The following is a 57,671-nucleotide window of genomic DNA, read 5'->3' on the forward strand; positions in this document are numbered from 1 at the left end:
TCCATCAAGGGAAATATAGCTTAGGTCATATTTTGATGCTTCGATTTCCTTCGCATCCTCTTCTTCAAGGTCACGTAGATCCATGATATCTTTTTGACGGTAAAGGGCATTCCCATCAAAGTTCAGCTTAGCATCCAGAGCCATAACCTTGCCGTCGCCAGTTACAACTAATGGATTGATTTCAGCAATAGAGCAATCCTTTTCAATATAAGCTCTGTATAAGCCCATCATGAATTTAACAGCTTGTCCGACAAGCTTTGATGGAATATTGATATTAAAAGCGATTCTGCGGGCCTGGAATGCTGTTAAACCAAGAACAGGATCGATTTCTTCCTTGAAGATTTTTTCTGGCGTTTTTTCAGCCACTTCTTCGATTTCTGTACCGCCCTCTTCTGAAGCCATTAATACTACGCGAGATGTAGCTCGGTCCAGTACAAGGCCCACATAATATTCCTTCTTAATGTCACAGCCCTCTTCAATAAGTAAACGCTTTACTTCCTTGCCTTCCGGGCCTGTTTGATGTGTAACAAGTGTTTTTCCTAAGATTTCACCTGCATATGTACGAACTTCGTCAAGATTTTTGGCAACTTTTACACCGCCAGCTTTACCGCGTCCTCCGGCATGGATTTGCGCTTTAACCACACACACCTCAGTGCCAAGTTCTTTCGCAGCTTCAACAGCTTCTTCAACTGTAAATGCAACTTTTCCGTTCGGAACGGCTACCCCGTATTGTCTGAGGACTTCTTTACCTTGATACTCATGTATATTCATTTCCCATCCTCCTATCTAACTCTTCAAAAAAATAGACTGCGCTTTCATTTTATTAAATGACACAACCCTTGTCTACCATTTACTCTAAAATATTATATTTCTTTAAAAATTATAAATATTGGGCAGTGCAAAAACCCTGTTATCATAGTGGATTTGAACCTAATCTCACAGGAAAATATTTTATTAAAATAAAGAAAAAACTGCCCTTCGACAGCTTTCGATTCTAGTTGATTTAAGTATTATCCCGTTTTTTTCTACTCGCAAAGATTACTTTAAGAGAAACATATTGGTTTACCAGAATAGATTATTTACTATTTTCCCTCTTTCCAGCCTCCTGATCAGCCCTGTAGATGAAAGCAAATACCTCAGCAACAGCCTGATAAAGCTCTTCCGGAATCCCTTCATTGATATTAAGCTTGCCAAGAAGCTCAACAAGGGCAGGGTCCTCCTGAACCGGAATACCATGTTCCTTAGCCTTTTCAAGGATATTTTCAGCTGTCAGGCCCTTCCCCTTTGCAGATACCCTGGGGGCCCCATGACTCTCAGAATCATATGTTAATGCTACCGCTTCTTTCCTTTGTGCAACACGCTCTTTTTTCATATTTTAATATCTACTCCGCTGAATTGATTCGCCTGTACAATTGATGTCATTGTTTCTCTTGCTAAAAGTGAATCACCTGCAGGCTCCGGCTCCCGGAAGGAAACCGAGGACAGCTTATAATTTATTTTTAATAAATTTGCTTTTAATACAGCTGCAAATGGAGCTGTTAAATCCTTTATTCCGCTATGCCCATTAATAACTGAAATATTGATGATTCTGTTTTGGACCTGAAGGTCGATAATCGTTTCATTCAGGTGCTCCAAATCTAAATAAAAGATAACACGGCAATGGTTTGGATCAATATTTCCGCCTTCTGTTCTCCTTCCGCTCCACTGCATAGTCATATCAGAAATCTTTCCCCATAGAGAAACCGGCAGCTGAAAGATAAAGTGCTGCAATGGCCCTGATTCCTGCGAGAGAGCCTGAAAGCCGGTTATTTTATGCAGCAGCCGTTCCGCTGCATCTTTAGCTGCATGTGCAGGTTCTTCGGTTAAGAAGCCCATCAGAAGCGGTTTGAGAGTATCCAGATTTTTGACGGCTCCATCATCATTCTGTTTTAATAACTTTAGGACGTCATGTTCATGAGAAAACCCTAATGCTGTGATTATTCTCTTTAACTCACTATGTATATTACGCTGATCATATGGGAAATGAGATTCGGGACGCAGGCTATTTCTCATCTCTTCCAGCATTGTGATTTCCTGAGGGCCGAGTGCAGCTGCAGCGAAGGGTTTTTCACCGCCCAATAATTTCCCCGCCTGAACAGCAGCCAGCCTGAACTTGTCTCCATCTACTAAATGTTCTATATCATCATTAATTGTAAGAGATAGGGCCGATTTAAAAACGGTGTGAAGTATATTTTTTTCTGCAGGAAAAGATGTACTTCCATTTCGAAAATCATTTAGTACGTTTTGTAGAGCTTGAGCTTGTCCTCTGTTTTTCGAACTTTCTGCGATAACTCCATTGAGTTTGGCCAAATTCAATATAAATTGCTGCCTGTTCCCTGATTCGCTTGTTTTCAGAAGTTCACTCAGCGTTTGAATAATCGGTTTATTTTGCACGCCGTCCTCAATAAGCTGTTTTATGACAGCACCCTCGTCAGCTTCACCCGGAAACATCCCCGCTGCTTTCAGGAGCTGGAAAGCTGAGAGGGACCCGGCCTGATCTTTTGCATTCAGCCACTCTGAAAACAGTCCGACTACTGCCTGCTGGCCAAGTTTGTCCCTAGAAGTCTTTGTCATAACCCCCAGCAGGGAGTATATTTGCTGCCCTTTGGATGATAAATCGGCTCTCTTTAACTCATCCTGTAATTCTCCCATAATCGAAGAAAGAGAGTCACCGTTTAAGACTGAGGATAGAGCTGAATAAACATCCTTCGAAAAGGGAAGCTGCCTTAATATCATCTCTTTTACCGTCCTCAGGCCTTCTGCTGCAGATTTGCTTTCATAGATGATCCATTCCGATGCCAGTCTTAAAGTTTCACCTGTAATCGGCAGCTGCTCCTTAAGAAAATATTGAATCAGCATTTGATTTTCCCGGGACAACTTCATTCCCAGCTGACTTAAAAGGCTTTCAGCAGGAGTTCCTTTACTTTGGATGTTTACAGATTCCATAACTCTTAAGCGCAGCAATCCATCACCAGGTTCTACTCTGAACCAATATCTATTGTCCGCTGACAAAGGGGTTTCAAGCTGCGCAATCACTTTATGTGTCCCGATCTGCACCTCTGCCGTCTGATTAGGAAATAGCTTTGCTACTTTTCCGCTGACAATTTGCCCTGGCCTGAGCGCAGCCGTCTTTCCTGCATTGCTCTGGTCATGCCTTATGATTTTTTGAATTACTTCAGACGGCTTCATATCTTCACCTTCTATTCTATTTCAATAAGAATCTTTTATTGGCGCAAAGCTTTTCCGGTGATAAGGCGTAATTCCATGAAGTGTTATTGCTTCAAGATGCTCCTTAGTCCCATACCCCATATTTTTCCCGAATCCATACTGTGGAAACTCTTTGCCTATTTCAGCCATCATTCTGTCTCTTGTAACCTTAGCTATGATCGAGGCTGCAGCAATCGTTACGCTTTTGCCATCTCCCTTAATGATTGCTTCCATTGGATAAGGTGTTAAAAGTTTTACGGCATCTACAAGCAGGAAGTCCGGTTTTGGATTCAGGCCTTCGATCGCTGACAGCATTGCCTTTTTTGTCGCTTCAAAAATATTGATGCGGTCGATTTCATCTGATTCGATGATCCCAACGCTGACCGCCTCGGCCTCAGCGTTAATGATTTCATAATATTCTGCTCTTTTTTGTTCAGGCACTTTTTTTGAATCATCTAATCCCGGCAGATAAAAGTTTTCAGGCAAAATAACTGCTGCAGCTACCACCGGCCCCGCAAGCGGCCCTCTGCCGACTTCATCTATTCCGGCAATTAATTGAAAACCCTGGCTTCTGTACTGACATTCATACCTGGTCATTTCTTTATGCTTCTCATATACTTTCTTTTGTATCAGCTGACGTGAATGCCATTTTGCCAAAAGCTGCTGCACGCCTTTTCTGTCATCCTGTTTGATTGATTGAAGGAACGGATCATCCTCTAACTCAATTGTTTTCATCTTTTCTTCTATTTGGCGAATGGTTAATTTTTCCATGTTTTTCACCTTCTCATTCTAATCTATGTATCGGCATTTCTGCCAAAAAATAAAGGCCTTCTGCGAACAGAAGGTCTTCATTAAAATTATTCAGCTTCATTCCGCACTGCCATTTCCTCCGGCAGCTCCAATGTAACTGGTCCCATTTTTTCAGAACGGAATTCCCTGATTACCAGCTCTGTTACTTTATCATAATCAATTTCGCCGCCGCCCATCAGGCAGCCGCGCAGCCTGCCGATTTTATCAAAGACTTCAACGATATCTTCCGGGATTTCTTCGATCTGGTAGCGGTCATTCAAACGATCCGGATATCTGTCGCCGAGAAAGCGCAGGGCATATATTGCAACATCCTGGAGATTTAAGATAGTATCCTTGATCGCTCCTGTCAGAGCAAGCTTAAGACCCACTTCCTGATCTTCGAATTTTGGCCATAAAATTCCCGGGGTATCGAGCAGCTCCAGCTCTTTCCCTACCTTTATCCACTGCTGGGCTTTTGTAACGCCGGGAGTATTTCCTGTCTTTGCAATATTCTTTTTGGCCAGGCGATTGATAAGTGTGGATTTTCCGGCGTTCGGAATACCAACAATCATTGCCCGAATTGCCCTTGGCTTGACCCCTTTCGCTCTCATTCGATCGAATTTCTCCTGAAGGATTTCCTGAGATGCGGAAACGATTTCTTTCATGCCTTGTCCGGCTTGTGAGTTTATCGCAAGCGCTCTTATGCCCTTATTTTCAAAATGTCTGATCCACTTCTTCGTCGCTTCTTTATCAGCCATGTCAGCTTTATTCAACAAAACAAGCCGGGGTTTGTGCTGAATGATTTCATCGATCATCGGATTTCGTGATGAATAAGGAATCCTTGCATCAACGAGCTCAAAGATGATATCAACCAGTTTTAATTTTTCTGTAACCTGCCTTCTGGCCTTCGCCATATGGCCGGGAAACCACTGGATTGTCACACCCGGCACCTCCATCCAATATGTATTTATATAACAAACAATCGTCAATCAACGATGCGAATATCCTCTATTGGCCAGTATATTACTCCGGCATCGCCGAGTACTTCTTCCATTGCAACAGGGCCAATATGTCGGCTGTCCTTGCTGAAGCGCCGGTTGTCGCCCATTACAAACAAGTGGCCTTCTGGCACTGTTTCCTGTCCTATCTTTTCTTTTAAAGTAAACGGCTCCGTCAGCGGACCGTCAATTACCTGCTTCTTATATTCATCCAGGTATGGCTCTTCATAAGCTTTTCCATTTACATAAAGAGTATCATCTTTATATTCAATCTTATCTCCTGGAAGACCTATTACTCTTTTGATGTAATCTTTGTTTTCCGGTGCATGGAATACAATGATGTCGAAGCGCTCCGGCTCTCCAATCTTATAGCTGAACTTATTAACAATCATTCGATCCTGATCATGCAATGTTGGCATCATGGATAAGCCGTCAACCACAATCGGCGCAAATAAAAAATATCTGATGACTGCCGCTAACAGAACTGCGATTACAAGAGCTTTTGTCCATTCCCACAATTCATTTTTCTTTTTTGCCATAGCCTTCCCCACCATTCTTCCGTCAAAATTATGCTTATATCCCTGCATGTATCGCAGTAAGTGATTTCTATTGTTTATTGTACAAAAATTCATCTTAATAAACACGATGGGAATCTCATTTATATATTATTTAACATTTATGTAATATTATTTGCATTCTGCTTCATGAAAGAAAAAGGAGCTTGAATATCAAGCTCCTTCTTTTCTTTATTATCGAATTTCTTTGATACGAGCTTTTTTACCGCGAAGGTTACGCAGGTAGTAAAGTTTCGCACGGCGGACTTTACCGCGGCGGATAACTTCAAGCTTCGCAATCTTAGGTGTGTGCACAGGGAATGTACGCTCAACGCCTACACCGTAAGAAATCTTACGAACTGTGAAAGTTTCGCTGATTCCACCACCACGACGCTTAATCACAACACCTTCGTATACCTGAACACGCTCACGAGTTCCCTCAACAATACTTACGTGTACACGTACAGTATCACCAGGACGGAAAGACGGAAGGTCAGTACGAAGCTGTTCTTTTGTGATTTCTTCAATTAACTTTTGCATCGTTTTCAACTCCTCTCAACAGACGCTCTTGCACAACCTATGTTTGCAGCGGAACATCTTTATCAGACGTAAACTGAACAAGTTCAGCCTAAGTCACAAAAAGTATCATATCATATTTGGACGGCAACTTCAATGTTATTTATCTTCTTTTTTTATTTCATTTAGCCATTTTTGCTGTTCACTTGTTAATTCTGCATCTTCAAGAAGATCAGGCCGTCTTAAATACGTTCTTCTCAAGGATTCTTTGGCTCTCCATTCTTCGACAAGGCGGTGATTGCCTGACATGAGAACATCAGGCACTTTTATGCCTCTGAAGTCGGCAGGACGCGTATAATGAGGATGTTCAAGAAACCCTGTGCTAAAAGAATCTTTCATATGAGATTCCTGATTGCCTAATACACCTGGCAGCAATCGGACGACACTGTCGATTACGACCATCGCTCCAAGCTCTCCGCCAGTCAGCACAAAATCACCAATTGAAATTTCATCTGTCACAACATGTTCACGTATTCTTTCATCATATCCCTCGTAATGCCCGCATACAAAAATCAGGTGATCTGCTTCTGCCAGTTCTTCGGCTTTTTTTTGCGTATAGCGTTCCCCTTGGGGGCACAGCAGGATAACCCTCGGAGACGCACCGCTTTTACTGCGAAGATCCTCAACCGCATCAAAAATCGGCTGCGGTTTTAAAACCATCCCCGCTCCTCCGCCATATGGGTAGTCATCAACGGTTTTGTGCTTATTGTCGGCATACTCCCTAAAGTTGACCACATTGTACGTTACTGCTTCATTTTCTGCGGCTTTTTTTAATATGGAATGCCCAAAGACCCCTTCAAACATTTCAGGAAACAGCGTGAGCACATCAATATTCATCATGAAAGCAATCCTTCAATCGCATTAATTTTCACAAGTTTATCTTCCACATTAACTTCTTTAACAACATCTTCAATATACGGGATTAGAATTTCCTTACCGCCTTTTGCTTTAATTACCCACACATCATTCGCTCCGGGAGAAAGAATTTCTTTGATTTTGCCTACTTCTTCTCCATCAAGTGTTTCAACCGTACAGCCTATGATTTCATGGTAGTAAAATTCATCCTCTTCGAGATCGCCAAGCTGATCTTCTGAAATTTTCAAAATGCCGCCCTTCATTTTTTCAATCTGATTGATGTTCTCATATCCTTCAAAGGTAAGAAGATCAAATGATTTATGGGTGCGGTGTGATTTCACTGTCAGCTCAATGGGATCACCTTTTGTGTCAGGCATGAACAAATAAAGTTTATTTCCCGGCTTATACCTGTCTTCAGCAAAGTCTGTTTTTGAAATGACTCTCGCTTCCCCTTTAATGCCATGGGTGTTCACAATTTTTCCAACGTTAAACCATTTCTGCATCCACTATCACCTCTAGCGTATTTCATCAACAATTCCATCTCTTATGATGATTGTTTTCCCTTTTTCTATGTCTTCCCACGGGGTACCCTTTTGAACCTCGATAATCGCCTGGACTTCTTTTTCTTTTAATTCACTTCCTAATGGTAGCATATGTAATTGTTCTATTTGAAAATCCAGCAGCTGGACTTTTTCCTGCCTCAGTTGAATTTCCTTTTCAAAGTGCTGTTTCAGACTGGCCGGATGCAGCTTTTTGGTTTTTTCCTGCTTTTTCAGTTCAAACCTCAGCTGATCACTTTCTTTCTGCAGCTGCTTTTTTTTGCCCGCATAGCCTTCCAGCAGTTCCTGCTTGCTGTTCTCTGTCAGCACCTGCTTAACTGTAACCGTTTGGATAATGTTCATGTACAGCGCCTCCCAAATCATAATCCGAATGAATAAACGGCGTTACTGACACTGCTGTCATGTTCTTAGTTGGCGATGTTAATATTTTTACTCTTTACCTGAAACACTTTGTTATTTCCGGTCACTTGCTTTCCGCGGGGAGAGATGAGAGCCTCCTCGGCTTCGCCTGCGGGGTCTCTCACTTCCCTCACTTCCCGCAGGACATTGAATAAGCTTCCTCGAACTTACACCGCACGATGGAAATGCGCCAGCATTTTCGAGGATCAAGTGCCCTCCGCTCCAATCAACTCAGCGGATGAATATAGTTTAAATCAGAGGAGAATAAAGCCAAACAACAGGCTTTTTTAGATTGTAAAAAAAGGAGGGGAAACCCCTCCTTTTTTGGCTGCATCCTGCTCATGGCAGGATAATTATTCGATGATCTCTAAAAAGATCTTCTTTTGTTCTGATGAACCTGCTGCATAAACAACGGTCCGTATTGCTTTCGCAACGCGCCCTTGCTTCCCAATTACTTTCCCCATGTCATTCTTGTTGACAGAAAGCTGATAGGTTACGCGCTGATCCTCTTCTTGGACATTCACTAGAACATCTTCCGGAAAATCAACAAGGGGCTTAACAATCGTTTCGATAAGCTCTTTCATCTTATAATGAATTACTTACCGTTTTTAGCGTTATGGAATTTTTCCATAATGCCTTGCTTAGAGAAAAGGTTACGTACTGTATCAGATGGCTTAGCACCTGTCTGAAGCCATTTAAGAGCCAACTCTTCATTGATTTCAACGATCGCTGGTTGAGCAACCGGATTGTAAGTTCCTACTGTTTCAATGAAACGTCCGTCACGAGGAGAACGAGAATCAGCTACAACGATACGATAGAAAGGGTTTTTATGAGCACCCATACGCTTTAAACGAATTTTTACTGCCATTTTAAATAAGCACCTCCGAATAGTTTCACACAAGATAGTATAATATCAGATAGTTAATTAGTTTGTAAAGGTTTTTTTCTTTACATGTTATGAAAAGCTTAAATGACTAGAAAAGTGGAAGCGCCTTGCCCACCCCCGACAAGCACAAGACGAGCCTTCCGGAAAGGCGTTCTTTGCCTTTTTGGAAGGATTGGCTTGTGACCTCGAGGGGGTAGGCGCTGGAGCTGGACATTACTAAAAAGGGTTAAAAGGAAGCTTGAATCCGCCTTTTTTCTTGCCTTTTTGCTGCATGCCTGCCATTTGCTTCATCATCTTTTTCATGTCTTCAAATTGCTTCAGCAGACGGTTAACTTCAGGGACGGTTCTTCCGCTTCCCTTGGCAATCCGTTTGCGGCGGCTTGAATTGATGATTTCCGGATGAGTTTTCTCTTCCTTAGTCATCGACTTAATAATGGCTTCCACGTGAGTGATTTGCTTCTCATCGATTTGCATATTATTCAAGCCTTTGATTTTGTTGGCGCCAGGCATCATTTTCAGAAGCTCATCAAGTGGTCCCATTTGGCGTACCTGACCAAGCTGATCCAAAAAGTCATCAAATGTGAAAGAAGCAGTGCGCATCTTCTGCTCAAGCTCTTTTGCCTTTTCTTCATCCACATTGGCCTGTGCTTTTTCAATTAGGGATAAGACATCCCCCATACCTAAAATACGGGATGCCATCCGTTCTGGATGGAACGCTTCAAGGGCATCCAGCTTTTCACCCAGACCGACGAATTTAATCGGCGTGTTTGTTACGGATCTAATGGATAGAGCCGCACCGCCTCGGGTATCGCCATCCAGCTTTGTCAGGACTACTCCAGTAAGACCCAGCAGATCATTGAAGCTTTGTGCTACATTAACCGCATCTTGACCAGTCATGGCATCTACAACAAGGAAAATTTCATCTGGATTGGAAAGCTCTTTGATTTGCTTCAGCTCATCCATTAAAGCTTCATCCACATGCAGTCTTCCTGCTGTATCGATTAGAACATAATCATTATGATCCTCTTTTGCCTTTGCGATCGCCTGTTTTGCAATTTCAACAGGACTGACCTGATCGCCAAGGGAGAAGACAGGCATATTCAGCTGTTTGCCAAGCGTTTCGAGCTGTTTAATCGCCGCAGGGCGGTAAATGTCTGCAGCAACCAGCATCGGATTGCGGTTATACTTTTTGCGGAGCAGGTTCGCAAGCTTTCCGGTTGTAGTCGTTTTACCGGCACCCTGAAGACCGACCATCATAATGACTGTCGGCGGGCGATTGGAAACAGCAATTTTGCTTTGCTCTCCGCCCATCAGTTCCGTTAATTCTTCTTTAACAACCTTTATTACCTGCTGTCCCGGCGTCAGGCTCTTTAATACTTCCTGCCCGACAGCGCGTTCGCTGACTTTTTTGACGAACTCCTTGACAACTTTGAAGTTAACGTCCGCTTCCAAAAGGGCGAGACGGACTTCACGCATCATTTCTTTTACATCCGCTTCATTAATTTTGCCTTTTCCGCGGATCTTCTGAATTGTATTTTGCAGTCGGTCGGCCAATCCTTCAAATGCCATATATGCCGCCTCCTAATCTAATTTCTCAAGCTCTGCCACTGCTTCTTCCAATGCCTTCCGGGAAGGGGAGCCTTCCTGAAGCATCTCTTTTATTTCTGCAATCAGCTTGCTGCGCTCTTGAAATTTATGAAATAATAGTAGCTTTTCTTCATACTCTTCAAGCATTGCTTCTGTTCTCTTAATGTTGTCATAAACCGCTTGCCGGCTAACATCATATTCCTCGGCAATCTCTCCAAGCGAAAAATCATCCAGGTAGTAAAGGGACATATAGCTTCTCTGCTTAGGAGTTAACAACGATTCATAGAAATCATAAAGGTAGTTCATCCTCGTTGTCTTTTCGAGCATCCCTATTCCCCCTTGTTAAGTGAAAAGCCTTTACAAAGTAAAGTTTACATAGATTTTCACATCATGTCAAGAAAATATCTTTACAGTGTTGGCAGTACCTAATTCCGGGTGAGCGCTAAAGGCATCATTCAACTCTGATTTTACTTATTTTTTCCTGTTTTTTGCATCCAGCAGCCTTTTCATCCGCTCCTCTCTCTCTTTCGGCGAGAGTTCTGCTGGTTTTGGACGGTTCGGCTTCTTTGCTTTTGTTTTCTCCGGTGTTTCCTTGACAGGAGTTTCCCCTTGAAGTTTAACAGGCGCCCGGTCGGAAGGAGACGTTTTTTTTCTGGAAGCTTTAAGTTTTGATACCTTCAGTGGCGCATCTGGCTTTTCTTTTACTTTTCTGTTTTTCTTCAAAATTCCCGCTGCAAGACCCGTTAGACCAAAACGCCTTACTGCGATTTCTGAAAAAAAGAGCAGGAATGCAGTGAGAAGAAGCCATTCGCTGATTGGCTGTTTGGTGCTTGCCGGTTTTTTCAGCGGCCGGAATGCTTCTTCTCCGCTCGCGAGCTCCTTGCCTCCAGTCATTTTTGAGAGTGACTTCAAATGCTCTTTATTTGTTCCCTTTTGCAAATACTCCTCAGAGTAGGGAATAGTAAAACCGGTCTGATGAACCTGAACATTCCCATTATGATCTGTCTGTTTAATATTTAAAAAATACATTCCCGCACTTTCAGGCATCAGCGCCTCATACTTACCTGGCGCTATAAGCCTCATATTAGCTTCTATCTGTTCACCCGTTTCTGACACGATAGATGTCTCAATAGGCAAAGAAATACTTGCCGCAGACTCCAGGCTGAGCACTGTATTACCATCCTTGTTCTCAACATCAACTCTATATGGTTCACTTTCATACTTCGGCAGGGTTTTAGTAACAAGCTGATTAATAATGGACGGCCACTTTTCCCAGCTTGCCCATTCTCCCGACCACTTGCCTGAGATGTCTGATGTAAATGCCGCTGTCCACCCCATTCCATATTGCCATTCAGCAAGTACCGGGTCTTTTTTTTCACTTAACAGCGGCACCTGTGCCCGCGGCTTAGCAGTGGAAGCTATATAGGCATTCATTTCCGGCACACCTTTTTCAAAAAGAGAGGACCAGTCAGGGTAGGGCTGGATACTTGGGTAAAAAGGTTTGTCCTCGATATAAGTTCGCGTAGCCATTACGGTTTCACGTGATAATATGCTTGGTATAACGGAAGAGTCTGTAACATCGTAAAACCGCCCAGACCCCATTCCCGCAAGTTCTTCCAGCAGCCCTCTATCAGCATCCTGGCCAAGAGCAACAGTTGAGAGAGTGATATTCTTCTCTTTCCCGCTTTCAATTAATAGCTCATAGTCTCCATTTGTGGCAGATTGGCCATCTGTAAGCAAAATGATATGCTTTCTCTGCAGCTGTAAATCTTCAAGCTCACTGTATGCCTGTTCCAGAGAGGTAAAGATTTCTGTCCCCCCGCCTGGTGTAATGGATTTGATTTTTTCAATTGCCTTTTGCTTATCCTTGAGAGGCTTGGTTTCAAGGATTTCCCATGGACGGTCATCAAATGCAATGAATCCTAGTGTATCTTCTTCACGCAGCAGTTCAACTGAACGGGCAGCCGCCTCTTTCGCCAATTCAATTTTATTTCCTGCCATGCTTCCAGAACGGTCCATAACTAACACAAGACCTAAGGAAGGCATTTCTTTCTTGCCTTTGATATCCATATCCACAGGCAGCAATTTCTCAATCGGAGTTTTAAAATAGCCCCCCAGCCCGAAGCTTTCTTCACCGCCAAACATAATAAAACCAGTGCCGAATTCTTTCACTGCCTTCTCCATCAGCACCATTTGCTGCTCTGAGATGACAGTTGCAGGGACATTATTAAAAATAATCGACTGATATTGCAAATAACCTGAGAGAACCGTCGGTAGCTTTTCTGGAATAACGATGTCAGTATCCAGGCCTGAACCTTTTAAAAGATTTGCAAGATTGCCAGCTTCCTCCCCTTGTACGATCAGGACCTTAGGGGTACCCTTCACATTCACAACTGAGTGAAGTGCATTGTTTTCAGAGTAGGCATCCCGGTCTGCAGCTATCTCTGCTTTATATACCGTTAATCCTGCGGTATCCGCTTTGTGGGTAAACGTATAAACATTTTTCCCTTCGTTCACTTGAACAGTTTCCTTTAATACTTCTTTATGATTTACCGATAGTCTGATATCAGCTTCTTTGGCAACGTTGCTGGTAACTTCTATTGTAATCGGAGCCTCTTCTCCTAAATATAGTGAAGGAGGAACGTTTAATTCTGAGATTGAGACATCGTCCCCTGCTGTTGTTTTTAATGGCACATGGTCAATCTCGATATTCCGATTTTTTAAAACTGCTGCAGCTTCCAGGCTTTCGCCTTCCGTTTCATTCCCGTCCGTCATCAGGACAATTCTGCCGGAAGACTCCCTCGGAATGAGTGAAGCGGCAAATTGCAGGCCTGCTTCGAGATTAGATTGGGAATCTTCTGCCACTCCGTTAAATTCGTTTATAGCTTCACGGTTTCTGCCCAGATTCTGTTCAAGTACTGCATTTTCCCCAAAAGCAGCCACTGCAAATTGATCGTCATTTTTCCTGTGGCTGGTGCTGTTTTCTATCCAGGCAAGTGCTTCCTCATTCGTGCCAATGCTTGCAGAACGGTCGGCTAGAAATACGACGGTCTGTCCCTTTACCGGAAGAACCACCTGAGGAACGGTCAGTGCAATAATTAATAAAGAGAAAATGATCAGCCTCAAACCAGCAATCCAAAACTTTTCATTTCCTTTTCCGCTGTGATTTCGAATAAATAAAAAAACGATTATGACAGCAGGAATCAGGAGGAGAAACAGGAAGGGATATTTAACCTCTATGCCCACGGCGATATACCTCCCATTCGATAACAATCAGGATTAAAGCGATGAACGCCAGCCAGAACCAGAGACTTTCATTAGGTCTTTGGTTCTGGCTGCTTTTTTCAGATGATTTAGCATTCAGTGTAAAGGATTCTTCTATTCCGGCACTTTTCTCCCTTTCATCCAGAAGTACTGTAAAAAAATAAATTTGATTTCCTGATACAGCCTGGTAAGTTCCGGGGATGATAGGAGCTTTAAAGGTTTCCTTGTTTAGATCAAGAGAGTATAGATTTTCGTCTTTATTATTGAAAATTTCCCAGCTTCCAGTTCCATTGCCGATATTTATCCATCTTTCTTCTCCGGAGCTGAAATATCCGAGGAAATCTGATTGCTGAGATAGCCACTGGTAAGAGTTATACAGAAAGATTGGAAAACCTGGCTGAAGAGGCCAATCGGTGTCGGATAGATTAAAATTGACGATAATAATTGGCTGCCCATTATGCATTCCCCTTTGGACTAAAGGAATATCCCCGCTTTTCAGTACAGTCTCCCATTCTCCTTTCAGAACGGAGGATGCAGAACTGATATACACCTTCTCAAAGTTTGCATATTCAAAAAGAGGATCCTCATCCCCCGAGATTGCTTCTTCAAGCTTTGCTTTATCTTTGCTTGTATTAAAAAAGATTATCGGCAGCTCAGGGAGTCCCGATAAAGTGCTTCCTTCCGCCACAACGACACCTTTCATATCCAAACCTTTTAGAGCAGACGGATCTGTCTGCAGCAATTCGGCACCAATAGTTTGAAAGCCCTTCACCGCAAATGGATTTACATCTCCCAAAGTGTAAACCTTAGGTTTTGGGTCAGTGTAAATAGAGGCTGCATGATTATCTGCACTATAGCCATCGCTAATGGAAATAGCTGCCTCATAGTAAGGTTTTTCCGGCAGATTTTTTATTTGAATGATTTTCTCCTCATTTGCTTTTAATGATAGATTCTGTTCAAACAGGACTTCTCCCTCAGATTTCACTGTAAAAGCTGTCTCTATATTTCCAGAAGACTGGTTTTCTATCACTGCAGCCGCTGAAATACCATCACCGGCGGCCGCTGTTCCAAACGACTGCAGCGACACATTCCCTGCATTCTCACCAATATTATGTACAACAGTATATAGACCGGCAAATTCCTTCATTAAATCTTTCTTATTAGCTGAATCTGAAAAAATATGAAGAGCAGTGTCTTTTCCTGATGATAAGGAGCCTGCCAAAAGAACGGCTTTTTCCATATTCTCATGTTCATAAGTAAGCTCCAGCCCTTCAATGGTTCTTCGAATAGCCTTTAGATCATCTTCCCGGCTTAAGAGAATCTCATTTTTCTCACCTGCTTTAATTAAACTTACCTGCTGGCCATTAAGCTTGCCTGCCAGATCAAGCATTTCCTCTTTCGCGATCTCAAAACGGCTTTTCCCTCCACTTTCAGATGACATGGAAGCGGATGGATCAATGATGATGATTATGTGTTCTCCTTTTAAAGAATCTTCAAGCCAAAATGGACGCACAAGGGCCAGCATCAATAATAGAAGTGCCAATAATTGCAGCCAAAATAACAGATTCTGCTGAAGCTTTTTCAGCCAGGGGGAAGCCTGCCATTCATTCAGTACCTGTTCCCAGAGCAAATTGGATGAATTGGTCTTTTCCGCATACTGCTTCCGAAAGAAATAAAATAAGACAAACGCTCCGATAAAAATGGATAAAATAAAATAAGCAGGATTTAAAAATTGCATGTTGTTCTCACCTGACCAGCCCCTTCGCATACAGATCCCTGAAAAGAACAGTCTGAAGATCTCTTGTTTCAGGGGCAAAGATATATTGGCCGCCATATCGCTTGCATAAAATCTCAAGCTGTTCATTATGTTTTTTTAGGCGCTTTTCATATTCGGCCAATACGGCAGGACTCATGCTCACATTTACAGCGGTCCCTGTTTCACTATCAATTAACTTTACATCTCCAGAATATGAAGGTGTCATTTCTTCATCAGCCTGCACCTGAAATAGCCAGAACTCCTGTTTCAGCCCTCTTAGCTTCCTAAACAGGCTTTCCCATTCCTGAAGCGGTTCAAAACCATCCGCTATTATTACAGCAAGCTGCTGGTGCCTTGAAAGAGTGTCTTTTAAGCTGCCCAGAAAGTTATTGGACAGAGCTGAAGGTTCAATTTTCTGGATTTCCATGAATGTTCGCCTGCTGTAAACAGAGCCTTTTCTTTTGATAGGCTGTAAGCCAGCAGAAGAAACAGGTGAAAATAGGAGCCGGTCTTCACCAGAAAGAATCATAAAGCTCAAAGCCGCAGCCAGCGCTTTGGCATACTCCCATTTTGCTTCCAGTTTGGTCATTGATGAAGTGGCATCCAGATAAACAGCAATAGACAGTTCCTGCTCATCAAGGAAACGTTTAATATAATGTTTTTGTGTTCTGCCATAGACATTCCAATCTATTTGCCGGATATCGTCTCCGGGCTGATATGCTCTGAAGTCAGAAAATTCCATGGAAGATCCGAATTTATGGGATTGCCTTGAACCTGAATGAAACCCTCTTTTCCTGGTCTTTACCGCAACTTTACGCTTCTGCAGCTTTCCAAGAAGGATTTGATGGCTGTTCATCAGCTCTTAGCTCCCCGGGAATTTTCTTTTATTAGACCTTCAATAATCGAATCTGCCGTAATCCCCGCTGCTTCTCCTTCAAAGTTTAAAATGAGGCGGTGGCGCAGAACGGGATAGGCAACATTTTTAAGGTCACCTATTGAAACATGGAACCTTCCTGAGCACAATGCTCTTGCTCTTGCCATATTTATCAGACTCTGGAGTCCGCGGGGACCGCTGCCATATTGGACGTATTCTTTTACTGTTTCCGGTGCATCCTCTGAATCCGGGTGTGTGGCAGTGATCAGCCATACAGCATAATCGAGGATATCCTCTGATACGAGGATTTCTCTTGTGAGTTCCTGAAGAGCAACTACATCATTCAGCCCGGCCGCTTTATTTAAATGAGTATTTTGCACACCTGTAGTTCTCCGGGCAATTTCTTTTAATTCTTCCTGCGTCGGATAAGCTACGTTTACCTTACAGATAAACCGGTCTGTTTGCGCCTCCGGCAGAGGATATGTTCCTTCCATGTCAATCGGGTTTTGAGTTGCAAGAACAAAAAATGGCTTTTCCATTCTTTTGGTTTCACCCATAATGGTAACCGTTTTTTCTCCCATAGCCTCAAGCAGGGCACTTTGTGTCTTAGGTGTTGCCCTATTAATTTCATCTGCCAGGATGATGTTGGCGAATATGGGCCCTTTATGAAAACTGAACGTTTGCCTGCCTGCTTCATCAGGCTGAAGCAGCATCGTTCCGGTTATATCGGATGGCATAATATCAGGGGTAAATTGAATACGGGAAAATTTCAGGTCCAGCACTTCTGCAATAGTCTTAATCAGCATCGTTTTACCAAGCCCAGGCAAACCTTCAAGCAAAACATGGCCTCCTGAGAAAATGCTCCATAATACTTGTTCAACTACTTCCTCCTGGCCTACTATAAATGATTGAATTTCATCTCTCACTCTTGCAATAATATCTGCTGCTTGTGCGAATTGCTGTTCTTTTTCCTGTGTTACGGACATTGAAGTCACTCCTTGTCAGGATCTATACTTGTAAAATAATTTTTAACGATTTCCTCTAAATCAGCCGGCAGCTTATACCGGTCGGTGCTCTGCCTGTATGACGCCTCATAATTTCCAAATACCTCACTGTAAGGTCTGATCGTTCCCTTTAATACAGGACCTTCCCCGTCAAATTGCTGGCCTGGAGTCCCTTGACCAAGACTGCCATTGTCATTTTCAATATTCGTCTTCCCTTCCATGCCGGATGGAATGGTGAGCAGATCCCTGGATCCCTGTCCAAGTCCGGCACCTCCACCAAGACCGCTGCCCGAACCACTCCCTGCGCCTGAGCCTGAACCAGATCCTGAACCACTTCCGGAGCCGCTGCCTGAACCACTTCCGGAGCCGCTGCCTGAACCACTTCCGGAGCCGCTGCCATTTCCGTTGTTTGGGCTATTGCCAGGCTGATTTTGATTATTTTGCGAATTTGAATTATTCTGCTGTGCAGGCGGCGATGTATTAAGATTATTCGCCTCGCTCCCCTGCTTCCCGGGAGGCGCAAATGCAAGCTGCCCCGGCGGCATTCCATTCGCAGCCATTTGCTGCTGTAATGATAGCCCAGAACTCTGAAGAGCTTTTTGAGCTGCAGCCAGCTGTTTTAAGAGCTCTTCTGATTGCAATAGGTTCTCCATCTGTTCAATAAGTTTTGTCAGCTCCTCTTCAGATAGCTGCCCCTCACTGCCGGTAAGCTGTTTCAATGCATTGCTTTGTTCTTCATTAAGTTCTTTTTTCTGCTTCTCAAGTTTTGCTAATTCTTCCCGGAAAGAAGCCAGATCTTTCTCCTCCAGCATTCGGCTTAATTGCTTTAAACCGCTATTATCAAGGGTGTTTTTCATGTTTTCCAGGCTCAGAGATTTTTCTTTTTCTTTGATTGCCTTTAATTCCAGGCTTTTTGTTTGGTTCGCAAGCTCCTTCAAAGCTTCCTCAGCAGACTTTTTTTCTGCAATCTTCTCTTTCGCTTTCTCTAATGCTTTTTTTACTTCAGGATTCTTTTCTTTTTCAGCTTTTTTCTCAAGTTCCTCTTTTGCTTCTTCAACTAACTTGTTTTCCTTCTCCCATTTTTGAGCCAATTCCATTTTCTCTCCCGGAATCATGTATAAAAGTACTGCCAGGCCTAGAAAAGCCAAACACATTAAAACAGGTTTAGGGTGGATGAAAACCTTCTTCCTGCCTAAAACCTGATGGTGTACCTTTTTCATATGCTTTACTGCATCTGCAAGCTGCAATCTTGCCAGTACAGCATCATCCAAAAGGAAAGAATGGGCTGTAATAACCCTATCTTCAGCTACAAACCCGTTATATAATGAAGCCGCCTGGATTATGTCAGGCCGCTTCTTCCAAATCCGAATAGCAGCGCCAAAAGCTGAGAGTAAAATAATCAGCAGAAAATAGTTTTGCAAGTATGGGATAACGAAAATTCTTGCTAAAACCATAAGACAACAGGCCAAGACAGCGGCTGCTAAAAGGAACACCTGAAATTCCTTAATGATCAGCTGAATGAGGAGCTGTCTTTTTACCGGTTTTAAGAGTTTAAGATATTGATTGCGGTCTTCCACCGTTATCATTCCCTTATTATAAATTTCGGGCAATCCCCTCTCCAGGGGATTTGCCCGAATAAAGTGAAACTTCAATCAGTGGGGGAGCTTTATCCCCCACTGATTGTTAGTTGAGGCCCACGGGAAGTGGGTCACAAAGACGTTGCCACAGGACAAGGAAAGCTACGGCAGCGATACATCGCACGACCGAAAGCGGCAGCTTTTGGGAGGACGTGGCGTTCTTAGTCTTTATCGTTCTTTCGGGCCTTTACATTATAAAGCGAGGCGACTTGCCTTGGGGTGACAAGCATAAACCTCGAGCCCCTAAGAGCCGCAGCTAGATTGGGCAGTTTGACTCCCACTTATCCTCCTTTGATTCCTCTTAGTCTTGAAGTGGGGTCTTACTGCCCGTTAGACTGCGATAAACTCTAGCCCTTTCTCATATTTGGACGGAGTTTTTTAATGCTAAGAAGGACAGCTCCAATGAAAATGAAAGTGTATGAAATTAAGTATGAAATCCACAAAGGAAATTCAATGCCTGTTGATCTTGTAATTTCATTGGTCATTTCCGGCTCAAAGGTACTCATCAGAATAATGACCGGGTTGAGCATAGCCGGGAAATATGCCAGCGGATTCGTCGGCTGAGTTCCAGTATATCCATATGCATTTGTTAATTGCATAAAAATTAAAGCAAGGAAAGCCGTTCCGCCTGCTAAGAATAAAGTAACCCCATAGGTGGTAACCATCGAGACAATGGTTTTTCTGATTAGCGTTGAAAATAAGACTCCAATGCTTCCGTAAACCACGATTGTAAACAAATAAAATCCCATTGTCGTAAGCAGCTGGCCTGGAGATATACCTCCAAATAAAAACACAAAGCTATAAAGAGGCAAACTTGCCGCAATCAGCAGAATTAAATATGAAATGGAAGAGATCAGCTTGCTTAATATAATGCTTGAGGAGCTTTGAGTCGTCGTGAGCATGATATTTAAGGTCTGCCTCTCTCTTTCACTGCTGATAACCCCTGCTGTTAATCCAGGGGTAATAAATAGAATCAAGCCAAGCTGCAATATAGATAAAACCATAAACATTGTCCGGCTCTGTTCCGGTTTAAAAAAGCCCTGCATGTTGTTTGACAGTGATTCAATAAAAATGAATCCAACAATGATAAGCCCTAAGGCCAAGAGGTAAAACAGGACCCCAAGGTAACTTTTAAAGCTTCGGAAGCGGAGCTTAAATTCTTTATTCAGTACAGGATTTACGACTAAATTCTTCATGTCAGCTCAACTCCCTTTGTAATTTCCATAAAGACATCTTCCAGGTCTGTTTCCGCTTCTGCAAAGCTGGTGATGGCCAAATTACTTAATATGGCTCTTTTAAGAAGTTCTGTTTGCTCTTCAGGCGTCCCTTTGTAAATAAACTGAAAAGATAACCCGTCCTCCAGCAAAGATAATTTAAAAATATTTGGATCATCTTCGAAAAAGGAGATGGCATTTTCAGCACTCCCATTAACTTTTACACGAATCAGCCTTTCTCCTCTAAGCTGCGACTGGATATCAGCCACAGACCCCTGAGCCACAAGTTTACCCTGATCAATAATGCCAATGGTATCGCACATTTCTGCAAGCTCGGGCAGAATATGTGAAGATATTAAAATCGTCTTGCCCATACTCTTCAATTCTTTTAATATTTCCCTCATTTCTACCCTTGCCCGCGGGTCAAGTCCTGATGCAGGTTCATCCAGAATCAGCACTTCAGGGTCATGAATCAGGCATCTTGCCAGGCATAGACGCTGCTTCATCCCTCTTGATAGAAGGTCCACATATGACTCTCTTTTATGTGACAAGTTGACAAGGTCCAGCAGCTGTGGAATCAGCTTCTCGCGTTCTGCGAATGGAATACCGTAACTTGCACCGTAGAAGTGAAGATACTCATCAGCCTTAAGCTGATCATAAACCCCGAAGAAGTCCGGCATATAGCCAATTTGCTTTCGTACGAGCTTTGGCTCCTTTTGCACATCATACCCGTTTACGTAAGCCGATCCCGAAGTTGGGGCAAGCAGTGTTGCCAAAATGGAAAAGGTTGTGGATTTTCCTGCACCATTCTGTCCGACAAAACCAAAGACACTGCCTTTTTCAATAGTAAGATTTAAGGAATCAAGCGCTGTAAATTTTCCATATCGTTTCGTTAAATCTATTATTTCGATCATTTCGCCACCTCCCCTTTTATTGTTACAGCCGGCAATGGAACAAATGGATCTCCCTGTGAAGATTTAATAAGCTTCAAAATAAATCGGCCCTCTTTTGAAACATACTGAGACAAGTCATCTTTACTTGTCAGCTTTAAGCTCCTTTGATCCGGTTCAATCAGCAGCCATTCACCTGTTTTATGGTTTTTTAATGAATACTGTACATTTTGGCTATTAATCCTTACCGAAATTTCTTCAAGTTTATAAGTTTTCTCTTTAAGCTGCTTCGGAAGGCTTAAAGAATATTCATATTCACCGTCTTCAAGCATCATTTCACCACTCGTGCTATCCATGCCTTTTTCATAAATCTGTCCCTTAATCACATTCCAATCAGCTGCCATCATGCCATCCTTCAATGTAAATTCGCCGGAAAACTCATTTTTGGCCTCAAATGGCTGAACAATCAGATTGGTGTTATTCTGTTTTGCTTTCTTCCCTTTCATGGTTACATCAATGACAGATTCTCTTGTAATTCCTGCAAGGACTGGCTGTGAAAGATCTCCCAGCAAAAATGTATTGGAAGCATATTGAAGCCTTTCTCTTCTTAATTTATTAATATCATTTTGGTTATTGGCAGGATTTCCTCCATTAAATGCTCCTCCGTACGGTCTGCTCAGAAGGGACTGTTTTGTGGCTTTATCTACTTTAATGGTCTCACCTTTTTTAATTGAACCCAGTTTAATTGATTCGTTTCCTGACCAAATATATAATTCTTCAAAATCAAAGTCACTTTGGTTTTGAATTGTTCCTGTTAATCTTTTTTCTTTAAGGGTGATATCTGCTGTCAATTTCCCATTTATTTCTGTTTGAGCCTTTCCATAAATGGTTTTGGATGACCAATATTCTACCTCTGGGAAAATGATCTCATTGTTTTTTACTCTTTCAGCCATAATTCCGCCTCTAAGCGGGTCAGATGACGTGGAATTGTTTGAATAAACCACTGCATTATATTCACCTTTTGGCAGTGAGAGGATGTATTCACCGCTTTTATTTGACAGCAGGGTTGAAGCCTGATAACCGGTAAGCAGATTTTTATTCACTTTATATATCCCCATCTGGTTCAGCTGCGGCTGAGAAATTCTGTCTTTTGCCCCCATTCCAAAGACAGCTGCACCCATTAAAATGGCTATAGAAGGAATGATCCACCAGGAATGCTCCCGTTTATCAAGCTTTCTTAACACAAAATAAAGCACAGGCACTATTAGAATAATATAACCGGCAAAAAGTCCAATAAGCTGTCCGACTGAAAAATTGGATGCAGGAAAGAATTCATTTATTTCTGCAAATTCCCAATAAAGCTGGTCAAGATAATCCTGTGAATAGGGGGTTGATCCAATGCCTGAACCTGATGCCTGTTTCATATAGTCTTCAAACCATGTGTCATATCCCTGCCATGAAGATAAAGGCTCATCTCCCAGTGAAAAAGCTGTCTGCAAAATTGTCCCGCTTCCATACTCCTTTTTCAACGTTGCAGGGAGATCGCCGCTTTTTGCAATAACTTCTGCACTCTTATCAACCGGACCAGTGAAGAAGTTGAGCTCATCAAATTTTGGCTCCTCTCCCTTTGACGGCTGAAGGAATTTGACCGGAGCGGATGCCTCATTTTCTGATTTCATCGGCAGCAGTGAATATAAATTTCCATAGGAGCCGCTGGCATCCGGTCCTCCTCCGGCAATCAATGTTCCACCACTGAATATCCAGTCCCTTATAGCTTTTTGCTGTTTTTCACTAAGCTGGGAAATCTTAAATTCATCAATAAGCAAGTAATCGAGTGTCTCCAGCCCTGTTGCATCATCCGGCAAATCTTCCCCTTTAAGTTCAAGCAACGATTTAGAAGGAAGTGTTCTAAGCTCCTTTACACGGTCATAGTTTTCACTTAAAACTCCAATTACTTCAGTAGCCATATCTACAAATTTAGGCTTTAGTGTATTTTCTCCTTTAAAACTAACTTTTTTTCCGTCTTCCCAATCTCCTTCATAAAGAGTCAGCAATGGAATGTTCTGATACATGGAGGGGTGGTCCTCCGTCATTCCAGGTATCGAAACCAAATATTCCTTAGCTGTTCCGGCAGGCAGCTCTACTTTTACAGAAACCGCACCGCTGGTATTGTAGGATGGATGGTAACTTATCAGCAAATCTCCGCTAAATGCGTCACCTGAATTTTCCATCTTAATACGCAGAGGAAATCCCTTTCCTCTTTTTACTTTTCCGTCAAAGCCCTCATCGAGAGTAACTTTAATGCCTGTACCGGCAGCTTCTGCTGATTGGAATGGATGAAACATTAACACAAAGCAGAATAGCACCATAATGATTACTTTTAATTTACCGTGCAACCCAATCTCCCCTTTAAATATCGTAAGTATTAGCTTTTTATATTTATAGGCAGCTTCTATAACAATGATTATTGCCAGCCTGATAACTTCTTCGATTGTATAGACGCAGCTTAATGACAAAAAGTTCCTGAGGATATTAAATAATTTGATTAACAGGTTAATCTTGATGAAGTACATCATCATTATAGTGTAATTTTACACTATAAATCGCGCTTTTCAAACTATTTTTTATTCTCATTCTATTATCTATAATATAAAAAACAGCCTGAGAACGGATTCTCAGGCTGTTTAATCAGTCATATTTTTATTCTTCCTCTTCTTCTGCTTCTTTTTCAACTATGTCGGCAAATAGTCCATAGACATATTGTTCTGCATTAAATTCCTGCAGGTCATCCATTTTTTCACCTAAACCTACGAATTTCACAGGTATTTCCAGCTCATTTCTGATTGCCAGAACGATGCCGCCTTTTGCAGTACCATCCAGCTTTGTAAGAACGATACCGGAAACATCTGTTGCTTCCTTGAAGGTCTTAGCCTGAATCATGGCATTTTGTCCGGTAGTAGCGTCAAGGACAAGCAATACTTCGTGCGGGGCACCAGGTACTTCTCTTTCAATTACGCGCTTTACCTTTTCCAATTCTTTCATCAAATTGACTTTATTTTGGAGACGTCCCGCTGTATCACAGATTAAAATATCGGCCTTGCGCGACTTTGCAGACTGAACAGCATCATACATGACAGCTGCAGGATCAGAACCGGCTCCCTGCTTAATGACATCAACTCCGACACGTTCGCCCCACACCTCAAGCTGTTCAATCGCTCCTGCACGGAAAGTATCACCCGCAGCAAGAAGGACATTTTTCCCTTCACTTTTGAACTTATGGGCAAGTTTTCCGATTGTCGTTGTTTTTCCAACACCGTTAACACCAACAAACAGGATTACTGTAAGTCCATCGGTTTGTATATTTAGTTCTGTGGAGGTTTCGCCTGCGCTGTCATAAATGTCTACAAGCTTCTCAGATATTACCGCCTGAACCTCGCGCGGATCCTGAATATTCTTGCGCTTTACTTCTCTTCTCAGCTCATCCACCAGTTCCATGACAGTGTCAAAACCGACATCCGCCCCAATTAAGATTTCTTCCAATTCCTCGAAAAATTCCTCATCCACTTTCCGGTATCTTGAAACAAGGTCGTTAACCTTATTTGAAAAATTATCGCGCGTTTTGGTTAATCCGTCTTTAAACTTTTCAGTAACACTATCTGTCTGCTTTGTGATTTTTTCTTTAAGTTTTTTAAAGAAACTCATGTTTTCACTTCCTTTTAAAGCTTTTTATTGTATGTTCTTTGTTTGTTAACCTGTTTGAAAACATTGTCCGCTAATTTCCGCTGCAGGTACTCAGCAAACCCGCGGGGGCTGCCGGGAGCCTCCTCGACGCTCTGCGTCTGTGGGGTCTCCCTGGTAAGCTACTCCCGCAGGAGTCTCGCACCTTCCGCTTCAATCAACTCAGTGGACAAACTTAATTCGGATAACAAAATTACCAAACATCCTTTATGTATATAGCGGAACAGTGTTACAGACTGTTCCGCATTGGAAACTCTATTGAGTAATTAATTCCCTGGTTTCTTCCAGACGAACAGATACCAGTTTGGAGACTCCAGATTCCTGCATGGTTACACCGTAAAGAACATCTGCTTCTTCCATTGTTCCTTTTCTGTGGGTGATAACGATGAACTGGGTTTCTGCGCTGTATCTTTTTAAGTATTGGCTGAACCTTTGGACGTTTGCTTCATCCAAAGCAGCTTCCACTTCATCAAGAATACAGAATGGAACAGGCCGGACTTTCAAAATGGAAAACAGCAATGCGATAGCTGTAAGTGCACGTTCACCCCCAGATAATAATCCAAGGTTCTGCAATTTCTTGCCTGGCGGCTGTGCGACAATTTCCACACCTGTATTCAATAAATCTTCAGGCTGGGTCAAGCGTAAATCCGCTCTGCCGCCGCCGAATAAAGATTGGAAAACCGACTCAAAATGAAAACGGATCCCTTCAAAGGTTTCTTCAAATCTCCTTTTCATTTCAACATCCATTTCATCAATAACCTGGAATAATGTATCTTTTGCTTCCTGAAGGTCTGTTTTTTGCTCAAGCAGGAATTCATAGCGTTCCGATACTCTTTCATACTCCTCGATTGCTCCGAGATTTACTGCGCCAAGTTCCTCGATAGCCAGCTTTATGAGTTTTACTCTTTTTCGCGCTTCCTCAATTTCAATTTGCAGGGGATATTCTTCTTTAGCCGCTTCAAAAGACAGCAGGTATTCTTCCCTTAAATGATTCAGCCTATTCTCAAGCTCAACATCCAGCCGGTTCTGTTTAACTTCCTCATCTTTCAAAACTTCTATGAGGCCTTTATGCTGGCGTTTTAATTCTTTCGCCTCAAGCTCAAGGTCCTCTAAAGATGCTTGGAGCTTTAATCGCTCATTCCTTCTTGAAGCAATCAGTTCAAGTGTTTCATTCTTTTCCTTCAGTTTTTGCTGTGCTGCTTCTTCCAGATACTGTTCACCTGAAGAGCTGTTTGTCATTTCGGATGAAAGCAATTCTAAATCTTCGTTTACGGTTTTCAGTTTCTCCTGGGTAACAGCAAGCTCAGAATTTATGGCGGCCAGCTTTTCCTCAGCATGATTCAGCTGCTCACTTTTGGAAGCGAAGCTAATTTTCAGCTCATTAATTTCAGATACTACAGTTTCCTTTGAAGTCTGCTGGGTGTTTTTTCTTTCAGTTAATGCTTTTATCTCCTGATCAAGATTAGCGATTTGCTTTTGCTGCTGATCCAATACGACTGAAAGCTCGCTCTTTCTTGCCAGCAGTCTCTCTATATCTTGCGAAAACTGTGCTTTGTCCATATCATAAAGGGATAGGCGCTCATTAATGCTTTTCTCTTCAAACTCTGCTTCTAAAAGTTCTCCTTTTACCTTCTGTTCCGTCAAACGAAGTTCTTCGCCTGTTTTTCTAAGCTGCTCAATGCGTAAATCCTGTTTTTGAATTTCACTTTTTTGCAGTTTTACTTGCTTTTCGAGATTTGCTGTTTTGGATTCCATATCCGTAATTCTGGACTTCAGCTCTTCAAGTTCACCTTTACGTGAAAGAATTGAAGTACTTTTCTGTTTCACAGCTCCACCGGTCATGGAGCCGCCGGGATTAACCACATCTCCGTCAATTGTTACGAGCCTCACACGGTATTGAAGCAGCTTCGCAAGTTCATTGGCACCTTTAAGATTCCGGGCAATAACCACATTACCAAGCAAGTTCTCGATAGCAGGCTGGTGCCTCTCTTCAAATTGGATTAGTGCAGCAGCTTCACCAATAAAGGCAGGGTGGCCTTGAACCGACTGCATTTGCGTGATATTCAGCTTCTTCCCCTTAATTACACTTAAAGGCAGGAATGTTGCTCTGCCATATGAATTCTTCTTCAGGAATTGAATGGCACTTCTTCCGTCCTGTTCATCCTGTACAATGATATGCTGCATGGCACCGCCGAGAGCTGTTTCAATCGCAGTTTCGTACTCTTTTGGCACCTGAATTAACTCAGCTACGGCTCCTTCAATTCCCTGCAGCTTGCTGCCTCTTGCTTTCAATACTTCTTTTACTCCTTGGAAAAAACCCGAAAAATCCTCTTCCATTTCTTCAAGCATTTCCTGACGGGATTTCGCCTGCTGCAAATATTGGTAAGCCTGATACAAGGTTTTTTCCTGCTTTTGATAATTATTCTTTAATGATTCAAGCTTGCGGTCTTCATTTCGGAATAGATGAACTTGATTTTCTAATTCCTTTTGCAGGTTTTCAAGATTTGATTGTATCTTTTGTTTTTTCTCTTCATTTTTCTTGCGGTCAGCAATAAATTTTTCATTATCCATTTCAAGCCTTGAACTGCGCTGCCCCTGCTGACTCAGCTGCTGATCAATATTCTGCAATTCATTCCTTGAAGCTGCCTGGCTGTTCAGCACTTCAATATAATCACTTTTCAGAGATTCTATTTTTTCTTCTGTATTTTCACTGAATAGTTTAAGCTGCTCCTGCTTTTCCTTTAATGCTTTTTGAAGCTTAACAGCTTCTGCTTTCACTTTTTCCCTGAGAGCCGAGTGCTTTTCTTTCTGCTCTTTTAACTCAGCAATCTTCATCGTAAGTTCTTTCATATTTCCATGGAGCTGGTCTTTATTCTGGCTGGCATTTTTCTTTCGCTCTTTGAGCACTTCTTTTCTGCCTTCCAGTTTTTCCAGCTCTTCACTGGAATGAAGGAGCACATCCTGCAGATCATTGACTGATTCATCAATTGCAGCAATATGATCCTTTAACTCTTCCACTTTCGCTTCTTTGCTTTGGATAACTGCCGAGAGCTTCATCTCATCTTCCGTATGCAGCTCGAGCTGACGTGAAAGCTGCTCCCATTTTGAATGCAGATCCTTGATCTCATAAACGGTAAGGGCAACCTCTATTTTCTCCAGCTCTTCTTTCTGCTGCAAATAATCTTTTGCGATTGAAGCCTGTATTTTCAAAGGCTCTACCTGGGTTTCCAGTTCATGAAGAATATCATTCACCCTGTTTAAGTTATCCTGGGTTTCTGAAAGCTTGCCTTCCGCCTTTTTCTTTCTTGTCTTGTATTTAAGTACGCCAGCCGCTTCTTCAAATATAGTCCGGCGTTCTTCAGCTTTGCTGTTTAAAATTTCTTCAACTCTGCCCTGGCTTATGATTGAGAAAGCTTCCCTGCCAAGGCCTGAATCCATAAATAAATCTATAATATCTTTAAGTCTGCATGTTTGCTTATTGATCAGGTATTCACTGTCTCCGGACCGGTAGACTCTTCTTGTAACACTGACTTCGCTATACTCGATCGGCAGACCCTGATCGGCGTTATCAAGGGTCAGTGTCACCTCTGCAAAATTCTGTGCTCTCCGGGAATCACTGCCCGCAAAAATGACATCCTCCATTTTCGCACCGCGAAGGGACTTAGCTGATTGTTCACCCAATACCCAGCGGATGGCATCAGTAATATTGCTTTTCCCGCTTCCATTCGGACCGACAACTGCTGTGACGCCTGGAACAAAATCAACTGTTATCCGCTCAGCAAACGACTTAAATCCAATAACATCAAGCCTTTTTAAAAACAACCTTGGTCCCCCTCTGTCTCCTCATGTTTCTGCTCTTTGATGTCAGAGTTAGAAAATGTTTCACTTTATATGATTTTTTAATACTTCAAGAGCCATTTGGGCCGCATGTTGTTCGGCTTCTTTCTTTGACCGGCCAGTGCCTGTCCCAAGTTCCCTGCCATTTAAAGAAACAGTGGAAACAAATTCACGATTGTGGGCAGGCCCCTTTTCCTGAAGGATTTTATATTCAATTGCACCTGCTCCATCCCGCTGCACAAGCTCCTGCAGCTGGCTTTTAAAATCCATCACATGCGAAAAAGCACCTGAATCAATCTTTGGAAAAACAACTTTTTCCAAAAAACCGACAACTGTATCTAATCCTTTATCCAGGTACAATGCACCTATAAAGGCTTCAAATACATCTGCAAGCAGGGCCGGACGGGTTCTTCCACCTGTCATTTCCTCCCCTTTACCAAGGAGCACCAGGCTGCCAAATGACAATTCGTGGGCAAATGAGACCAGGGATGGTTCGCAGACAACCGCAGCCCTCAGCTTTGTTAATTCACCCTCGCTCATCATCGGATATTTAAGGTAAAGGAATTTTGAAACAGTCAGTTCAAGGACGGCATCCCCCAGGAATTCCAGTCTTTCATTGTCTTCATAAGGCTTTCTCCGGTGCTCATTCACATAGGATGAATGGGTAAAAGCTTGTTTTAGTAATTTTTCATTTTCAAAGTGAATTCCGATTTCCGTCTGGAATTCTTTAAATTGTTTTTCGATTGCGCGAAATGATTTTCTTTCTTTATCTTTATTGCTGCGCATATTGCATCCACCTTGCTAAAAATTAATATTCTTCTTGAGTTAAACACACTTAATTGGTCTTCCCTAAGTTTACGTAATAAAGAGGAAAAACGCAAAAAACTTCGATATAAAGCAATTTTATGTTTCATATGGTTACGGCCATTTTCACAGAAGAAAGCCCCGTTATCAAACGGAGCTTTTGAGAATCGTATTTACTGTCCACAGTCACCTGCTGAAGGCTGAAAGCTTAATTCCAAGCTGCCCTTTCGATGCTGCAGGTAACACCGGACAGTAAACATCAGAAAAAATTGCTGCAGTGAGGGGGATTCCCTCACTGCAGAGCGGTTCTACTAACGATTATTGGCTAGCTTTTATGTAATTTACAGCGTCACCGACTGTTGCGATTTTCTCAGCGTCATCGTCAGAAATTTCCATGTCGAACTCATCTTCTAATTCCATTACTAATTCTACTACATCAAGGGAATCAGCACCTAGATCATCTTTGAAAGAAGCCTCCAATTTCACTTCAGACTCTTCAACGCCAAGACGGTCCACGATGATCTTTGTTACACGTTCTAATACTTCTGCCATGCTTGTTCACCTCCCCTCAAGTATTATAGATTATTTTTAGCCTTTATTGAAAGCTTTTATAAAAAATTTTGCATTACAAGCCTGTTACAAATTACATGACCATTCCGCCATCAACATGCAGGGTTTGCCCTGTCATATAACGGCTGTCCTCTGAAGCTAGAAACACTGCCACATTTGCAATATCTGCAGGATCGCCGAAGCGCGCCAATGGGATTTGTTTTAGCATCTGATCCCTTACATCCTCGTTCAGCTTATCCGTCATATCAGTTGTGATGAAGCCTGGTGCAATGGCATTGACTGTTATCCCTCTTGATGCAAGTTCCTTTGCTGATGTTTTTGTCAGGCCGATAACCCCTGATTTGGCAGCGACATAGTTAGCCTGTCCAGGATTTCCGCTCACACCCACAATGGATGAAATATTGATAATGCGGCCGCTGCGCTGTTTCATCATTTGCCTTGTAACAGCTTTTGTACAAAGGAAAACACCTTTCAGGTTAATGTTAATAACATCATCCCATTCGTCTTCCTTCATTCTCATAAGCAGGTTGTCCTTCGTAATACCCGCATTATTAACCAGAATATCAAGCTTGCCAAACTTTTCTACTGTTTCTTTTACCATGCTTGTCACGGAATCACTATTTGACACATCGCATTGGATAGCAAAAGCATTTCTGCCTAAAGCCTTTATTTCATCAACGACTTCGTTCGCCCTTGCCTCACTTCCGGAGTAGTTAACCGCAATATCTGCACCTTGCCTGGCAAGACCCAAAGCGATTTCTCTTCCGATTCCGCGGGAAGCTCCTGTTACTAAAGCGGCTTTTCCCTCTAGCTTCATCTCAATTCCTCCTTCAAGGATTCTGTAACTGCCTGGCATGATTCTGCATCTGAAACGGCATACGTCTTAAGGGAACGATCTACCTTTTTCACTAAGCCTGACAGTACTTTTCCTGGACCTATTTCTATAAATGTATCCACTCCAAGCTCTATCATCCTGCGGATTGAATCCTCCCATAGCACAGGAGAATACAGCTGTTCAATCAATCTGCCATTTATTTCTGAAGCAGATGTCATTTCAGAAGCTGTTACATTGGCAATGACAGGAACCTTTGCATCTTTAATCTCAATTTTATCAAGGATTCCCCTGAACTTCTCAGCAGCAGGCTTCATTAATTGGGAATGGAAAGGGCCGCTTACCTCCAGCGGAAGCACACGCTTGGCACCTTCTTCTTTAGCTTTTAGAGAAGCCAGTTCCACGCCTGCTTTTGAACCTGAAATGACAATTTGTCCAGGACAATTCAGGTTTGCAAGCTGCACCGGATTTCCTCCTGCAGTAACCTCTTCTGTAACTGCAGTGAGCTTGTCCCTGTCAAGGCCCAATACTGCAGCCATTGTTCCTTCGCCATTAGGAACGGCTTCTTCCATGAATTCGCCCCGCTTACGGACAGCATATACCCCATCCTCAAAGGATATAGCTTCCGCAGCGACCAGTGCAGTATACTCACCAAGGCTATGTCCCGCAACAAAATCAGGTGTTATACCAGATCTTTTAAAATAATCGAGAATGGCAATGCCAGTGGTCAATAGTGCAGGCTGTGCGTTTGTTGTTAACGTCAATTTGTCCTGAGGCCCTTCAAAAATAAGTTCCGATAATGAAAACCCAAGTTTCTGATCGGCTCTTTCAAAAAATCCTTTTACGTTTTCATCCTGTTCAGCTAAGACTTTTCCCATACCTGCAGCCTGGGACCCCTGCCCAGGGAATAAAAAAGCGATTTTACCCATCATGCTATCCCCCCAAGTTAAAAATGTTTATTTAAGAGCTGTCTTTCCGGCTTCTTTTTCAACCGCTTCCTTTATCGTATCAGCAACATTGTTTTCGACCATGTTCCTGGCCTGCCTCACTGCACTGAATAAAGCTGTTGCATCTGAAGAGCCATGCGCCTTGATAACCGGCGCCTTTAATCCAAATAATCCGGCACCGCCGTATTCCGAATAATCCATTTTAGATTTCAGCTGGTATAGATCAGGCTTTAAGGCTGCTGCTGCCAATTTTGTTTTAAAGCTGCTGGTCAGAGCTGCTTTTAGCATTTTAAATACAGATAGAGCAGTACCTTCAATTGTCTTAAGCACCATATTGCCGGTAAAGCCATCCGTCACAACAACATCCGCAGCTCCCTCAAGCAAATCGCGCGCTTCCACATTGCCGATAAAATTGATATCCGCATTCTTCAGCAGATCAAATGTATTTTTTGCCAGCTCATTGCCTTTTTTCTCTTCCGTTCCGATATTTAGAAGGCCTACTCTGGGATTGGCAACACCCCGGACCTTTTCGGTATATATAGATCCCATAATCGCATATTGAAGAAGATGCTCAGGCTTCGCGTCCACATTCGCCCCTACATCAAGCAAAAGGAACCCTTCTCCCCCTATTGTTGGAAGCGTAGGTGATAATGCCGGACGTTCAATGCCCTCAATCCTTCCTACCACAAAAAGGCCTGCTGCCATAAGAGCACCCGTGTTTCCTGCGGAAATGCATGCATCCGCCTTACCATCTGTGACAAGCTGCGCTGCAAGCACCATGGATGCATTTTTCTTTCTGCGTACAGCTCTCACCGGCTCATCATCCGGCAAGATGACTTCATCTGTATGTAATATGTCAATTCGCTCATTTGAAGTAAGGTATTGGTTTATTTTTGACTCATCGCCTATAAGGGTAATATGTACATCTTTATATTCTGCGGCAGCTTTCATTGCCCCAAAGACAATTTCCTTCGGAGCATTGTCGCCACCCATTGCGTCTATGGCAATTTTCATGGTGCTTCATCCTTTTAGTGATTATTTTTTTCTGAACATGTCAAATTCTCCCTTGAATACCTGTTCGTTATTCACAAAGCTATTGACTTCAACCAATGTCCTTCCGCTGTCAATGTCAATTGAAAGGACCTTTGCTTTTGCAATGACACGTTCATTTAATCTCACAGGCCTTGTAAATTGAATATTGGCTTTTGCCGTTAATGCCAGCTCATCATTTATGACGGCGACCGCCAGTGAGTTGGCCTGTGCAAACAGGTGGTGGCCTCGGGCAATTCCATTACGCTTGAAGACATGTTCACTTTTTACATCGAAAATGGATATCGCCGTTTTATCCAATTCTATATCTATTATTTCACCGATTATTTCTTCTATTGGTAAAGATCGCACTTCATCCTCAAAACTTTTCTCGGCAACATGCTTGATTCGCTCACGCAATTCCGGAATTGATAATTCCAGCCGATCGAGCCTGATTGTCTGGACGCTGACAGAGAACTTGTCCGCAAGTTCCTCGTCCGTGACAAAAGGATTTTCTTTTATGGTGTCCGTTAATAATGTTTGACGTTCTTTTTTGTTTCTTTTCATTAAAATCCCACCGTCCGAGATATTAAGACTAGGTACTAATAGTAGTATATAATCAAAAAAAGCAGATTGCAAGAAAGAACTTTTCCGCAATCCGCTCTGATTACCTTATTTCTAGTCCAGCTTTTCCCCTTCCAGCACTCCTGCTTCCTTTAAATAATGCCGCAAAGGCAGGTACTCATCCGAGTGCCAGAATTCATCGGATTCCACTAGATTTGATGCATCGTTCCTGGCGGTTTCGAGCGCACGGTAATCATGGACCATATCAGCGACTTTAAATTCCGGAAGCCCGCTTTGTTTTCTTCCGAAAAAGTCTCCAGGACCTCTCAGCTCAAGGTCCTTTTCACTTAGAGCAAAACCATCATTGGTTTCTGTCATGATTTTCATGCGTTCTTTTCCAACTTCCGATTTCGGATCAGCCAGAAGCACACAATAAGATTGTTTATCTCCTCTTCCTACCCTTCCCCTCAGCTGATGCAGCTGTGCAAGTCCAAACCGCTCCGCATCATAGATCACCATCATCGTTGCATTTGGAACATTCACACCCACCTCAACAACCGTCGTCGAAACAAGAACCTGAGTTTCATTACGGCTGAAAGCTTTCATAACACTTTCCTTTTCATCCGGATGAAGCCTGCCATGCATGAGTCCGACATCATAACGGCCATGAAAATGATGCATCAGTGTCGCATGGACATCTATAGCGTTTTGAACATCCAATTTGTCTGATTCCTCAATAAGCGGGCAGATCACATAAACCTGCTGACCTGCTGAAAGCTCCTTTTCCATAAAACCTAGGACCCTGTCCAGCATTTCAGGTTTTGCCCAATAGGTTTCAATTGCTTTTCGTCCTGCCGGCATTTCATCTATGATGGATACATCCATTTCACCAAAAACGGTAATGGCCAATGTTCTTGGGATTGGCGTTGCAGTCATGAACAGAACATCAGGATTTTCACCTTTTTCCCTGAGTATCCGCCGCTGCCCTACCCCGAATCTATGCTGCTCATCAGTAATGACAAGTCCCAGTTTATTAAATTCCACTTCATCCTGGATAAGTGCATGTGTGCCAATAAGAACATCAATCACTCCATCCTTTAAAAGCTGGAGAATCTCTCTTCTTCGCTTTCCTTTAACAGAGCTTGTCAGAAGTTCACATCGCAGCCCAAACGGCTCGAGCATCGACTTTAAAGATTCCGCATGCTGCTCTGCCAGGATTTCGGTCGGGACCATTAATGCTCCCTGAAAGCCTGCTGTCCTGCTGGCGAATAGAGCAATCGCCGCCACTGCCGTTTTGCCGGAACCAACATCCCCCTGTAATAGCCTGTTCATCCTGTATGGAGATTTCAAATCAGACATGATCTCATTAACTACTCTTTTTTGTGCTCCGGTTAAATCAAATGGCAGTGAGTCAATGAACTCCACTAGTCTTGAAAGATCATAAGCCTGTGCAACCCCTTTTGACTGCTCTCTTTCAATCTTTCTTAGTGCCTGCATTTTTAATTGAAAATAGAAAAACTCCTCGTAAACAAAACGCCGCCTTCCCTGCTTGAGTTCCTGTTCATTGGCGGGAAAATGAAGCGATCTCACAGCATCTCGCCTATTTAATAGTCTATATTGCAATAAATATTTTTCAGGTAAATCTTCTGATATGTCATTCCGATACTGTGTGAAAGCCAGTTTAATAAATCGCCTGATGCCCTTGACCGTGACATTTCCTTTTACAGCATAAACCGGCTCAAAATCCTTATTGCCAGAGGCATTTCCTATTTTAAGTTCACTGGCTGTAATCACCTGCCGATGCTGGTCCCATTTTCCAGTCACCGTAACCGTTTCGTTTAAAACAATTTTGTTCTTCAAATAAGGCTGATTGAACAGAATCACTTGGATGAGATACCGTCCTACAAGCACCCGAACAGTGAGCCTTGAGCGTTTCCTGCCGTAATAAGCAAGTGAAGGTTCACTGTGAACCTTTCCTTCAACCGTCACTCTTTCATCATGCTTCATTTCTGCCAGGTCCTTGAGCCTGTAATCTTCATATCTATATGGAAAATATTCAAGCAAGTCTTTTACAGTGTAAATATTCATTTCAGCCAGTAATTCAGCTGATTCCTCTCCGATGCCTTTAACAGCTGTAACAGACTGGATTAATTTTGGATTCACATTTATTGAACGGCTGCCAATTATATTTTCTTTCAGGCAGTCCGCCATCCCTCCCTGCTCCGTTACTTTTATATACAGGCTTATGAAACGCCTGCTTTATAACTAGCACATTGTAATTTAAAAATGCAAGAAAGTAACCTTAAAACAAAAAAACTCATGCGTAAAAGCATTTATAAAGGTCTAAAATGGACAAAAGCGAAGGCTGGGCCCTCGCTTTGTTTGTTGTTTACTTGTTATTCAATTGCGAAAATGAAAGAGTATAGAGGCTGTTTTCCATCATGAAGCTCAACCTCAATATCTTCATATTTATCTTCAATATAGCTGATAAGTGAGTCTACTTCCTCATCTGCTGCATCTTCACCTTTTAAGACGGTAAGGATCTCAGAGTCTTCGTCGATCATTCCTTCCAGAAGATCTTTGGCAGCCTGAACTCTATCCTTGTTTTTTACAACAATTTTGCCGTCAGCAATGCCCATGAAATCATCTTTTTCTATCTCAAGTCCATCGATGCTTGTATCACGGACAGCAAACGTGATTTGGCCTGTTTTCACATGCTGAAGAGCATCTGTCATGCCTTCTTCGTTTTCTGTAAGCTCAGCACTTGGATTAAAGGCAAGAAGTGCCGCCATTCCCTGAGGAACAGTTTTTGAAGGAACAACCACTGCTTCTTCTTCAGTCACTTCTGCAGCCTGCTGTGCAGCCATAATGATATTTTTATTGTTTGGCAAAATGATTACTTTTTTTGCATTTACTTCTTTGATGGCTTTTACAATATCTTCCGTGCTGGGATTCATTGTCTGTCCGCCTTCAATGACAGCATGTGCACCGATGCTTCGGAAAAGATCCGCGATGCCGCTGCCCATTGATACTGTCACAATTCCGTACTCCTGCTTTTCTTTTGGCTTAGCCTGGGCCGCCAAAGGTGTAGGAACGTCTTCGACTAAGTTGGTGTGCTGCTGGCGCATGTTTTCAATCTTCATATTGATTAAACTGCCATAGCGCTGTCCGTATGTCAGGCAATCTCCCGGCTGTTCAGAGTGGATATGTACTTTTACAAGCTGCTCATCCGCAATCACAAGAAGTGAGTCGCCATATTGGCTTAAGTCCTGGCGGAATCTGTCTTCTGAAAAAGGATTAGCAGAAATTTTTTCATCTTCGAATTTGACCATAAATTCAGTGCAATAACCGAACTCAATATCCTCAGTGTTCATAAAACTGTGAACATTTTTATGGTGTTCTGCGCTAACCAGGTCATCCATCTTTGGAAGGGCTGCCGGTGTATCAGGAAGTTTTTCGCCCTTTAGCTCGGCAAGGAATCCTTCATATACAAACACAAGGCCCTGTCCGCCGCTGTCTACAACTCCAACTTCTTTTAAGACTGGAAGAAGATCTGGAGTGCGGTTTAGGGAAGCCCTTGCTTCTTTCAAAACTTCCTCCATAATCACGATGATATCATCTTCATGATTAGCAGCCTGAACCGCTTTCTTAGCGGAATCTTTTGCAACAGTAAGGATCGTTCCTTCAACCGGCTTCATCACAGCTTTATATGCCGTCTCCACACCAGAATTTAGAGCATCAGCAAACTCTTTTCCATTGATAGAAGTTTTATGTTCAATCGCTTTTGAGAAGCCTCGGAACAGCTGGGAGAGAATTACTCCCGAGTTCCCTCGTGCTCCCATAAGCAAACCTTTAGAAAGAGCAGAGCCTACCTTTCCAATATGCTCCTGAATATTAGCTTTAACTTCCTTTGCTCCGGAAGTCATTGACAAATTCATGTTGGTTCCTGTGTCTCCATCAGGAACAGGGAAAACATTTAACGCATCCACCAATTTTGCATTAGCAGATAAATGGTTCGCTCCTTGTATGACCATTTCGGCAAAAAGCTTCCCATCTAAATCTCTTTTTGACACAAGTCTTTCCTCCTCACTACGGGTTCGTTACTCGAACTCCCTGAACGTAAATATTAACCGAGTCAGTGCTAAGCCCAACTGTTTTATCAAGGGTGTATTTCACTTTAGATTGCACATTGTGGGCAACCTCGGAAATTTTCGTTCCGTAACTTACAATAATATACATATCGATATGTACTTCATCTTCTTCCTGGCGAACAATTACACCACGGGTAAAATTCTCTTTACGCAGTATATCTGTAAGGCCATCCTTAATTTGATTTTTAGAGGCCATTCCTACAATGCCGTAGCAGTCAACTGCTGCTCCGCCTGCGATTGTTGCAATTACATCATTAGAGATATCAATTTGCCCGAAATTTGTTTTTAATTCGATGGACATGGTTCGTTCCCCCTTTGGAAATTGCTTTTCATAAAAGCTTCTTCAGGCACTTCCGCTTAACGATAGTGCTGGCTTTCCCCTGAATTGCACCCTGGAGGCTAAGCCTTCCGGCAAGAGACAATTCACCTTTTTAAGCTGGGCAGCGGTCTTTTTAACTTCAAAGCTTAAAGCATACCTTATAATATTTTACTATATGGGCTGTGATATTGAAAGTCATACTTCTCCATCTCTATTATAGCTCATGTTCCATCCCCCTATGTCAAGGAAATTTTCTTGAAAGCAAACTATTGCAATCAGAAGGGTTGTATGATAAATTATTAAAGTATCTTTTAATGTCGAAATCCGCACAGGGATTCCGCATTAATTCAGATGGATGAATCTGACTATTGCAGATGAAAGCATTGAAAAATAGTTTCAGCTTATGCTTTTAGTAAGGAGGGAAACATACATGCCACGCAAATGTGTAGTAACTGGTAAAAAAACAACTTCAGGTAACGCACGTTCTCACGCAATGAACGCTAACAAGCGCACTTGGGGTGCTAACCTTCAGAAGGTACGTATTCTTGTAGACGGTAAACCTAAACGTGTTTGGGTTTCTGCAAGAGCACTTAAATCAGGTAAAGTTGAGCGCGTTTAACATGCTCAGGGACATCCCTTTTGGATGTCCTTTTTATTTTCCTTTTTTGACCCACTATCATTCTCCCCTATTTAAGCAAAAAATAAAAGCACCCCAGGTGAGGTGCCAAGTTTTGATGCTATTTTCTTTTTAATTTATGGGTGTCTACCCCTTTTTGAAGGTCCCTAACATGGCACGCACAATGCCCCCTAAAAATTTAGGAAGTTTGATTGTATAAAATCTCATTACTCGTGTCCCTCCTCACGATCTTACGCATCCATTCTGTCCTTAAATCGTCTTTACCATCTTATTCAAATAATGAAAGATGAGTACTCATGATTACAAAAAATGATCAGAAAGCAATTCATGCTAAGACTCTTATCCAGCTTTCCCGCATCTTGCAGGGAAGCGGCCCGGCACTTAATCCTTGCTTCTTACAACCATTAATATGCCTTCAGTAAAAGAAAAAGTACCACAATCATCAATAAGTTCATTACTGATACAGAGAGTAGAACCGGCAGGAACGGTCCGATCTGTCAGCGGATACTTGAAATTTCTCAGGGTGAGGCCTTTAATTTCCATAGTGACCGGAACAAACGAAATGTATTTGAAATTTGAATTCTGCTTTATGCTGTATTTACCTGGAGTCTTAATATAAATCTTATTAGACTTGTCAATAATTTCGACAGGAACAAAGTCTTCCGCCAGTGCAGGCTTTATTAACAGCTGAATATTTGCGAATAAGTGGTCAAGCCTGCCGCCTGTGGCACCATACAAATGGACTTTTTCAGGTTTTTGGCCGAGTGCCCAATTCAGGGCAAGCTCCATGTCCGTTTCATCCTTCTCCGGCTTGAACCTGTTCAGCTCTTTTACATTTTCTTCAATGAGCAAAAGCTCTTCATCCGACACCGAATCAAAATCACCAAATGCCATTTCCGGCTGAATGCCGCTTTGAATTAGAGTAAGCACCCCTCTGTCTACTCCGACCCAAATATCATCTGTATTACTGAACGAATGCAGATCAGGCAGCAAGTCATCCGGGCCTCCAGCTAAAATATTGATAATCATTATACATTGCTCCATTCATTTATGTATCTAATATGACAAAAAGCCAGCTGTATTCCAGCTGGCTTCTTTTTATCGCAGTCTAACGGGCAGTAAGACCCCCATTCAAGACTCAGAGGAATCAAAGGAGGATAAGTGGGGGTCAAACTGCCCGTAAAGGCCCGATTGGTGAGATACAGTGAAACTTGCCGACGCGCAGGCAGAGGCTTAGTTGAACCAATCGGGTTCGTAGTGTCGATTGATCGAAGCGCTAGCGGAGATCTTAGCGGCACTAGAACGCGACTAACAATCAGTGGGGGATAAGGAAAACCCCCACTGATTGAAGTTTCACTTTATTGCGAACCCTTTAAAGCAGCAATCGCCGCTGCTCTGTCTTTCTGATTATAAATCGCCGACCCGGCAACCAGCACATTGGCTCCAGCTTCAATGCACAATTGCGATGTTTCTTCATTTACTCCGCCGTCCACTTCAATTTCAATGTTTAGGCCTTTTGCGTCAGCCAATTTTTTTACGGCTGCAATCTTCGGAAGTACGGATGGGATGAATTTCTGCCCTCCAAAACCGGGATTAACAGACATAAGCAATACCATATCAATATCTTCAATAACATGCTCTATCATATTAACTGGTGTAGCTGGATTAAGAACCACTCCTGCCTTAACACCAAAGGATTTAATAAAATGAACCGTTCTGTGGAGATGCCTGCATGCTTCTGCATGAACAGTGATGTAATCGGCCCCCGCATTAGCAAATGCCTCAATGTAACTATCCGGATCTTCTATCATCAAATGAACGTCAAGGGGCAGCTTTGTTACAGGACGGATGGCATCCACAATTAATGGACCAATTGTAATATTCGGCACAAAATGGCCGTCCATTACATCCACATGAATATAGTCAGCTCCGCCGCGTTCAACATCTTTAATCTCTTCTCCCAATTTAGAAAAGTCTGCCGATAAAATAGAAGGTGCGATTTTTACCATGAATTAATACCTCGGCTTTCTATCTTTGATTTCCTGCAGAAAGGTTTTGTAGTGTTCATACCTGTAGGATGGAATTTCACCGTTTTCACAGGCGGCTTTTACAGCGCATTTAGGCTCAGCCATATGCAGGCATCCTCTAAATTTGCAAAGTTCACTTTTCTCCTGAATTTCAGGGAAGCAATAATTGAGATCCTCCAATTCGATATCAGTGAATTCGAGTGAGCTGAATCCCGGGGTATCAGCAACAAGCCCTTTTCCAACCTCGATCAGCTCTACATGCCTGGTCGTATGCTTTCCTCTGCCCAAATGCGAAGAAATATCATTTGTTTTCAGCTCCAGGTCCGGTCTTAGGACGTTTAACAAAGAAGATTTCCCTACACCTGACTGTCCGGCAAAAACAGATATCTCACCTTCCAGATAGGGCATCAGATCTTTAACACCTTCTTCTGTTTCAGAGGATGTCAGCAAAACATCATAGCCGGCTTTGCGGTAATCAGATGCATATTGCTGAATTTCCCTATACTCATTTTCATCTGCCAGGTCAATTTTAGTAATGCAGATGAGCGGCTTTATATGATTGAATTCAACCAGCACCAGGAAACGATCTAAAAGAGAGGTGCTAAAGCCCGGTTCAACAGCTGAAAAGACAAGAATGGCCTGATCAACATTGGCAATCGGCGGACGAATCAGCTCATTTTTCCGTTCCTTTACTTCTAAGATGTATCCTTCTGTATTACTTTCTGCCTGAAACACTACTTCATCACCGACAAGCGGTGTAACTTTATTTTTCCTGAAAACTCCGCGTCCGCGGCACTGAATGGTTTCAATTCCGCTTAATACATAATAAAACCCTGCTATGGCTTTAATAATTTTGCCCTCAGGCATAGCAACACTCCTTGCTTATGATTCTTCATCCGGATAAGGTATTTCCTTTTCCTCAAAAACCTGGCCATCGCGCAGAACCTTATAAGAGGCATTTTGTCCAGGAGCGATTGTCAGATCAATTGGTATTACCACATCTTCATAGATCAGCTCTGTATGCATTGGTTCAGAACCAGTATTATTCAAATCCTTAATGATAATCTGAACTTCATTAGGCTCACCTTCGGCGGCAGGCTCATATGGAATGCTGATCTCAATATTTTCAGTCTTAGGAAGGAGTTCTTTTTTTCCTTTTGAAAGAACCACCGTCACCTTCTGTCCCCTTGTCAGATTTGCGCCTGGTGCCGGGTCCTGTTTGATGACCAGCCCTTCAGGAACTTCCTCATGGTACTCTTCTTCCCCGTATTCTACCTTCAATCCTGAAGATTCTTCGTACTCCTGCAGACCTTTTTCGTTATAGCCGCGTAAATCTTTTAATGCTATTGGCGCCGGTCCTTTGCTCACAGTGAAAATCAATTCCGTATCCTCTGGAACGACAAGGTCGCCTTCTGATAAGTTTTGATCCAGGATGGTCCCAGCCGGCTCACTATCATCGGTTTCTTCGTTTTTTTCAATGCTTTTAAAATTTTTGCTTTCAAGCAGGCGGACAACATCATCATATTGCCTGCCCTGGTAATCTGCTAATTCAAATTTTTCTTTGCCGGAGCTTTCATAGATATCAATGGAGGTTCCCTCTTTAACAGTCCTGCCTGCTTTCGGATCTGTTTTAACTACAAGGCCCTCATCAACTTCCGGGTCACTGATCGGCTTTGTATCCCTAACCGTAAACCCTGCGGCAATCAGCTCTGCTATTGCATCTTCCACCTCTTTGCCGGAAACATCCGGAACCTGAACATCCTTTGGCTCCATCAGATCAGGAAAAACGGTTATGGCAAGGATCCCTGTCACAATCAGAAACATAAAGACTGATACCAGGATTATCGGCCATTTCTTTTTCTTCTTCTTTTTTTCCTTCTTCTTCTTTTCAGGGAGGGGCTTTGCCACAGGCTGCGTGTCACCCTTTGGATCCTTTGCATGAACTAAGGTCTCATCCATACTTTCATATGGTCGGTCATCTGTAATAACAGGTATAGCTTTTGTAGCATCATCGTCAATCGGCACTATGAACTTTTTTTCATGCAGTCTTTCGGGCTCAAGAGCTGTTCTGATATCTTCTTCCATTTCTTCAACGGTATCATACCTGTGAAAAGGATCTTTAGCGGTCGCTTTTAAAACGATATTTTCAACACTTTGCGGTATGGATGGATTCCATCTCTTCAGGGAAGGAGTCTCCGATTGCAGATGTTTGAGTGCTATTGATACCGCAGATTCACCTGAGAAAGGAAGCCTTCCTGTCAACAGCTCAAACATAACAATTCCAAGGGAATAGATATCAGACTTTCTGTTGGCCATTCCCCCTCTGGCCTGTTCAGGAGAAAGATAATGAACAGAGCCCAGCACTGAATTTGTCTGGGTTATGCTTGTAGCGCTTAGTGCCATGGCAATTCCAAAATCAGTAATCTTAACATTACCATGCCTGTCTATCAAAATATTATGCGGTTTAATATCCCGGTGTATGATATGGTTTTGATGTGCATGAGATATGGCTGAGGTCAGCTGTTTCAAAATTTCCAGGGCATCATCTATGCGAATAGGGCTGTTTTGCTGTATGTATTGCTTTAACGTTTGTCCATCTACATATTCCATCACAATATAATAGATTGAGTCCTCCTCGCCAACATCATAGATATTGACGATATGCGGGTGGGCTAAGCTGGTTGCAGACTGGGCTTCACGATGAAAACGGCGGATAAATTCTTCATCTTCGGCAAAGTCCATCCGAAGCACTTTCACGGCTACATCACGATCAAGAATCATATCATGGGCCAGGTAGACATTCGCCATGCCTCCTCCGCCGATCATATCAATAATTCTATAGCGGCCGCTTAATCTTCTTCCCTTAATCATCATTTATCATCCCGCTCTCATTGCTTTCATAATACTCAGCAATCACGAGCGTAATATTATCTTCGCCGCCATTATCATTGGCCTTATCAATCAGGATTGAAGCTTTTTCTTCCAGTGTACCTCCACTATTGAGGATTTCGCTCATTTCTGCCACAGATACCTTATTGGACAATCCGTCAGAGCATAATAATAATAAGTCGCCGTCTTCGAATGTAATAGTTTTAATATCCATCTCAACAGCTGCTTCCGTTCCCAACGCTCTCAGCAGCACATTTTTTCTTGGATGATGCTCGGCATCTTCCTTTGAAATCTGCCCTGACCTTACAAGTTCATTCACCAGGGAATGGTCTTCCGTCAGTTGCTGAAAACCTGACTCATTTAAAATATAACATCTGCTGTCGCCGATATTCGCAATAGTCGCAAAACGATCGGTACATATGGCAGCAACCACAGTAGTGCCCATACCTTCGCATTGTTCATTTACTTTTGAATGTTCATAAAGGATGGTGTTGACCTCTGCAATATACTTCTGCAGCCACCCTTCAGCCTCATCGGCAGTCTGAAAGTCATCTGTCTGATCCCAGAATTCTTTCAAACTTGTTAAAGTCATTTCGCTTGCCACATCGCCAGCACGGTGGCCGCCCATGCCATCTGCTACGATGGCAAGGCGCTGACCGCTGCTGTTCACATAGATGCCGCCATTATCTTCATTATGCTGCCTGACTTTGCCTCTATCTGTCATGAAAACAGCTTTCATTCTGTCACCTCGTCTCCTCTTTTCGCTCCTTTGCACGAAGTTGTCCGCATGCTGCATCTATATCGTGACCGTGCTCCCTGCGAATGGTTACATTAATGCCGTGATTCTTCAGTGTCTTTTCAAAAGCAAAGATCTGATCCTTGGGTGTTCTTACATAATCCCGTTCCGGCACATAGTTTACTGGAATCAGGTTAACATGACACTTAACATTTTTTATTAACTTTGCCAGTTCTTCAGCATGTTCCACCTGATCATTTACCCCTCCGAATAAGCCATATTCGAAGCTTACACGTCTGCCTGTCTTATTTATATAATACCTGATTGAATCCATAAGGTCCGGCAGCTTATATGCTCTATTTATAGGCATCAGGCGGCTCCTGATTTCGGTGTTTGGAGCATGTAAGGAAATCGCGAAATTAATCTGCATATTTTCATCTGCAAATTTATAAATTTTCGGAATGATTCCGCTTGTCGAAACAGTTATATGGCGTGCGCCGATATTCAGCCCTTTATCATGGTTGATAATTTTAAGGAATGAGAGCATGCTGTCGTAATTATCAAAAGGTTCACCGATACCCATAATGACAACTGAGCTGACCCGTTCATCTGTTTCATCAAGTGCCTGTTGTACTTTTACGACCTGAGCAACGATTTCTCCTGCTTCAAGATTACGTTTTAATCCGCCTAATGTGGAGGCACAGAATGTACATCCGATCCTGCAGCCCACCTGAGTGGTTACACATACTGAATTCCCATAGTCATGCCTCATCAGTACAGTTTCAATTGAATAGCCATCATGAAGTTCAAATAAGAATTTTATTGTTCCATCAGCAGACTCCTGCTGGATGATCGTTTTAAGGGTTGTCAGCGAAAAATTTGCTGATAGCGTATCCCGCAGCCCTTTTGACAGATTCGTCATATCCTCAAATGTTGTGACCCTCTTTGTGTAAAGCCAATCAAATATTTGCTCAGCCCTGAAGGCTTTCTCATTATTTTCTTTTAGCCATTCCTTCAGCTCATGAAGCTGTAAAGTATAAATGGATGGTTTTTGTTCTGATGCTGTAATTTTCTCTGCTGCTTTTTGTTCCATTTATTGCACCTTCTTTCTCAGACAGGAAATATAAAACCCGTCCGAACCAATATCCTGCGGTAAAACCTGCAGTTCAAAGCCATCTATTAAAGAAGCAATTGCATTAGGCATCCGCTCCTGAACAGATAGATCTCCCTCAAATTCCGCATTGTCCTTTAAAAACGCGTGAACAACATGCTGATTTTCTTCTTTGTCCACTGTACATGTACTATAAACAAGAATACCACCTTTTTTCAGTAAAGGTGAAACGGCATCCAATAGATTCCTCTGAATCTTATGGAGGTGATATAAATCTTCTTCTTTTTTGGTGTATTTCATATCAGGCTTTCTTCTCATAACTCCAAGGCCTGAACAGGGGGCATCCACTAAAATGCGGTCAAAAGATTCTTTTTCATAATGCTCCTGGACTTTTCTGCTGTCAAGGGCATTTGTCTTAATATTTGTTAGTCCCAGTCTATCGGCATTATCATTTATCAGCCTTACTTTATGCTCGTGAAGGTCCAGTGAAATGACCTGACCGGTATTTTGCAGTTTTTCTGCTATATGTGTCGTTTTTCCTCCCGGAGCTGCACAGGCATCCAGGATCTTCTCATCGGGATTTCCTCCAAGAGCATAAGCAGCAAGCATGGAGCTTTCATCCTGAATAGTAATCAGTCCTTCTTTGAATACACGGGAATTGGCCAGATTGCCCCTTAAACATTTAATGGCAACTGGAATAAACGGACTTGGCTCCACTTCAAATCCCTCTTCCTGAAGAAGTGACAGGCACTCCTCCCTTGAAGCCTTTACCTCATTTACCCTTGCCGTCTGCAGCGGGGCAGTTAAGTTTATTTCGCACATTTTCTTTGTTTCTTCAAATCCCAGCTGATCGGCCCATCTTTTTACAAGCCATTCGGGATGGCTGGTCTCAATGGAGAGGCGCTTCACCCTGTCCTCAATTTGTTCGGGATCCGGTAGCCCCTTTCTCTGAATGTTTCTCAGCACACCGTTGACCATGCCGGAAATCCCTTTATGCCCTCTTCGTTTTGCTATTTCTACTGCCTCATAAATTGCTGCCCGGTCAGGAATTTTATCAAGATAAACCATCTGATACAGCGTCAGCCTCAAGAGCTGATTTACCCAGCTTTCGATTTTTTTATTGCCTGCCAAAAAGGGCTTCAGGTAAAAATCGAGTGTCATCCGGCGCTGAAGGGTACCATATGTCAGTTCGGTAAGCAGCCCAATGTCCTTCTGATCAATTTCATTCTTTTTTATGGCGTTATTCAGTAAAAGATTGCTGTAGGACTGATTTTTTTCAATCGCCTCAAGAAGCTCCATTGCCGTTTCTCTAACATTTTTCGTCTGCAGTTTTTTCATTTGATGTCTCCCAGACGGACGCCGGCAGTCAGATTGGACCCTGCACCTCTTAAAAATTGTTCTGCTGGCATCTTTTTCTTTCCTGAAGGCTGCAGTTCAGTAATTTTAACGGCTGTATCATTCCCTGATGCCACAACCACCCCGTCTTCCTCAAGCCTGATGATTGTTCCCGGTTCTTCGCTTTTAGCATGTTTGACTTTCTTTGAATTCCAGATTTTAACCACTTTGCCGTCAAATGTTGTATAAGCAACCGGCCATGGGTTTAACCCTCTAATGTGGTTATAGATTTCTTCTCCGGTTTTGCTCCAGTCGATTTTTTCCTGTTCTCTTTTAATGTTATAGGCAAAAGTGGCTTCTTCTTCATTTTGCTTAATGGGATGCAGTTCGCCATTCAGCAGTTTCGGCAGGGTTTCAGACAAAAGCTTGCATCCTGCCTTGCTAAGTTTATCGTGAAGAGTGCCCACTGTATCTGTTTCAGTAATCGGCACCTCAACTTGTGTTAATATATCGCCGGCATCCAGCTTTTCAGCCATATACATAATGGTAATGCCTGTTTTTTCTTTTCCCTGCAGAATGGAGTAATGAATGGGTGCACCGCCACGCAATTCCGGAAGCAATGATGCATGTACATTTATACAGCCATACGTAGGCGCATCCAGCAGCTCCTTGGGCAAGATTTGCCCAAACGCTGCTGTGACAACAAGGTCTGGCTTAAGAGCAAGAACTTTCTCCAATTCATCCGGCTGGCGGATTTTTTCAGGCTGATACACAGGGATGCCCTGTTTTTCAGCTTCGACTTTTACAGGAGGGGGAGTAAGGACTTTTTTCCTTCCAACCGGCCTGTCAGGCTGAGTAACCACTCCGATCACTTCATATCCGTCGTCTATTATTTGCTTTAGTACCGGCACTGAAAAATCGGGTGTGCCCATAAAAACGATTTTTGTCATTCAGCTTCCAATCCTTCCAACTCTTCTTCATTCAAGTATCTAGTTACTTTTGAGGTAAATAGCACCCCATGCAAATGATCAATTTCATGGAGGATCGCTCTTGCCAGGAAATCCTCAGCCTCCAGGGTAAAAAATTTCCCTTTGCGGTCCTGCGCCTTTATTTTGACATATTCAGGCCTTGTAACATCACCATATAACCCCGGAAAACTCAAGCATCCCTCAGGGCCTGTCTGCTCCCCATCCGTTTCAAGAATTTCCGGATTGATCATTTCAATTGTTCCAAACTCATCATCTATATCAACAATGGCAATTTGCAGCTTTTGCCCAATTTGGGGAGCAGCAAGCCCGACACCATCGAATTCAAGCATCGTATCATACATATCATTTAGCAATTTGCCAAGCTTCTTATCAAAGACTTTTACTGGTTCGCATTCTGCCTCCAGAATCTCAGCCGGATAAGTAACAATTTTTTTTACCGCCAAAACGTTTCCTCCATTTTTATCTATTTTCAACCAATTTGGGTTTATTCATAACCAGAAAAGCAGAAGCGCCTTAATGCACTCCTTCTAAAGCTGACTCTTTTAGAAACTACATTAAAATATATGGATTCAGGTCAATTGAGACAGTTAAGCCCCCTGAAGAAATTTCCTGCTGGTAATTATCCAGAATCTTTTTCAGCGTCTGTCCAAGTTCCGGCTCCCGCTTGTATTTTATCAGACATTGATACCGATATCTATTATTGATCCGCGGTATCGGGGAGGCAACCGGACCAAGAACAATGCTCTCTGCAGATAATTTTGACTGAATGTACTGCGTGATCTTCTCGGTTACAGAAACAGCCTTCATTAATTCCTCGTGACTGACTGTGACGAGGGAGATATAGAAGAAAGGAGGATATCTATGAATTTTGCGGACCATCATTTCTCTGTCGTAAAATTTATCGTAATCCTGCTCCCCCGCCAGCTCAATACTATAATGTTCAGGAGTGTAGGTCTGAATGATTACCTCACCCTCTAATTCATGCCTCCCTGCTCGCCCGCTTACCTGTGTCAGCAGCTGAAAGGTTTTTTCAGAAGAGCGGAAATCAGGCAAGTGCAGCATTGTGTCTGCCGAGAGTACGCCCACTAAAGTAATATTGGGAAAATCAAGGCCTTTAGCAATCATCTGGGTCCCAAGAAGAATATCTGCATGTCCTTCCTGGAATTGATCGAGGAGCTTTTCATGTGCACCCTTCCTGCTGGTGGTGTCGACATCCATCCGTATTACCTTCGCTTCCGGAAGAATCTTTGCCAACTCCTCTTCCACTTTCTGCGTACCGGTCCCAAAATAGCGGATATGCTCACTTTCACATTCCGGGCATGCATTTGGAACCGATGCCTCATATCCGCAGTAATGGCATTTCATCTGCTGGTTATAACGATGATACGTCAAAGAAATATCACAATGCGGACAATTAATAACATATCCGCAGTCCCTGCACATAACAAATGAGGAGTGCCCTCTTTTATTTAAAAATAATACGATTTGTTCTTTTTTCTCAAGACGGTCTTTTATTTTTTCAAGGAGCTTCCTTGAGAACATAGACCGGTTTCCTTCTCTCAGCTCTTCCCGCATATCAATGATATCAACGGCAGGGAGAGCCTGATTGTTCATTCTGTTTTCGAGAGTGAGGAGATGGTAAACTCCTTTTTGTGCCCGTGCGAAAGATTCCAATGAGGGAGTTGCACTGCCGAGCACCACAGGACATTTATGATTTTCCGCTCTTTTGATGGCAACGTCCCTTGCATGGTATCTTGGGTTTTCTTCCTGCTTATAGCTGGTTTCGTGCTCTTCATCAATTATAATAATTCCGAGGTTTTCAAATGGGGCAAAGATCGCCGACCGGGCTCCGACTACAACCTTGACTTCCTTCCGCTGAACCTTTCTCCATTCATCATATTTTTCTCCTGCTGACAGGCCGCTGTGCATAACAGCAACCTGATCGCCAAACCTTCCTTTAAAGCGTTTGACCATCTGCGGAGTTAAAGAAATCTCAGGAACAAGGACAATGGCTTCTTTGCCATCTTCAAGCACCCGCTGGATGGATTGCAGATAAACCTCCGTTTTCCCGCTCCCTGTTACCCCATAGAGCAAAAAGGTTTCATGCCTGTTATCTTCAATAGAATCAAGGATGGGGATAATAGCTTTTCTTTGTCCATCAGTCAAAGAGAGCGGTTCGGTTCTTTCGAATTCACGGTCTCCAAAAGGATTGCGGTATATTTCCACGTCCTTCTGGCCAAGCAGCCCTTTTTGCATAAGCCCTTTTAATGTGGAAGAAGTGATTCCAAGCAAGGAAAATAACTCTTTCTGATCGACCGGTCCTTCCTCCTGAAGAAAATACTCAAGCACTTCCTTTTGCTTAGTTGCATTGCCTGGAAGGTTTTGAAGGTAATCAGCAAGCTCTTTAGGGGGTGCCGCCGCAAACACCTGCTTGACTTTTTTCTTTTTCACCCGTTCTTTTACCTGGTAAATAATATCGATATTTCCATTGGTTGCTTCCTTCTGAAGAAGCGGCAAAGCACGGCCCTTTACTGCATCATCCCAGGTAATTTCATCAGCATTCTGAAAGAGTGCGCATACTTTTTCAGGGAGCAGCTTATGATTTGCATTTTCCGCCATGACAAGCTTCTTTTCATATCTTGCCTTCAATGCTGCAGGCAGCATAGCCTGAAAAGCTGAAATTTTGTAGCATAATGTTTTTTCTGTCAGCCATTCACCAAGATTCAAAAGCTCCTGATTAAGAACTGGATTTAAATCCATCGGCTCTAAAATGGATTTTAACTGCTGAAAATCCGACTCTTCTTTTAATCCTGTAACAAACCCCTGTATTTTTCTCGGCCCAAATGGAACAACCACCCTCATGCCAGGGAAAATGACACCTTTCAGATGAGAGGGTATTTTATAGTCAAACGCCCGGTCAGTCTGTTTGGCAGGAACATCGACAATTACACTGGCTATGTTCATTCATGCTCATCCTTTAGAAGCTTCGAGGCTTCTTCAAGAATTTTTACAGCCACATCTTTTTTAGACATTAGCGGAAGTTTTTCCGACGATCCATCCTTTTTAAAAAGTGTAACAATATTAGTGTCAGTTCCAAAGCCCGCACCTTCAGCAGTTACATTATTGGCAACGATCATATCGGCGTTTTTCTTCATTAGCTTGCCCTTTGCATACTCTTCGACCTGTTCGGTTTCAGCCGCAAAGCCTATCAGGATTTGCTTCTCCTTTTTTTGACCAAGCTCGAACAATATATCCTTTGTTCTTTCAAGCTCCAATACTTCATCCCCGGGCTGTTTCTTCATTTTTTGCGCAGAAGCCACCTTAGGACGATAATCGGAGACTGCAGCTGTCTTTATGACAACATCAGCATAATCAAATTCATTCAAGGCCGCTTGATACATTTCTTCAGCAGATTCCACCTTTAACAGTTTTAATCCGGCAGGCGCATTAATCGAAACCGGGCCGGATATTAATACAACTTCAGCACCTGCAGAGACGGCAGCTTCCGCTATTGCATAGCCCATTTTCCCAGTAGAATGGTTTGTAATATAACGGACAGGATCAATTTTTTCCCTCGTTGGACCCGCAGTTATGACCACTTTTCGGCCAGTAAGCTCCAATCTGGAAGGCTTGAAAAATTCACTGATCGTTTCTGTAATTTTCTCAGGCTCTTCAAGCCTGCCTTTTCCAACATAGCCGCATGCAAGATACCCTTCTGAAGGCTCTATGAATCTGCAGCCAAAACCATATAAGGTTTCAATGTTTTTTTGGACAGCGGGATGGCTGTACATATGCACATTCATTGCAGGTGCAATCCAAATCGGTGATGATGCAGCCAAAAGGGTTGTAGTGATCATATTATCTGCAATTCCATTGGCAAGCTTCCCGATCACATTTGCTGTAGCCGGAGCAACAAGAATTAAATCGGCCCAATCAGCCAGGTCGATGTGCGCAATAACCTTCGAGTCTTTTTCATCAAAAGTGTCTGTGTAAACATCATGTCTTGAAAGGGCCTGAAAAGTTAATGGTGCAACAAAGTTAACAGCCGATTCACTTAGGATAACTTTCACCTGCGCTCCAGCCTGTGTCAGTTTGCTTGTTAAGGCTGCAGCTTTATAAACAGCAATTCCTCCGGTTACACATAATAATATCTTCTTTCCAGTCAGCATTATATGACCCCACCAATCTCAAAATAATTCTTCTCTATGAAAAACGGCCTGGCTGTCTATTTCTATATAAAGCCTGGCCATTATGGCAAATAGCTTTCATGATAGTTTTATTATGCAAGAAGAGCAGTGAATTTTCATCTAATAAAACCTCAAACAAAAATAACAACCTTTTAAAAGGTTGTTATTCAGCGATTTCACTCGTATGATTCATTGGCTGTTTTTTCGCCCAGGCGGTAATGAAGCTGGTCTGCATGTATTTCCTCAAGTGCTTTGCCCACATTTTTATGTGATTTGTATCTTTCAAGCTGCGGTCTGGCATTAAGCTGAAGCTTGCGGGCACGCTTGGCAGCAACAGAAACAAGTGAATATTTGGAGTCAATCTTTGTCATTAGAGAATCAATAGAAGGATAAAGCATATTTATTCTACCTCCAGCATTTTTTTATATTTAGGTTCGACACGTTCCCTGCGGCAGTGTTCAGCTACCACTATGGATTTTATTCTTTCACAGGCCAGATCGATTTGATCATTCTCTACAACATAATCATATAGGTTCATCATTTCAATCTCTTCTCTCGCCGCATTCATGCGATTGTTGATGATATCTTCTGTCTCTGTCCCTCTCGTCACGATACGGTTCTTAAGCTCTGACAGACTAGGGGGAACCAGGAAGATGAACAGGCCGTCTGGAAATTTCTCGCGTACCTGGCGGGCACCCTGAACTTCAATTTCAAGGAAAACATCTTTGCCGCGATCGAGTGTTTCTCTGACATAATCAACCGGTGTTCCGTAGTAGTTCCCGACAAACTCTGCATATTCAAGCAGCTTATCCTGCCTGATGAGCTCTTCAAACTCCTCACGCGTTTTGAAAAAATAATCAACTCCATTGACTTCTCCCTCTCTCGGAGATCTCGTTGTCATTGAAATAGAATATTCAAACGCAGTATCAGACTGAGCAAATATCTCTTTTCTTACTGTTCCTTTTCCTACACCTGAGGGTCCGGATAGAACGATCAATAACCCTTTTTCTTTCATTTATAAAATCCTACCCTTCCTCAATAATTTCATCACGGTCATTTAATCGGTGTGCGACGGTTTCCGGCTGGACCGCAGACAAAATGACATGGTCACTGTCCATAACGATAACAGCACGGGTGCGCCTGCCATATGTAGCATCTATTAAAGAGCCCCGGTCCCGCGCGTCCTGAATAATCCGTTTTATAGGGGCAGATTCGGGACTGACTATTGATATAATCCGGTTGGCAGATACAATATTGCCAAAACCGATATTGATCAGCTTAATTGACATTTGGGTCCTCCAATCATCAGTTATTTAGTTTGACCCCCAGAGCCGGAATCTAAACAACTGCTATTCAATATTTTGAACCTGTTCCTTCATTTTTTCCAATAAACTCTTTATTTCTACGACTTCGGCAGCTATATCTGCACTATTTGCCTTGGAGCCGATCGTATTGGCCTCCCGGTTCATTTCCTGCAGAATAAAGTCGAGCTTTCTGCCTGCCGGATCTGTAAGCTGAAGTGTATGCTCAAACTGGCTTATATGGCTTTGCAGCCTTATCAGTTCTTCACTGATATCCGCTTTATCAGCGAATACTGCTACCTCTGTCAAAATTCTCGGTTCATCCACCTGGCCATCAAGAAATTCCTTCATACGCTTATGCAATCTTTCCTGGTAAAGCTGAGCAACCTTTGGCGCATACTCTCTCAGTTTGCTGACACTAATGCTTAAAAGACTAAGATGGCTGCGAAGATCTCTTTCCAGCTCATCGCCCTCTGCTTTCCTCATTTGCATTAACTGCAGGCATGCCTCTTCAGCAGCAGAAAGGACCAGCTGGCTCATTTCCTCATTGCCGGACTCTTTCTCTTCAATGCCAATTAATTCTTCACGAATGACATCCCCGATGGATAATTCCGATTGAATTTGATACTTTGCTTGAATTGCAGTTATGTATTGATAATATTCATCTAATAGTTCCCAGTCAACATTTACTTTCCTGCTGGCCAGGACATCACCGTCAACGGTGATAAAAACCTCGATTCTTCCTCTTTTGATATGCCTATTAAGCTTTTTCTTTATTTTGTCTTCAATATGCATCAGCTGTCTGGGCATTCTTATTTGAAATTCGGAAAAACGATGATTTACAGTTTTGATTTCAACCGTAATGGAGCCTTGCCCGGAATCTTTCTTGCTTCTGCCATAACCAGTCATGCTTACTGCCATTTCTCACACTTCCTTTTGGGAAAAGCACAGCTTATAAAAGCACTTACTTTCAGTTAGCGGCATGGTGCCTGTGCAGTTTATGTATAAAAATCAAGTAGTGATGGAGATTTATATGTTTGCGCAAAAAAGAAAGGTAATAGAGTTCTTCTCTACTACCTAAAGGATTATAACATATTTTATTTTGTTTTTCTTGCCAAAAATGTGCCTGCCAGTAAAAATGTTGGAATGGCTGAGAGTCCTGTGATCATAAACCAGTCGCGCAATTCAATAGGGACAGTGTGGAAAATTGGCTGAAGCGGCGGATAGTATATGACAATCAGCACTAAAACCAGGGAAGAGATGACTGCCCAGACTAAATATTTATTGCCAAATGGATTTCTTGAGAACACGGATTTTTCACTGCGGCAATCAAATACATGGATCAGCTGAGCCATTACCAATGTGGCAAACGCTACTGTCTGTGCGTATGCAAGATGATCCGGATTTGCCCGGTAGGCAAAAATAAACGCCAGTAATGTCACAAGGCCAATTAAAAATCCCCTTGAAACCACTTTCCAGCCAAGCCCTCTTGAAAAGACACCTTCCTTAGGGCTCCTTGGTTTCCGCTTCATCACATTCTCCTCAGGCTGATCAAGGCCCAGAGCCATTGCCGGAAGTCCATCCGTTACGAGGTTCACCCAGAGAATCTGAATTGGCACTAAAGGCAGTGGAAGGGCTAGAAGCATTGCAAATAGCATAACCAGAATCTCGCCAACATTTGATGCAAGCAAATACCTGATAAACTTGCGGATATTTTCGTATATATTTCTTCCTTCTTTTATCGCGGCTTTTATGGTAGCAAAATTATCATCCAGCAATACAAGTGCAGATGCCTCTTTAGCAACATCAGTGCCTGTAATGCCCATTGAAATGCCAATATCTGCTGCTTTAATGGCCGGAGCATCATTGACTCCATCACCTGTCATGGCAACGATATGACCTCTATTCTGGAGAGCCTTGACAATTTTCAATTTATGCTCAGGTGATACTCTGGCAAATACTGCGACATCCTCAACCACATCTTCAAGGTCTTCTACAGACATCTCTGCCAGGTCTTTCCCCTGAAGTACTTTTGAACCTTCTGTTAAAATGCCTAACTGTTTGGCAATGGCCTGTGCTGTAATCACATGATCTCCTGTGATCATGATCGTTTTGATTCCTGCTTCCCTGCATTCCTTGACTGCTTCTTTAACCTCCGGCCTTGGCGGATCAATCATCCCCTGCAGGCCGATAAAAGTTAATCCCTTCTCCGCCTCTTTTTCATCAAGAATGACATTTTTAGATGGGATTTCTTTATAACCAATCGCGATCGTTCTCAATGCTTGTGAAGCCAGATCTTCTATGGCTGCCTGAATTTCACCTGAAAGCTCTCTCGAAAGAATCTGCCGCCTTCCCTCCCAAAGAACCGATTCGCTTTTCCCGACTAAGACATCGGGAGCACCTTTGGTAACAATAAATTGTCTTCCATTATGATCCTTTACCACAACACTCATCATTTTTCTGGCAGAGTCAAACGGAAACTCATTAATAATCTGAAATTGATTCAGCAGACTGCTTCTGTTATAGCCAGCTTTCATGGCTGCTACAAGGAGAGCACCTTCAGTTGGGTCCCCGTCAATCACAAACTCATTATTTTTCTGCTGTATTTCCGCATGGTTGCATAGCATTCCAAACATCAGCATCTGCTGGAGCGCTTTATCACTTTTCGGCTCAATTTGGCTCTCATTTCGATAAAACTGCCCTTGCGGTTCATACCCGATTCCATCTACTCTCCATTCTTTCCCTCCGCTCCAGAGATGGGTGACGGTCATTTTGTTTTGGGTCATGGTTCCGGTTTTGTCTGAACAAATAACAGACGCACAGCCAAGTGTTTCAACTGCAGGAAGTTTCCGTACGATTGCCTTTTTCCTGATCATTCTTTGAACACCAAGCGAGAGCGCCACCGTGACAATGGCAGGCAGCCCTTCGGGAATTGCCGCAACAGCCAATGAGACACCAGCAAGGAACATTGTATATAATTCCTGTCCCTGCATCACACCTGCCGCAACAACGAGAACTGTAAGGAATATCGCTGCCGTAATGAGAATTTTGCCGAGCTGTTCCAATCTCCGCTGAAGAGGTGTTGTCATGGTTTCGGCATTTTGCAGAAGATCAGCAATTTGTCCCATAGCGGTATTCATCCCTGTACCGACAACCACACCCAATCCATTGCCGCGGGTCACCATTGTACCCATAAAAGCCATATTTTCCATATCTCCAATAGCGAGGTTAGGCGTTTTCAGGGATCCGGTCCTCTTTTGAACAGGCAGCGACTCTCCCGTTAGGGCAGACTCCTCAATTTCAAGGCTATTGGATTCTACTATTCTTACATCTGCACCAACTCTATCACCCGTGGAAAATTTAAGCAGATCTCCTACTGCCACTTCTTTTGAAGGGATTTTCTTCCACTCTCCATCCCGAAGAGCAATTACCTGGGGAGCGGATAACTCTTTAAGTGCACTTAGCGACTTTTCCGCTTTCCTTTCCTGAAAAAAGCCCAGAAACCCATTTATGACTACAATCGCAATAATGGCAATCGCATCAATATATTCACCAAGCAGCCCCGAAATCAAGGTGGCAGCTAATAACACAAGAACCATGAAATCTTTAAATTGACTAAAAAATAAGAGTAAAGCAGACTGCTTTTCTCCCTCTTTCAATTCATTAAAGCCATATTGTTTGTGGCGTTTTTTTACATCATCCTCTGTTAAGCCTGCCTTAATGTCTGTATTTAAGGCCTGCTCAACCTCCCTTTCATTCATTTCATGGAACTTCATCCGGACATCACACTTCCTCCTTTGTGGTTTGAGAAAAGCCATGAGTGCCTCCGGTGCATGAATAAACCGAAAAAGAATCCCCGAAGCACTAACAGCCAGACTTTAAAGGGAATCCGCCAGATGGCAGACTATCCTCTTCTGCTAAAACAAGGCAGAGTTGTCCAATCTCACTCTAAAGAAAGCATATTCAGCCCTGTCCAAAAAAATGCTATTATTAATAAGAAAAGCGGAAGGCGCCCGCTTATCGGCGACAAGCATAAGACGAGCCGACATGAAGGTTGTTTTTTAACCTTCTTGGCGGATTGGCTTATGACCTCGAGCCGATGGTGCCTGGAGCTAGACAATATTAGAAAAGCGGAAGCGCCTTGCCCACCCCCGATAAGCACAAGACGGGGGTAGGCGCTGGAGCTAGACAGTATTAGAAAAGCGGAAGGCGCCCGCTTATAAAGGAACGCAGACTAAAACCGCCACGTCCTCCCAAAAGCTACCGCTTTTGGTCGTGCGATGTATCGCTGCCGTAGCGTTCCTTGTCCTGTGGCAACGTCTGCATGACCCGCATCCTCCCAAAAGCTGTCGCTTTCGGTCGTGCGATGATTACGCTGACGAAGCCTTCCTTGTCCTGCGGGCCTCAAGCATAAGACGAGCCGATAGCGACTGAAATAGAAAAACCAAGAAGTAAAACTTGATTTTTATTTAATAAATGAAAGAATAATGTATATCTAATGTAATTTTTATAGAAGAGGATGTTCCAATATGTCATTTGATGGTTTGTTCACAAGAGCTATGACGAAAGAGCTCTTAGA

52 protein-coding genes (2 of these 52 only partly in view) are annotated in these 57,671 nt (G+C 42.8%); 2 read left to right on the plus strand and 50 right to left on the minus strand.

Features of this window, described 5'->3' with window-relative positions:
- The 33 genes from sucC to AC3WTL_RS07940 form a co-directional block, all read right to left on the minus strand.
- On the minus strand, positions 1-771 hold the 5' portion of the coding sequence (gene sucC, locus AC3WTL_RS07780) for an ADP-forming succinate--CoA ligase subunit beta (RefSeq protein WP_048009038.1). The gene continues 390 nt to the left of window position 1, outside the view; only the first 771 of its 1,161 coding nucleotides appear in the window; its start codon is at positions 769-771; its stop codon lies beyond the left edge, outside the window.
- A gap of 304 nt (positions 772-1,075) precedes the next feature.
- Positions 1,076-1,372 carry an EscU/YscU/HrcU family type III secretion system export apparatus switch protein gene (locus tag AC3WTL_RS07785; protein WP_048009039.1) on the minus strand — a complete coding sequence of 99 codons (297 nt, stop codon included), beginning with the start codon at positions 1,370-1,372 and terminating at the stop codon, positions 1,076-1,078.
- The gene (locus AC3WTL_RS07790) at positions 1,369-3,228 is read right to left on the minus strand and encodes a TP0910 N-terminal domain-containing protein (RefSeq protein ID WP_492369268.1); all 1,860 of its coding nucleotides are present in this window, start codon (positions 3,226-3,228) and stop codon (positions 1,369-1,371) included. Before AC3WTL_RS07790 ends, AC3WTL_RS07785 begins: the two co-directional genes overlap by 4 nt.
- Positions 3,229-3,249: 21 nt before the next feature.
- The gene (gene rnhB, locus AC3WTL_RS07795) at positions 3,250-4,017 is read right to left on the minus strand and encodes a ribonuclease HII (protein ID WP_248346913.1); all 768 of its coding nucleotides are present in this window, start codon (positions 4,015-4,017) and stop codon (positions 3,250-3,252) included.
- Between the two features lie 86 nt (positions 4,018-4,103).
- Positions 4,104-4,976, minus strand: a complete 873-nt coding sequence (gene ylqF / locus AC3WTL_RS07800) for a ribosome biogenesis GTPase YlqF (protein ID WP_222497015.1) — start codon at positions 4,974-4,976, stop codon at positions 4,104-4,106.
- Positions 4,977-5,020: 44 nt separating this feature from the next.
- Positions 5,021-5,572 carry a signal peptidase I gene (lepB, locus tag AC3WTL_RS07805; RefSeq protein ID WP_035328928.1) on the minus strand — a complete coding sequence of 184 codons (552 nt, stop codon included), beginning with the start codon at positions 5,570-5,572 and terminating at the stop codon, positions 5,021-5,023.
- A gap of 210 nt (positions 5,573-5,782) precedes the next feature.
- Positions 5,783-6,127 (minus strand): 50S ribosomal protein L19, encoded by a 345-nt coding sequence (gene rplS / locus AC3WTL_RS07810; RefSeq protein WP_009330779.1) that lies wholly within the window; start codon positions 6,125-6,127, stop codon positions 5,783-5,785.
- A 135-nt stretch (positions 6,128-6,262) separates the two neighbouring features.
- Positions 6,263-7,000 (minus strand): tRNA (guanosine(37)-N1)-methyltransferase TrmD, encoded by a 738-nt coding sequence (trmD, locus tag AC3WTL_RS07815; RefSeq protein ID WP_076256222.1) that lies wholly within the window; start codon positions 6,998-7,000, stop codon positions 6,263-6,265.
- The gene (gene rimM / locus AC3WTL_RS07820; protein ID WP_222497017.1) at positions 7,000-7,521 is read right to left on the minus strand and encodes a ribosome maturation factor RimM; all 522 of its coding nucleotides are present in this window, start codon (positions 7,519-7,521) and stop codon (positions 7,000-7,002) included. The genes trmD and rimM overlap by 1 nt, the downstream gene beginning before the upstream one ends.
- A gap of 12 nt (positions 7,522-7,533) precedes the next feature.
- Positions 7,534-7,920 (minus strand): YlqD family protein, encoded by a 387-nt coding sequence (locus AC3WTL_RS07825; protein WP_222497018.1) that lies wholly within the window; start codon positions 7,918-7,920, stop codon positions 7,534-7,536.
- A gap of 410 nt (positions 7,921-8,330) precedes the next feature.
- Positions 8,331-8,561 carry a KH domain-containing protein gene (locus tag AC3WTL_RS07830; RefSeq protein WP_048009045.1) on the minus strand — a complete coding sequence of 77 codons (231 nt, stop codon included), beginning with the start codon at positions 8,559-8,561 and terminating at the stop codon, positions 8,331-8,333.
- A gap of 11 nt (positions 8,562-8,572) precedes the next feature.
- Positions 8,573-8,845, minus strand: a complete 273-nt coding sequence (rpsP, locus tag AC3WTL_RS07835) for a 30S ribosomal protein S16 (RefSeq protein ID WP_009330784.1) — start codon at positions 8,843-8,845, stop codon at positions 8,573-8,575.
- A gap of 234 nt (positions 8,846-9,079) precedes the next feature.
- Positions 9,080-10,432 carry a signal recognition particle protein gene (ffh, locus tag AC3WTL_RS07840; protein WP_035328920.1) on the minus strand — a complete coding sequence of 451 codons (1,353 nt, stop codon included), beginning with the start codon at positions 10,430-10,432 and terminating at the stop codon, positions 9,080-9,082.
- A 12-nt stretch (positions 10,433-10,444) separates the two neighbouring features.
- On the minus strand, positions 10,445-10,777 hold the full coding sequence (locus AC3WTL_RS07845) for a putative DNA-binding protein (RefSeq protein WP_222497019.1): 333 nt from the start codon (positions 10,775-10,777) through the stop codon (positions 10,445-10,447).
- 144 nt (positions 10,778-10,921) lie between these two features.
- Positions 10,922-13,696, minus strand: coding sequence for a VWA domain-containing protein (locus tag AC3WTL_RS07850; RefSeq protein ID WP_222497020.1), 2,775 nt, complete (start codon positions 13,694-13,696; stop codon positions 10,922-10,924).
- Positions 13,680-15,452 (minus strand): vWA domain-containing protein, encoded by a 1,773-nt coding sequence (locus tag AC3WTL_RS07855; protein ID WP_248346906.1) that lies wholly within the window; start codon positions 15,450-15,452, stop codon positions 13,680-13,682. The genes AC3WTL_RS07850 and AC3WTL_RS07855 overlap by 17 nt, the downstream gene beginning before the upstream one ends.
- Positions 15,453-15,459: 7 nt before the next feature.
- Entirely contained in the window at positions 15,460-16,326 is an 867-nt protein-coding gene (locus AC3WTL_RS07860; protein WP_197248006.1) for a DUF58 domain-containing protein, read from the minus strand.
- Positions 16,326-17,330: an AAA family ATPase gene (locus AC3WTL_RS07865; protein ID WP_197248004.1), complete on the minus strand. Its 1,005-nt coding sequence runs from the start codon at positions 17,328-17,330 to the stop codon at positions 16,326-16,328. The genes AC3WTL_RS07860 and AC3WTL_RS07865 overlap by 1 nt, the downstream gene beginning before the upstream one ends.
- A 5-nt stretch (positions 17,331-17,335) precedes the next feature.
- Complete coding sequence (locus AC3WTL_RS07870; protein ID WP_492369269.1) at positions 17,336-18,958, minus strand: DUF8809 domain-containing protein; 1,623 nt, start codon at positions 18,956-18,958, stop codon at positions 17,336-17,338.
- 374 nt (positions 18,959-19,332) lie between these two features.
- A complete protein-coding gene (locus AC3WTL_RS07875) occupies positions 19,333-20,181 on the minus strand; it encodes an ABC transporter permease (RefSeq protein ID WP_048009052.1) in 849 nt (282 codons plus the stop codon).
- Positions 20,178-21,113 carry an ABC transporter ATP-binding protein gene (locus AC3WTL_RS07880; RefSeq protein WP_048009053.1) on the minus strand — a complete coding sequence of 312 codons (936 nt, stop codon included), beginning with the start codon at positions 21,111-21,113 and terminating at the stop codon, positions 20,178-20,180. Before AC3WTL_RS07880 ends, AC3WTL_RS07875 begins: the two co-directional genes overlap by 4 nt.
- Positions 21,110-23,485, minus strand: coding sequence for a DUF8725 domain-containing protein (locus AC3WTL_RS07885; RefSeq protein ID WP_248346901.1), 2,376 nt, complete (start codon positions 23,483-23,485; stop codon positions 21,110-21,112). The genes AC3WTL_RS07880 and AC3WTL_RS07885 overlap by 4 nt, the downstream gene beginning before the upstream one ends.
- Positions 23,486-23,789: 304 nt before the next feature.
- The gene (gene ftsY / locus AC3WTL_RS07890) at positions 23,790-24,791 is read right to left on the minus strand and encodes a signal recognition particle-docking protein FtsY (RefSeq protein WP_197214836.1); all 1,002 of its coding nucleotides are present in this window, start codon (positions 24,789-24,791) and stop codon (positions 23,790-23,792) included.
- 291 nt (positions 24,792-25,082) lie between these two features.
- The gene (smc, locus tag AC3WTL_RS07895) at positions 25,083-28,649 is read right to left on the minus strand and encodes a chromosome segregation protein SMC (protein WP_248346900.1); all 3,567 of its coding nucleotides are present in this window, start codon (positions 28,647-28,649) and stop codon (positions 25,083-25,085) included.
- Positions 28,650-28,709: 60 nt separating this feature from the next.
- Complete coding sequence (rnc, locus tag AC3WTL_RS07900) at positions 28,710-29,450, minus strand: ribonuclease III (RefSeq protein WP_048009056.1); 741 nt, start codon at positions 29,448-29,450, stop codon at positions 28,710-28,712.
- Between the two features lie 336 nt (positions 29,451-29,786).
- Positions 29,787-30,020 (minus strand): acyl carrier protein, encoded by a 234-nt coding sequence (locus AC3WTL_RS07905; RefSeq protein WP_009330799.1) that lies wholly within the window; start codon positions 30,018-30,020, stop codon positions 29,787-29,789.
- A 91-nt stretch (positions 30,021-30,111) separates the two neighbouring features.
- Positions 30,112-30,855 carry a 3-oxoacyl-[acyl-carrier-protein] reductase gene (gene fabG / locus AC3WTL_RS07910; RefSeq protein WP_163145316.1) on the minus strand — a complete coding sequence of 248 codons (744 nt, stop codon included), beginning with the start codon at positions 30,853-30,855 and terminating at the stop codon, positions 30,112-30,114.
- Positions 30,852-31,799 (minus strand): ACP S-malonyltransferase, encoded by a 948-nt coding sequence (gene fabD, locus AC3WTL_RS07915; RefSeq protein WP_222497530.1) that lies wholly within the window; start codon positions 31,797-31,799, stop codon positions 30,852-30,854. The genes fabG and fabD overlap by 4 nt, the downstream gene beginning before the upstream one ends.
- 27 nt (positions 31,800-31,826) lie before the next feature.
- The gene (gene plsX, locus AC3WTL_RS07920) at positions 31,827-32,831 is read right to left on the minus strand and encodes a phosphate acyltransferase PlsX (RefSeq protein WP_222497028.1); all 1,005 of its coding nucleotides are present in this window, start codon (positions 32,829-32,831) and stop codon (positions 31,827-31,829) included.
- Between the two features lie 21 nt (positions 32,832-32,852).
- Positions 32,853-33,413 (minus strand): transcription factor FapR, encoded by a 561-nt coding sequence (fapR, locus tag AC3WTL_RS07925; RefSeq protein WP_048009060.1) that lies wholly within the window; start codon positions 33,411-33,413, stop codon positions 32,853-32,855.
- A 111-nt stretch (positions 33,414-33,524) separates the two neighbouring features.
- Entirely contained in the window at positions 33,525-35,573 is a 2,049-nt protein-coding gene (gene recG, locus AC3WTL_RS07930) for an ATP-dependent DNA helicase RecG (protein WP_222497532.1), read from the minus strand.
- Positions 35,574-35,806: 233 nt separating this feature from the next.
- Positions 35,807-37,483: a DAK2 domain-containing protein gene (locus AC3WTL_RS07935; protein ID WP_248346896.1), complete on the minus strand. Its 1,677-nt coding sequence runs from the start codon at positions 37,481-37,483 to the stop codon at positions 35,807-35,809.
- A 16-nt stretch (positions 37,484-37,499) separates the two neighbouring features.
- Positions 37,500-37,862, minus strand: a complete 363-nt coding sequence (locus AC3WTL_RS07940) for an Asp23/Gls24 family envelope stress response protein (protein ID WP_009330806.1) — start codon at positions 37,860-37,862, stop codon at positions 37,500-37,502.
- 448 nt (positions 37,863-38,310) lie between these two features.
- Between AC3WTL_RS07940 and rpmB the strand changes: the two genes are divergently transcribed.
- The gene (gene rpmB / locus AC3WTL_RS07945; RefSeq protein WP_019381740.1) at positions 38,311-38,499 is read left to right on the plus strand and encodes a 50S ribosomal protein L28; all 189 of its coding nucleotides are present in this window, start codon (positions 38,311-38,313) and stop codon (positions 38,497-38,499) included.
- Positions 38,500-38,643: 144 nt separating this feature from the next.
- Here the strand turns inward: rpmB and spoVM are convergent, their stop codons facing one another.
- The 17 genes from spoVM to AC3WTL_RS08030 all read right to left on the minus strand — a co-directional run bounded on the left by spoVM (position 38,644) and on the right by AC3WTL_RS08030 (position 56,868).
- Positions 38,644-38,724 carry a stage V sporulation protein SpoVM gene (spoVM, locus tag AC3WTL_RS07950; RefSeq protein ID WP_019381739.1) on the minus strand — a complete coding sequence of 27 codons (81 nt, stop codon included), beginning with the start codon at positions 38,722-38,724 and terminating at the stop codon, positions 38,644-38,646.
- A gap of 174 nt (positions 38,725-38,898) precedes the next feature.
- On the minus strand, positions 38,899-39,546 hold the full coding sequence (locus AC3WTL_RS07955; RefSeq protein ID WP_197214833.1) for a thiamine diphosphokinase: 648 nt from the start codon (positions 39,544-39,546) through the stop codon (positions 38,899-38,901).
- A gap of 329 nt (positions 39,547-39,875) precedes the next feature.
- Positions 39,876-40,526 carry a ribulose-phosphate 3-epimerase gene (rpe, locus tag AC3WTL_RS07960; protein ID WP_222497030.1) on the minus strand — a complete coding sequence of 217 codons (651 nt, stop codon included), beginning with the start codon at positions 40,524-40,526 and terminating at the stop codon, positions 39,876-39,878.
- A 3-nt stretch (positions 40,527-40,529) separates the two neighbouring features.
- Positions 40,530-41,411 carry a ribosome small subunit-dependent GTPase A gene (gene rsgA, locus AC3WTL_RS07965; RefSeq protein WP_335688099.1) on the minus strand — a complete coding sequence of 294 codons (882 nt, stop codon included), beginning with the start codon at positions 41,409-41,411 and terminating at the stop codon, positions 40,530-40,532.
- A gap of 15 nt (positions 41,412-41,426) precedes the next feature.
- Positions 41,427-43,415 carry a Stk1 family PASTA domain-containing Ser/Thr kinase gene (gene pknB, locus AC3WTL_RS07970; RefSeq protein ID WP_335688515.1) on the minus strand — a complete coding sequence of 663 codons (1,989 nt, stop codon included), beginning with the start codon at positions 43,413-43,415 and terminating at the stop codon, positions 41,427-41,429.
- Entirely contained in the window at positions 43,408-44,172 is a 765-nt protein-coding gene (locus AC3WTL_RS07975) for a Stp1/IreP family PP2C-type Ser/Thr phosphatase (protein WP_335688101.1), read from the minus strand. The genes pknB and AC3WTL_RS07975 overlap by 8 nt, the downstream gene beginning before the upstream one ends.
- 4 nt (positions 44,173-44,176) lie before the next feature.
- Positions 44,177-45,262: a dual-specificity RNA methyltransferase RlmN gene (gene rlmN, locus AC3WTL_RS07980; RefSeq protein WP_335688103.1), complete on the minus strand. Its 1,086-nt coding sequence runs from the start codon at positions 45,260-45,262 to the stop codon at positions 44,177-44,179.
- Positions 45,263-46,618, minus strand: coding sequence for a 16S rRNA (cytosine(967)-C(5))-methyltransferase RsmB (rsmB, locus tag AC3WTL_RS07985; protein ID WP_335688105.1), 1,356 nt, complete (start codon positions 46,616-46,618; stop codon positions 45,263-45,265).
- Positions 46,615-47,565, minus strand: a complete 951-nt coding sequence (gene fmt / locus AC3WTL_RS07990) for a methionyl-tRNA formyltransferase (protein ID WP_492369270.1) — start codon at positions 47,563-47,565, stop codon at positions 46,615-46,617. Before fmt ends, rsmB begins: the two co-directional genes overlap by 4 nt.
- A complete protein-coding gene (gene def / locus AC3WTL_RS07995) occupies positions 47,562-48,047 on the minus strand; it encodes a peptide deformylase (RefSeq protein WP_076255697.1) in 486 nt (161 codons plus the stop codon). Before def ends, fmt begins: the two co-directional genes overlap by 4 nt.
- A gap of 106 nt (positions 48,048-48,153) precedes the next feature.
- Positions 48,154-50,568 carry a primosomal protein N' gene (gene priA / locus AC3WTL_RS08000; protein ID WP_492369271.1) on the minus strand — a complete coding sequence of 805 codons (2,415 nt, stop codon included), beginning with the start codon at positions 50,566-50,568 and terminating at the stop codon, positions 48,154-48,156.
- Entirely contained in the window at positions 50,565-51,773 is a 1,209-nt protein-coding gene (gene coaBC, locus AC3WTL_RS08005) for a bifunctional phosphopantothenoylcysteine decarboxylase/phosphopantothenate--cysteine ligase CoaBC (RefSeq protein ID WP_335688112.1), read from the minus strand. The genes priA and coaBC overlap by 4 nt, the downstream gene beginning before the upstream one ends.
- A gap of 194 nt (positions 51,774-51,967) precedes the next feature.
- Entirely contained in the window at positions 51,968-52,189 is a 222-nt protein-coding gene (gene rpoZ / locus AC3WTL_RS08010; RefSeq protein WP_035328865.1) for a DNA-directed RNA polymerase subunit omega, read from the minus strand.
- A gap of 2 nt (positions 52,190-52,191) precedes the next feature.
- On the minus strand, positions 52,192-52,806 hold the full coding sequence (gene gmk, locus AC3WTL_RS08015; RefSeq protein ID WP_048007923.1) for a guanylate kinase: 615 nt from the start codon (positions 52,804-52,806) through the stop codon (positions 52,192-52,194).
- 10 nt (positions 52,807-52,816) lie between these two features.
- Positions 52,817-53,080, minus strand: coding sequence for an extracellular matrix/biofilm regulator RemA (gene remA / locus AC3WTL_RS08020; protein WP_026585597.1), 264 nt, complete (start codon positions 53,078-53,080; stop codon positions 52,817-52,819).
- 60 nt (positions 53,081-53,140) lie between these two features.
- Positions 53,141-54,013, minus strand: coding sequence for a YicC/YloC family endoribonuclease (locus AC3WTL_RS08025; protein WP_335688116.1), 873 nt, complete (start codon positions 54,011-54,013; stop codon positions 53,141-53,143).
- Between the two features lie 176 nt (positions 54,014-54,189).
- Positions 54,190-56,868 (minus strand): calcium-translocating P-type ATPase, SERCA-type, encoded by a 2,679-nt coding sequence (locus AC3WTL_RS08030; protein ID WP_492369383.1) that lies wholly within the window; start codon positions 56,866-56,868, stop codon positions 54,190-54,192.
- A gap of 753 nt (positions 56,869-57,621) precedes the next feature.
- Here AC3WTL_RS08030 and AC3WTL_RS08035 point away from each other — a divergent pair.
- Positions 57,622-57,671: the beginning of an Rqc2 family fibronectin-binding protein gene (locus AC3WTL_RS08035; protein WP_335688120.1), read on the plus strand. 1,666 nt of this gene lie beyond the right edge of the window; only the first 50 of its 1,716 coding nucleotides appear in the window; the start codon lies at positions 57,622-57,624; its stop codon lies off the right edge, out of view.

Source organism: Cytobacillus sp. EB106-05-05-XG126 (genome assembly GCF_058791715.1).

What these genes read in the sequence shown, in the direction of transcription:
- rpmB (WP_019381740.1), top strand. Translation starts at nt 38,311, where the DNA reads ATGCCACGCAAATGTGTAGTAACTGGTAAAAAAACAACTTCAGGTAAC.
- rpoZ (WP_035328865.1), bottom strand. Translation starts at nt 52,189, where the DNA reads ATGCTTTATCCTTCTATTGATTCTCTAATGACAAAGATTGACTCCAAA.
- AC3WTL_RS07865 (WP_197248004.1), bottom strand. Translation starts at nt 17,330, where the DNA reads ATGTCCGTAACACAGGAAAAAGAACAGCAATTCGCACAAGCAGCAGAT.
- AC3WTL_RS07830 (WP_048009045.1), bottom strand. Translation starts at nt 8,561, where the DNA reads ATGAAAGAGCTTATCGAAACGATTGTTAAGCCCCTTGTTGATTTTCCG.
- AC3WTL_RS07825 (WP_222497018.1), bottom strand. Translation starts at nt 7,920, where the DNA reads ATGAACATTATCCAAACGGTTACAGTTAAGCAGGTGCTGACAGAGAAC.
- spoVM (WP_019381739.1), bottom strand. Translation starts at nt 38,724, where the DNA reads ATGAGATTTTATACAATCAAACTTCCTAAATTTTTAGGGGGCATTGTG.
- rnc (WP_048009056.1), bottom strand. Translation starts at nt 29,450, where the DNA reads ATGCGCAGCAATAAAGATAAAGAAAGAAAATCATTTCGCGCAATCGAA.
- AC3WTL_RS07880 (WP_048009053.1), bottom strand. Translation starts at nt 21,113, where the DNA reads ATGATCGAAATAATAGATTTAACGAAACGATATGGAAAATTTACAGCG.
- AC3WTL_RS07855 (WP_248346906.1), bottom strand. Translation starts at nt 15,452, where the DNA reads ATGCAATTTTTAAATCCTGCTTATTTTATTTTATCCATTTTTATCGGA.
- AC3WTL_RS07790 (WP_492369268.1), bottom strand. Translation starts at nt 3,228, where the DNA reads ATGAAGCCGTCTGAAGTAATTCAAAAAATCATAAGGCATGACCAGAGC.
- priA (WP_492369271.1), bottom strand. Translation starts at nt 50,568, where the DNA reads ATGAACATAGCCAGTGTAATTGTCGATGTTCCTGCCAAACAGACTGAC.
- rpsP (WP_009330784.1), bottom strand. Translation starts at nt 8,845, where the DNA reads ATGGCAGTAAAAATTCGTTTAAAGCGTATGGGTGCTCATAAAAACCCT.
- AC3WTL_RS07845 (WP_222497019.1), bottom strand. Translation starts at nt 10,777, where the DNA reads ATGCTCGAAAAGACAACGAGGATGAACTACCTTTATGATTTCTATGAA.
- fabG (WP_163145316.1), bottom strand. Translation starts at nt 30,855, where the DNA reads ATGAAGCTAGAGGGAAAAGCCGCTTTAGTAACAGGAGCTTCCCGCGGA.
- trmD (WP_076256222.1), bottom strand. Translation starts at nt 7,000, where the DNA reads ATGAATATTGATGTGCTCACGCTGTTTCCTGAAATGTTTGAAGGGGTC.
- remA (WP_026585597.1), bottom strand. Translation starts at nt 53,080, where the DNA reads ATGTCAATTAAGCTGATCAATATCGGTTTTGGCAATATTGTATCTGCC.
- AC3WTL_RS07860 (WP_197248006.1), bottom strand. Translation starts at nt 16,326, where the DNA reads ATGAACAGCCATCAAATCCTTCTTGGAAAGCTGCAGAAGCGTAAAGTT.
- coaBC (WP_335688112.1), bottom strand. Translation starts at nt 51,773, where the DNA reads ATGCTGACTGGAAAGAAGATATTATTATGTGTAACCGGAGGAATTGCT.
- rimM (WP_222497017.1), bottom strand. Translation starts at nt 7,521, where the DNA reads ATGCAGAAATGGTTTAACGTTGGAAAAATTGTGAACACCCATGGCATT.
- plsX (WP_222497028.1), bottom strand. Translation starts at nt 32,831, where the DNA reads ATGAAAATTGCCATAGACGCAATGGGTGGCGACAATGCTCCGAAGGAA.
- fabD (WP_222497530.1), bottom strand. Translation starts at nt 31,799, where the DNA reads ATGGGTAAAATCGCTTTTTTATTCCCTGGGCAGGGGTCCCAGGCTGCA.
- pknB (WP_335688515.1), bottom strand. Translation starts at nt 43,415, where the DNA reads ATGATTAAGGGAAGAAGATTAAGCGGCCGCTATAGAATTATTGATATG.
- fmt (WP_492369270.1), bottom strand. Translation starts at nt 47,565, where the DNA reads ATGACAAAAATCGTTTTTATGGGCACACCCGATTTTTCAGTGCCGGTA.
- gmk (WP_048007923.1), bottom strand. Translation starts at nt 52,806, where the DNA reads ATGAAAGAAAAAGGGTTATTGATCGTTCTATCCGGACCCTCAGGTGTA.
- AC3WTL_RS07975 (WP_335688101.1), bottom strand. Translation starts at nt 44,172, where the DNA reads ATGAAAGCTGTTTTCATGACAGATAGAGGCAAAGTCAGGCAGCATAAT.
- AC3WTL_RS08025 (WP_335688116.1), bottom strand. Translation starts at nt 54,013, where the DNA reads ATGGCAGTAAGCATGACTGGTTATGGCAGAAGCAAGAAAGATTCCGGG.
- AC3WTL_RS07955 (WP_197214833.1), bottom strand. Translation starts at nt 39,546, where the DNA reads ATGATTATCAATATTTTAGCTGGAGGCCCGGATGACTTGCTGCCTGAT.
- ftsY (WP_197214836.1), bottom strand. Translation starts at nt 24,791, where the DNA reads ATGAGTTTCTTTAAAAAACTTAAAGAAAAAATCACAAAGCAGACAGAT.
- rsgA (WP_335688099.1), bottom strand. Translation starts at nt 41,411, where the DNA reads ATGCCTGAGGGCAAAATTATTAAAGCCATAGCAGGGTTTTATTATGTA.
- lepB (WP_035328928.1), bottom strand. Translation starts at nt 5,572, where the DNA reads ATGGCAAAAAAGAAAAATGAATTGTGGGAATGGACAAAAGCTCTTGTA.
- rsmB (WP_335688105.1), bottom strand. Translation starts at nt 46,618, where the DNA reads ATGAAAAAACTGCAGACGAAAAATGTTAGAGAAACGGCAATGGAGCTT.
- AC3WTL_RS07785 (WP_048009039.1), bottom strand. Translation starts at nt 1,372, where the DNA reads ATGAAAAAAGAGCGTGTTGCACAAAGGAAAGAAGCGGTAGCATTAACA.
- rplS (WP_009330779.1), bottom strand. Translation starts at nt 6,127, where the DNA reads ATGCAAAAGTTAATTGAAGAAATCACAAAAGAACAGCTTCGTACTGAC.
- AC3WTL_RS07905 (WP_009330799.1), bottom strand. Translation starts at nt 30,020, where the DNA reads ATGGCAGAAGTATTAGAACGTGTAACAAAGATCATCGTGGACCGTCTT.
- AC3WTL_RS07940 (WP_009330806.1), bottom strand. Translation starts at nt 37,862, where the DNA reads ATGTCCATCGAATTAAAAACAAATTTCGGGCAAATTGATATCTCTAAT.
- ffh (WP_035328920.1), bottom strand. Translation starts at nt 10,432, where the DNA reads ATGGCATTTGAAGGATTGGCCGACCGACTGCAAAATACAATTCAGAAG.
- rlmN (WP_335688103.1), bottom strand. Translation starts at nt 45,262, where the DNA reads ATGGAACAAAAAGCAGCAGAGAAAATTACAGCATCAGAACAAAAACCA.
- rpe (WP_222497030.1), bottom strand. Translation starts at nt 40,526, where the DNA reads ATGGTAAAAATCGCACCTTCTATTTTATCGGCAGACTTTTCTAAATTG.
- AC3WTL_RS08030 (WP_492369383.1), bottom strand. Translation starts at nt 56,868, where the DNA reads ATGAAGTTCCATGAAATGAATGAAAGGGAGGTTGAGCAGGCCTTAAAT.
- AC3WTL_RS07875 (WP_048009052.1), bottom strand. Translation starts at nt 20,181, where the DNA reads ATGAAGAATTTAGTCGTAAATCCTGTACTGAATAAAGAATTTAAGCTC.
- rnhB (WP_248346913.1), bottom strand. Translation starts at nt 4,017, where the DNA reads ATGGAAAAATTAACCATTCGCCAAATAGAAGAAAAGATGAAAACAATT.
- fapR (WP_048009060.1), bottom strand. Translation starts at nt 33,413, where the DNA reads ATGAAAAGAAACAAAAAAGAACGTCAAACATTATTAACGGACACCATA.